The organism is Populibacterium corticicola, from assembly GCF_042683685.1.
Classification (GTDB): Bacteria; Actinomycetota; Actinomycetes; order Actinomycetales; family Cellulomonadaceae; genus Timonella; species Timonella corticicola.
In genome coordinates, this window is sequence record NZ_JBHUOP010000007.1 from 57,672 (window position 1) to 109,296 (window position 51,625).

General features: G+C 60.1%; 48 protein-coding genes (1 of these 48 running past the window's edge). 24 read left to right on the forward strand and 24 right to left on the reverse strand.

All coding sequences use genetic code 11. The annotated features are described in order from the left end of the window. On the reverse strand, window positions 1-672 hold the 5' portion of the coding sequence (locus ACFSYH_RS13710) for a LacI family DNA-binding transcriptional regulator (RefSeq protein WP_377467780.1). The gene continues 354 nt to the left of window position 1, outside the view; 672 of the gene's 1,026 nt are visible here — the first part of the coding sequence; it begins with the start codon at window positions 670-672; its stop codon lies beyond the left edge, outside the window. Between the two features lie 164 nt (window positions 673-836). Between ACFSYH_RS13710 and ACFSYH_RS13715 the strand changes: the two genes are divergently transcribed. From ACFSYH_RS13715 to ACFSYH_RS13775, 13 genes are all read left to right on the forward strand, one after another. Beyond that, window positions 837-2,495, forward strand: coding sequence for a glycoside hydrolase family 13 protein (locus tag ACFSYH_RS13715; protein WP_377467783.1), 1,659 nt, complete (start codon window positions 837-839; stop codon window positions 2,493-2,495). 174 nt (window positions 2,496-2,669) lie between these two features. Continuing rightward, window positions 2,670-3,953 carry an extracellular solute-binding protein gene (locus ACFSYH_RS13720; RefSeq protein ID WP_377467786.1) on the forward strand — a complete coding sequence of 428 codons (1,284 nt, stop codon included), beginning with the start codon at window positions 2,670-2,672 and terminating at the stop codon, window positions 3,951-3,953. An 80-nt stretch (window positions 3,954-4,033) separates the two neighbouring features. Further along, a complete protein-coding gene (locus tag ACFSYH_RS13725) occupies window positions 4,034-4,999 on the forward strand; it encodes a carbohydrate ABC transporter permease (protein WP_377467788.1) in 966 nt (321 codons plus the stop codon). A gap of 2 nt (window positions 5,000-5,001) precedes the next feature. Next, window positions 5,002-5,913: a carbohydrate ABC transporter permease gene (locus tag ACFSYH_RS13730; protein WP_377467790.1), complete on the forward strand. Its 912-nt coding sequence runs from the start codon at window positions 5,002-5,004 to the stop codon at window positions 5,911-5,913. Between the two features lie 129 nt (window positions 5,914-6,042). Continuing rightward, a complete protein-coding gene (locus ACFSYH_RS13735; RefSeq protein ID WP_377467792.1) occupies window positions 6,043-6,246 on the forward strand; it encodes a hypothetical protein in 204 nt (67 codons plus the stop codon). Beyond that, window positions 6,243-6,509, forward strand: a complete 267-nt coding sequence (locus ACFSYH_RS13740) for a DUF4190 domain-containing protein (RefSeq protein ID WP_377467794.1) — start codon at window positions 6,243-6,245, stop codon at window positions 6,507-6,509. Before ACFSYH_RS13735 ends, ACFSYH_RS13740 begins: the two co-directional genes overlap by 4 nt. A gap of 60 nt (window positions 6,510-6,569) precedes the next feature. Next, window positions 6,570-6,725: a hypothetical protein gene (locus ACFSYH_RS13745; protein ID WP_377467796.1), complete on the forward strand. Its 156-nt coding sequence runs from the start codon at window positions 6,570-6,572 to the stop codon at window positions 6,723-6,725. 364 nt (window positions 6,726-7,089) lie between these two features. Then, window positions 7,090-9,414, forward strand: coding sequence for a phosphoribosylformylglycinamidine synthase subunit PurL (gene purL / locus ACFSYH_RS13750; protein WP_377467798.1), 2,325 nt, complete (start codon window positions 7,090-7,092; stop codon window positions 9,412-9,414). A gap of 300 nt (window positions 9,415-9,714) precedes the next feature. Continuing rightward, a complete protein-coding gene (locus tag ACFSYH_RS13755; protein WP_377467800.1) occupies window positions 9,715-11,091 on the forward strand; it encodes an MFS transporter in 1,377 nt (458 codons plus the stop codon). Further along, complete coding sequence (locus ACFSYH_RS13760; protein ID WP_377467802.1) at window positions 11,091-13,265, forward strand: molybdopterin oxidoreductase family protein; 2,175 nt, start codon at window positions 11,091-11,093, stop codon at window positions 13,263-13,265. Before ACFSYH_RS13755 ends, ACFSYH_RS13760 begins: the two co-directional genes overlap by 1 nt. A 46-nt stretch (window positions 13,266-13,311) precedes the next feature. After that, window positions 13,312-14,940, forward strand: a complete 1,629-nt coding sequence (locus ACFSYH_RS13765) for an FAD-dependent oxidoreductase (protein ID WP_377467805.1) — start codon at window positions 13,312-13,314, stop codon at window positions 14,938-14,940. Between the two features lie 66 nt (window positions 14,941-15,006). Next, window positions 15,007-16,173, forward strand: coding sequence for an FAD-dependent oxidoreductase (locus tag ACFSYH_RS13770; RefSeq protein WP_377467807.1), 1,167 nt, complete (start codon window positions 15,007-15,009; stop codon window positions 16,171-16,173). A gap of 42 nt (window positions 16,174-16,215) precedes the next feature. Beyond that, complete coding sequence (locus tag ACFSYH_RS13775) at window positions 16,216-16,947, forward strand: copper homeostasis protein CutC (RefSeq protein WP_377467809.1); 732 nt, start codon at window positions 16,216-16,218, stop codon at window positions 16,945-16,947. 144 nt (window positions 16,948-17,091) lie between these two features. Here the strand turns inward: ACFSYH_RS13775 and ACFSYH_RS13780 are convergent, their stop codons facing one another. From ACFSYH_RS13780 to ACFSYH_RS13795, 4 genes are all read right to left on the reverse strand, one after another. After that, window positions 17,092-17,988, reverse strand: a complete 897-nt coding sequence (locus ACFSYH_RS13780) for an ABC transporter permease (RefSeq protein WP_377467811.1) — start codon at window positions 17,986-17,988, stop codon at window positions 17,092-17,094. After that, the gene (locus ACFSYH_RS13785) at window positions 17,981-18,865 is read right to left on the reverse strand and encodes an ABC transporter ATP-binding protein (protein ID WP_377467813.1); all 885 of its coding nucleotides are present in this window, start codon (window positions 18,863-18,865) and stop codon (window positions 17,981-17,983) included. The genes ACFSYH_RS13780 and ACFSYH_RS13785 overlap by 8 nt, the downstream gene beginning before the upstream one ends. A 74-nt stretch (window positions 18,866-18,939) precedes the next feature. Further along, entirely contained in the window at window positions 18,940-20,295 is a 1,356-nt protein-coding gene (locus ACFSYH_RS13790; RefSeq protein WP_377467816.1) for an LLM class flavin-dependent oxidoreductase, read from the reverse strand. A gap of 40 nt (window positions 20,296-20,335) precedes the next feature. Next, window positions 20,336-21,415: an ABC transporter substrate-binding protein gene (locus ACFSYH_RS13795; protein ID WP_377467818.1), complete on the reverse strand. Its 1,080-nt coding sequence runs from the start codon at window positions 21,413-21,415 to the stop codon at window positions 20,336-20,338. 849 nt (window positions 21,416-22,264) lie between these two features. Here ACFSYH_RS13795 and gdhA point away from each other — a divergent pair. The 3 genes from gdhA to ACFSYH_RS13810 all read left to right on the forward strand — a co-directional run bounded on the left by gdhA (window position 22,265) and on the right by ACFSYH_RS13810 (window position 25,926). Further along, window positions 22,265-23,602, forward strand: a complete 1,338-nt coding sequence (gene gdhA / locus ACFSYH_RS13800) for an NADP-specific glutamate dehydrogenase (RefSeq protein WP_377467820.1) — start codon at window positions 22,265-22,267, stop codon at window positions 23,600-23,602. 203 nt (window positions 23,603-23,805) lie between these two features. Continuing rightward, complete coding sequence (locus ACFSYH_RS13805) at window positions 23,806-25,434, forward strand: RNB domain-containing ribonuclease (protein ID WP_377467822.1); 1,629 nt, start codon at window positions 23,806-23,808, stop codon at window positions 25,432-25,434. A 120-nt stretch (window positions 25,435-25,554) separates the two neighbouring features. Further along, window positions 25,555-25,926 (forward strand): sterol carrier family protein, encoded by a 372-nt coding sequence (locus ACFSYH_RS13810; protein WP_377467824.1) that lies wholly within the window; start codon window positions 25,555-25,557, stop codon window positions 25,924-25,926. Between the two features lie 192 nt (window positions 25,927-26,118). On the opposite strand, the gene ACFSYH_RS13815 is transcribed toward ACFSYH_RS13810, so the two are convergent. Genes ACFSYH_RS13815 through ACFSYH_RS13830 form a run of 4 tightly spaced genes read right to left on the reverse strand, consistent with a single transcriptional unit; the run spans window position 26,119 to window position 29,945 of the window. After that, on the reverse strand, window positions 26,119-27,141 hold the full coding sequence (locus tag ACFSYH_RS13815; protein ID WP_377467827.1) for a sulfate/molybdate ABC transporter ATP-binding protein: 1,023 nt from the start codon (window positions 27,139-27,141) through the stop codon (window positions 26,119-26,121). Continuing rightward, a complete protein-coding gene (locus ACFSYH_RS13820) occupies window positions 27,138-27,965 on the reverse strand; it encodes a sulfate ABC transporter permease (protein ID WP_377467829.1) in 828 nt (275 codons plus the stop codon). Before ACFSYH_RS13820 ends, ACFSYH_RS13815 begins: the two co-directional genes overlap by 4 nt. After that, on the reverse strand, window positions 27,958-28,914 hold the full coding sequence (cysT, locus tag ACFSYH_RS13825) for a sulfate ABC transporter permease subunit CysT (protein ID WP_377467831.1): 957 nt from the start codon (window positions 28,912-28,914) through the stop codon (window positions 27,958-27,960). Before cysT ends, ACFSYH_RS13820 begins: the two co-directional genes overlap by 8 nt. After that, window positions 28,911-29,945, reverse strand: coding sequence for a sulfate ABC transporter substrate-binding protein (locus tag ACFSYH_RS13830; protein ID WP_377467834.1), 1,035 nt, complete (start codon window positions 29,943-29,945; stop codon window positions 28,911-28,913). Before ACFSYH_RS13830 ends, cysT begins: the two co-directional genes overlap by 4 nt. Window positions 29,946-30,092: 147 nt before the next feature. Between ACFSYH_RS13830 and ACFSYH_RS13835 the strand changes: the two genes are divergently transcribed. The 3 genes from ACFSYH_RS13835 to purM all read left to right on the forward strand — a co-directional run bounded on the left by ACFSYH_RS13835 (window position 30,093) and on the right by purM (window position 33,352). Then, window positions 30,093-30,482: a hypothetical protein gene (locus ACFSYH_RS13835; RefSeq protein ID WP_377467836.1), complete on the forward strand. Its 390-nt coding sequence runs from the start codon at window positions 30,093-30,095 to the stop codon at window positions 30,480-30,482. A 192-nt stretch (window positions 30,483-30,674) separates the two neighbouring features. Beyond that, on the forward strand, window positions 30,675-32,219 hold the full coding sequence (gene purF, locus ACFSYH_RS13840) for an amidophosphoribosyltransferase (RefSeq protein WP_377467838.1): 1,545 nt from the start codon (window positions 30,675-30,677) through the stop codon (window positions 32,217-32,219). Window positions 32,220-32,248: 29 nt separating this feature from the next. Then, window positions 32,249-33,352 (forward strand): phosphoribosylformylglycinamidine cyclo-ligase, encoded by a 1,104-nt coding sequence (gene purM / locus ACFSYH_RS13845; protein WP_377467840.1) that lies wholly within the window; start codon window positions 32,249-32,251, stop codon window positions 33,350-33,352. Window positions 33,353-33,582: 230 nt separating this feature from the next. Here the strand turns inward: purM and ACFSYH_RS13850 are convergent, their stop codons facing one another. Beyond that, window positions 33,583-33,777: a DUF3073 domain-containing protein gene (locus tag ACFSYH_RS13850; RefSeq protein WP_377467842.1), complete on the reverse strand. Its 195-nt coding sequence runs from the start codon at window positions 33,775-33,777 to the stop codon at window positions 33,583-33,585. A 308-nt stretch (window positions 33,778-34,085) separates the two neighbouring features. Here ACFSYH_RS13850 and ACFSYH_RS13855 point away from each other — a divergent pair, with 308 nt between their 5' ends. The 3 genes from ACFSYH_RS13855 (at window position 34,086) to ACFSYH_RS13865 (ending at window position 36,485) form a co-directional block, all read left to right on the forward strand. Further along, on the forward strand, window positions 34,086-34,313 hold the full coding sequence (locus tag ACFSYH_RS13855; RefSeq protein WP_377467845.1) for a BldC family transcriptional regulator: 228 nt from the start codon (window positions 34,086-34,088) through the stop codon (window positions 34,311-34,313). Window positions 34,314-34,534: 221 nt separating this feature from the next. Continuing rightward, a complete protein-coding gene (locus ACFSYH_RS13860) occupies window positions 34,535-35,764 on the forward strand; it encodes a phosphotransferase (RefSeq protein WP_377467847.1) in 1,230 nt (409 codons plus the stop codon). Window positions 35,765-35,957: 193 nt separating this feature from the next. Next, window positions 35,958-36,485: a hypothetical protein gene (locus ACFSYH_RS13865; RefSeq protein WP_377467849.1), complete on the forward strand. Its 528-nt coding sequence runs from the start codon at window positions 35,958-35,960 to the stop codon at window positions 36,483-36,485. 203 nt (window positions 36,486-36,688) lie between these two features. Here the strand turns inward: ACFSYH_RS13865 and ACFSYH_RS13870 are convergent, their stop codons facing one another. The 5 genes from ACFSYH_RS13870 to ACFSYH_RS13890 form a co-directional block, all read right to left on the reverse strand. Further along, window positions 36,689-37,360: a response regulator transcription factor gene (locus ACFSYH_RS13870; protein WP_377467851.1), complete on the reverse strand. Its 672-nt coding sequence runs from the start codon at window positions 37,358-37,360 to the stop codon at window positions 36,689-36,691. Continuing rightward, window positions 37,357-38,910, reverse strand: a complete 1,554-nt coding sequence (locus ACFSYH_RS13875) for a sensor histidine kinase (RefSeq protein WP_377467854.1) — start codon at window positions 38,908-38,910, stop codon at window positions 37,357-37,359. Before ACFSYH_RS13875 ends, ACFSYH_RS13870 begins: the two co-directional genes overlap by 4 nt. A gap of 35 nt (window positions 38,911-38,945) precedes the next feature. Beyond that, complete coding sequence (locus tag ACFSYH_RS13880; protein WP_377467856.1) at window positions 38,946-39,233, reverse strand: DUF3618 domain-containing protein; 288 nt, start codon at window positions 39,231-39,233, stop codon at window positions 38,946-38,948. Continuing rightward, on the reverse strand, window positions 39,230-39,670 hold the full coding sequence (locus ACFSYH_RS13885) for a phage holin family protein (RefSeq protein WP_377467858.1): 441 nt from the start codon (window positions 39,668-39,670) through the stop codon (window positions 39,230-39,232). The genes ACFSYH_RS13880 and ACFSYH_RS13885 overlap by 4 nt, the downstream gene beginning before the upstream one ends. Window positions 39,671-39,936: 266 nt before the next feature. After that, complete coding sequence (locus ACFSYH_RS13890) at window positions 39,937-42,609, reverse strand: phosphoenolpyruvate carboxylase (protein ID WP_377467859.1); 2,673 nt, start codon at window positions 42,607-42,609, stop codon at window positions 39,937-39,939. A gap of 154 nt (window positions 42,610-42,763) precedes the next feature. On the opposite strand from ACFSYH_RS13890, the gene ACFSYH_RS13895 reads away from it, so the two are divergent. Further along, on the forward strand, window positions 42,764-43,321 hold the full coding sequence (locus tag ACFSYH_RS13895) for a phosphorylase family protein (protein ID WP_377467861.1): 558 nt from the start codon (window positions 42,764-42,766) through the stop codon (window positions 43,319-43,321). A 97-nt stretch (window positions 43,322-43,418) separates the two neighbouring features. Here ACFSYH_RS13895 and ACFSYH_RS13900 read toward each other — a convergent pair whose 3' ends face one another. The 7 genes from ACFSYH_RS13900 to ACFSYH_RS13930 all read right to left on the reverse strand — a co-directional run bounded on the left by ACFSYH_RS13900 (window position 43,419) and on the right by ACFSYH_RS13930 (window position 49,614). Beyond that, a complete protein-coding gene (locus tag ACFSYH_RS13900; RefSeq protein WP_377467864.1) occupies window positions 43,419-44,102 on the reverse strand; it encodes a DUF5701 family protein in 684 nt (227 codons plus the stop codon). Window positions 44,103-44,162: 60 nt separating this feature from the next. Beyond that, window positions 44,163-44,894, reverse strand: coding sequence for an ABC transporter permease (locus ACFSYH_RS13905; RefSeq protein WP_377467866.1), 732 nt, complete (start codon window positions 44,892-44,894; stop codon window positions 44,163-44,165). Next, window positions 44,891-45,631 carry an ABC transporter ATP-binding protein gene (locus ACFSYH_RS13910; protein WP_377467868.1) on the reverse strand — a complete coding sequence of 247 codons (741 nt, stop codon included), beginning with the start codon at window positions 45,629-45,631 and terminating at the stop codon, window positions 44,891-44,893. The genes ACFSYH_RS13905 and ACFSYH_RS13910 overlap by 4 nt, the downstream gene beginning before the upstream one ends. A 106-nt stretch (window positions 45,632-45,737) precedes the next feature. After that, complete coding sequence (locus ACFSYH_RS13915) at window positions 45,738-46,349, reverse strand: TetR/AcrR family transcriptional regulator (protein WP_377467870.1); 612 nt, start codon at window positions 46,347-46,349, stop codon at window positions 45,738-45,740. Window positions 46,350-46,678: 329 nt separating this feature from the next. After that, complete coding sequence (locus ACFSYH_RS13920) at window positions 46,679-47,725, reverse strand: 1-acyl-sn-glycerol-3-phosphate acyltransferase (RefSeq protein WP_377467872.1); 1,047 nt, start codon at window positions 47,723-47,725, stop codon at window positions 46,679-46,681. Next, window positions 47,722-48,672, reverse strand: a complete 951-nt coding sequence (locus ACFSYH_RS13925; protein ID WP_377467874.1) for a patatin-like phospholipase family protein — start codon at window positions 48,670-48,672, stop codon at window positions 47,722-47,724. The genes ACFSYH_RS13920 and ACFSYH_RS13925 overlap by 4 nt, the downstream gene beginning before the upstream one ends. A gap of 165 nt (window positions 48,673-48,837) precedes the next feature. Continuing rightward, window positions 48,838-49,614 carry an SDR family oxidoreductase gene (locus ACFSYH_RS13930; RefSeq protein ID WP_377467875.1) on the reverse strand — a complete coding sequence of 259 codons (777 nt, stop codon included), beginning with the start codon at window positions 49,612-49,614 and terminating at the stop codon, window positions 48,838-48,840. A 265-nt stretch (window positions 49,615-49,879) separates the two neighbouring features. On the opposite strand from ACFSYH_RS13930, the gene ACFSYH_RS13935 reads away from it, so the two are divergent. Then, entirely contained in the window at window positions 49,880-50,260 is a 381-nt protein-coding gene (locus tag ACFSYH_RS13935; RefSeq protein ID WP_377467877.1) for a DUF7716 domain-containing protein, read from the forward strand. 81 nt (window positions 50,261-50,341) lie between these two features. Here ACFSYH_RS13935 and ACFSYH_RS13940 read toward each other — a convergent pair whose 3' ends face one another. Both ACFSYH_RS13940 and ACFSYH_RS13945 read right to left on the reverse strand, forming a co-directional pair. Then, a complete protein-coding gene (locus ACFSYH_RS13940; RefSeq protein WP_377467879.1) occupies window positions 50,342-50,788 on the reverse strand; it encodes a DUF6389 family protein in 447 nt (148 codons plus the stop codon). An 11-nt stretch (window positions 50,789-50,799) separates the two neighbouring features. Continuing rightward, window positions 50,800-51,351, reverse strand: a complete 552-nt coding sequence (locus ACFSYH_RS13945) for an AAA family ATPase (RefSeq protein ID WP_377467881.1) — start codon at window positions 51,349-51,351, stop codon at window positions 50,800-50,802. Between the last annotated feature and the right edge of the window lie 274 nt (window positions 51,352-51,625).

Here is a 51,625-nt window from a genome sequence, read left to right on the forward strand (position 1 = left end):
ATAGGAGATGAGAGTCTCCACAACTGCGATCTGACTCGGGTCAATGCCTGATGCAATGCAGGCCGATAGAAACCCCTCCCAACGTTGGCCCATCACGCCCATGCCTTCAAAGGGAGGCCCAGCGAACAGAAGTTGACTGTGCCCAGCCTCGGTGAGGCATGTTCCCGCAAGCCACCCGCCCCGCCTGTCATCGGTCCGAACCGAGATCGTGCGGGGATTCTCCGAATAGCTGTCTATCGCCACGAGGGGAACTCCGCTTACCTGAATGCGGTCGATCTGTGAATCGGCAAACTCAAGAAGGATCGCGCCGTCGAGAGCCCAACCCTTGATCGCACCGGTGATGTCAGCTTCCTTCTCGATCCCCCGGAGCAGCACGTGATAACCCTCGTGGCGTAGATGCTTCTCCAAGCCGCCGATGACCTCCACCGTATGTGGGCTCATGAGGAGGCTGTGGTCTTCTCCCACGGGCGTCAGTGCCGCGATTATGTGGGATTTTGAGGCAGCCAGACTGCGGGCAGGGAGATTGGGCACGTAGCCGAGACGATCGGCGATCTCAAGCACGCGGTGTGCCGTTGCCTCTGAGACACGTGAACGTTTCCCGTTCATGACGTTGGAGACGGTCATCAGGCTGACGCCGGCCTCACTGGCGATGTCACTCAACCGAACTGGCACGTGGGCTCCTCTTCCTAGGGTCTCGCATCTAGTGTAGCCGCTACCAGCAGCAATGATATAGCGCTAAATCTTATTTACCTGGATCTGTTGACACAGGTTTGCATGTGAGCCTAATATCGCAAGTGATATAGCGCTAAACCTATTTCATTCAAGGACGAACAACGATGTCTCGTAACGCTGAATCATCCACCGAATGCACCGAACCCCTGAACGATGACTGGTGGCGCAATGCCGTCATCTATCAGGTGTACCCACGCAGCTATGCAGACGCTGATGGGGATGGGACCGGAGACCTCAATGGGGTGCGTTCACGGTTGCCTTATCTGCAAGAACTTGGAGTCGATGCAATCTGGCTGACACCCTGGTACCAATCTCCACTCGCAGATGGTGGCTACGATGTCGCTGACTATCGGGTAATCGATCCGACCTTCGGGACGCTTGAAGACGCTGAACACCTCATTTCAGAGGCTGCGGAAATAGGTATCCGCACAATCATCGATGTGGTGCCGAACCACATTTCAGATCAGCATCGCTGGTTCCAAGAGGCACTTGACTCCCCGCCGGGTTCTCCCGAACGCTCACGGTTCTGGTTCCATCCAGGAAAGGGCCCGGGAGGGGATGAACTGCCAAATGACTGGCAGTCGAGCTTCGGGGGAGACACCTGGACTCGCACGACGAACCCTGACGGCTCACCAGGCGAGTGGTATCTGCACCTGTTCAGCGCACACCAGCCCGACCTCAACTGGAACAATCCCGACGTGTGGGAGGAACACGAGGCGGTTCTCAGGTTCTGGTTTGACCGAGGTGTCGCGGGCATTCGCATTGACTCGGCGGCAATGCCGATCAAACACCCCGACCTGCCACCGATCCCAGAGTCCCCAGCCCCAGGCGAGCATCCTCACCTCGACCGCGACGAGATTCACGACATCTATCGGGCGTGGCGCAAGGTCGCGGACTCCTACCCAGACACACGGGTGCTCGTTGGCGAGGTATGGCTGGACAACGCCGAGCGATTCGCCGCCTATCTGCGACCTGACGAGATGCACTCCGCCTTCAACTTCGACTTCATGGCGCGGCCATGGGACGCGGCGGAACTGCGCACATCGATCACGAACACCCTGCGAGACCATGCACTTGTCGATGCTCCGCCAACGTGGGTTCTCTCCAACCACGATGTGACCAGGCCTGTGACCCGCTACGGTCGAGAAGACTCGGGCTTCGCCTTCGAGGCCAAACGTTTCGGAGTGCCCACAGACCGTAAACTCGGGGAACAAAGGGCCCGAGCAGCCGCGCTGCTGACGGCAGCACTCCCCGGGACCCTGTACATCTACCAGGGCGATGAACTGGGGCTACCCGAGGTCGATGTTCCGGTAGAAGCGATTCAAGACCCCATGTACCTTCGGTCCGGGAAAGTGAATCCCGGTCGCGACGGGTGCCGGGTGCCCATCCCTTGGAGCGGTACAGCACCGCCATATGGGTTCAGCGAGGGTCGCGCCGCAGACATCTGGCTTCCGCAACCACGAGACTGGGCTGGGCTGACCGTTGAGGCCCAGAGCGAGAACCCATCCTCGATGCTCTCGCTCTATAGGCAGGCAATATCGCTCCGCAGGTCCATCCCGGAACTGCGTGGTGACGACTTTGCGTGGCTAGACACCCACACGGAGGTGATTGGATTTGTTCGCGGGAGGAGGTTCGCATCAATCACGAACTTTGGCCGCCCCATACCCCTCCCTCCTCACGAGCGAGTCCTTCTCGCCAGCACCCCGCTCACCGACGCCGGTGAGATCCCCCAGGATTCCACTGTCTGGCTGCTGATCCAGTAGCACACAGTGGTCGCGCAGCAGTCTACGTGCGCACAATTTACCAACGTTCACGGAAAGGAACGGACAATGAAGTCAATTGCACAGCGCACATCAATCGCTATGTGTGCCGCAGTTTCAGTTTCTCTTGCGCTAGTCGGGTGTTCATCGGATTCCGAGACACCCGAGACATCACCGGTGACAGAAACCGCAGACGAGGCGGTCACCATCAAGGTCTCGATCGATGCGGGGCTGGAACCTGAAGCGCGTGAGAACTTCGACGCGCGGGTCAAGGCCTTTCAGACTGCACATGAGAACATCACGGTCGAGGCGCAGGAATACACATGGACGGCAACGACGTTCACAGCGGATCTAGCAGGCGGCACTCTGCCACACGTGTTCACCATCCCGTTCACCGACGGACGTGGACTCATCGCCGCGAAGCAAATCGCCGATATCAGTGATCTTGTGGCGGAGCTTCCCTATGCGGACCAGTTCAACCCGAACGTTGCGCAGGCAGGACAGGCGGAAGACGGCGGACAGTGGGCGATTCCAATCGCCGCCTATGGACAGGCGCTGCACTACAACCGGACCCTCTTCACCGAGGCCGGCCTTGATCCAGACTCGCCTCCCGAAACCTGGGACGAGGTCCGCGAAGCAGCACGGAAGATCAGCGAAGCCACCGGCGAGACCGGTTATGCGACGATGACCTCGAGCAATACCGGTGGCTGGATTTTGACCACGCTGGTGAACGCTTTCGGGGGACACACCGAGAATGCCGACGCCACGGCACCCACGATCGCATCTGACCCAGCGGTGAAGGAGGCCCTCGAGTACTTGCGAGCGCTTCGTTGGGAGGACAACTCCATGGGCGCTAACTTCCTCTACGACTGGGGCTCGATCAACCAGGACTTTGCCTCGGGCCGAATCGGAATGTATGTGTCAGGCGGCGGAAACTACGGAAACCTGGTCACCCAGAATGCACTCAATCCAGATGACTATGGCGTGACGGTCCTACCCCTTCAGGGGGCACAGCCTGGAACCCTTGGCGGTGGCACCCTTGCGGCTGTCAGCCCGAAGGGCACACCCGCTGAACAGGCGGCAGCGGTCAAGTGGATTGACTTCTACTATCTCGGTAGGTTCACCGATGAACAGACAGCCACCGATGCCGCGAAGGTGGCGGCAGATCTTGACCAGCCTGTCGGAGCTCCCGAACTACCGCTGTTTGACCAGGAGCAATTCGACGCCTATCAGGTGTGGATTGAACCGTACGTGAATGTTCCATTGCAGCAGATGGCGCCATACACGACCAAGAGCGGGGAACAAGAGCTAATCCCCGAACCACGCGTTGCCACGCAAGACGTTTACGCGTTGCTCGATGCCGTTGTCCAGGCGGTCCTCACCAACGAGAACGCAGACATTGACGCCCTGCTCGCTCAGGTCCAGGGGCAGGCCGAATCCCTGTACTCCCAGGCCGACTAGTCGGAACCGTTGGGAACGTGCCGGGCGCTTGCGTTAAGTGCTCGGCACGTCTGCCCACATGACAAATTTCAAGGAACCTCATGAGCACGCAAGACACTGTCTCCGCAGTAAAAGGTGGCTCCAACAACCCTTTGACCGAGCTGCCACGTAGACGAAACCCCGTTAAGGTCTGGCTTCAAGGTGACAGGCCGCACGCGCTGATACTACTGCTTCCGCTTCTGTTCAGCTTTGTGTTCTTCAGTTGGAAACCCATCGTGGAGGCCGCGATCATGGCTTTCCAGTACACGAATCTGGTGGAACCGGCCTCGTGGGTAGGTATGAAGAACTTTCAGAAGGTTCTCTCGGATCCGCTGCTGGTGACAGCCATCAAGAACACGTTCTATTTTGCGTTGTTGGCCCTGATCCTTGGGTACCCGATCCCTTTGCTTTTATCTGTCCTGATGAGCGAGGCCAAAAGATTCAAGGGCCTATACAGCGCGTTGGCCTACCTGCCGGTCATTGTTCCACCGGTCGTGGGAGCGCTGCTCTGGAAATTCTTCTATGACGGTTCGCCGACCGGCGTCTTCAACACGATCCTCGGTTGGATTGGCCTCGGTCCGTACCAGTGGCTATCCAACGCGGACATGGCAATGCCCTCCATCGTGTTGTTCGCGACCTGGGCAGCGGCTGGCGGAACGGTGATCATCTATCTGGCGGGCATTCTCGGTGTCTCCCCGGAACTCTACGATGCGGCTGAAGTGGACGGCGCGGGGATCTGGCGAAAGGTGTGGCATGTGACGATGCCGCAGTTGCGCGGTGTGCTGCTCACGACCTTCATCCTGCAAATCATTGGCACCACCCAGGTATTCCTAGAGCCATTCCTCCTAACCGGCGGAGGCCCGGCAAACTCAACCATGACGCTCCTGATGTTGATCTACAAGTATGCGTTCCAGAGCAGTCTTGGAGGGGACTACGGAGCCGCAACGGCTCTGAGCGTTCTCCTGGCTCTGTTCTTGGCGTTGTTCTCGGCGATCTACTTCCGCGTAACCAGGGGATGGAGTTCTTGACGATGCGAAACATCCGGAAAACGGCTCAAAAAGAGGCGAGCGGTCGCGGTATCCTATCCGAGTCTGATTGGAAGAATCCGCTGGTCAACGTTTCCATGAAGGCTGCACAGTTTGCCGTGCTGATCGGCTTGGTCGTTGCTGGTCTTGGTCCTATCCTATGGCTCGCGAAGTCTGCGGTAACGCCGACGCAGGACACTCTGCGCGAACCGTTGAAGTTGTGGCCAAACGGCATGGACTGGGCGAATCTCCATGAGGCGTGGAGCCGAGTGCAGATCGACCAGTACTTCACGAACACGGTTATCGTTGTCGCGGGAGTCTGGCTCATCCAGGTGGTCGTGGCAACCACCGGGGGCTACGTCCTGTCGATCATGCGCCCCAAGTACGCGAAAGCGCTTGTCGCCATGATTCTGGCGACCATGTTCGTCCCAGGTATCGTGCTGTTGGTGCCGCTCTACCTCACCGTCATTCAGCCACCTTTCTTGAACAGCTCGCTGATCAACACCTACTGGGCGATATGGCTGCCTGCCGGTGCCAATGCGTTCAACATCCTGCTCGCAATGCGTTTCTTCGCGTCATTGCCCCAAGAGATATTTGAGGCTGCCAAGGTGGACGGAGCGGGTCCGTACAAGGTGTTCTTCAGAATCCTGCTGCCCATGTCAAAACCGATCATCGGCGTAATCTCGGTCTTTGCCATCATGGGAGCGTGGAAAGACTACCTGTGGCCGATGCTCGTGCTCAAGGACCCTGCCGTGCAGACCCTGTCGGTTCGACTTCCTCAACTGCAGCAGTTCATTGAATTGGATGTCTTCTTGGCGGCGTTGGCAATCTCCACGGTCATCCCGGTTGTACTCTTCATCGTCTTTCAACGGCTGTTCTTGAGCGGGGTTGGCATGGGAGGAGCCGTGAAGGGATAGCCACTAGGTTTAGTCTGGTTCGGTATCCATAGCGTGAAGGCTGACACTGGAAGTGGTGTCGCTGATCTGATACAACTCTGCGACGACCTGCACACCACAGCGGCTATGCGCGTTCCTAGAATGAATGACATGAGCACACATCGACTTCCGCTACACCGCAGCATCCCAGTAATCGCAACCCGCGCAGTCATCCTGACCGGCTGCTCCATGGGGGTCTCCTCGGAACCAACCGAGAACGCAGACATCAACGAGGTGGTCTGGGAAGAAGGAAACCCGGACATCGAGGATTCATCTGGGGGATCCACCCTCCTACCAGCAGGATTCGCGCAATGAGCTACCCAACCGTCACACAGAACACGCCCGCGTACCGGAAGACCAACGGGCTCGCGATCGCCTCGTTCGTCCTCGCGCTCCTCGGGTTTGCGATCATCCCGGTGATCTTCGGGCACATCGCTCTCAAGCAGATCCGCCGCGACAACGACAGCGGTACCGGCTTCGCCATCGTGGGTCTGGTCCTCGGCTACCTTGAGATCATCGCCTACACGATCCTGCTGTTCATCCTCGTTGGTTCCGTGATCTGGGCCGTGAACGCATGACCGATGCGCACAACCCGAGGTTCATCGAGACGGTGCAACAGTCCGGGTACCGATTCATAGGTGAGGCGCCTTGACCACGAGGTGAAGAACCCGGTCACCGTAATCCGCGCGGCGCTCGCTGTCGCTCGAACACAGACAGGACTTTGGCTCTCCATCGTGCGGGTCATTGCGGAACGTCACAACGCCGCGGTATCCCTCAACTCTGTGCCGGGATAAGGCACGCGAGTGCCCCCAAATTCCCTGCGCTATCCCGCGAGGGCCACGGATAGGTCGACGCAGGTGTCAGAAATAGATTGCCGACGATCTGGTTCGTTTCCTGCGTACCGCACGCTGTGAAGTGGCTTGGCAGGTAGAACTGCCGACTCGTCGGCAATGCGCGGCATCAAAAGATGCCGACTCCCGCACGAACACAGAACATCAAACGCATAACCTCGAAATGGTGCTGACAAGCCGTCTCACAAGCGCACGCAACGGACAAACACAAGCCAACAACCGGATAGAATCAAGGCGTCTGTCCTAGGCGCTCCGAGCCACCCGCGCTCGCAACCCCGCGCCGAGACCACCACTCATGAGGGAACGAATGACTGCCTCCAGCAAGCCCACCCTGGACACCGTCGAACACGCAGCGAGCACTCCTGACGAGGAACAGCCCTATGCGTCGCTAGGCCTCAAGCCTGAGGAATACCAGCAGATCCGCGACATCCTGGGACGCCGCCCAACCGCGGCAGAACTCGCAATGTACTCCGTCATGTGGTCGGAGCACTGCTCATACAAGTCCTCCAAAGTGCACCTGCGCAAATTCGGGGACAAGGTAACCGACGAGATGAAGGAACACCTCCTCGTCGGAATCGGCGAAAACGCCGGTGTCGTGGACATCGGCGAAGGCTGGGCCGTCACCTTCAAGGTCGAGTCCCACAACCACCCATCGTTCGTTGAGCCCTACCAGGGCGCGGCAACCGGTGTCGGCGGAATCGTCCGCGACATCATCTCCATGGGCGCGCGCCCCGTCGCCGTCATGGACCAGCTCCGCTTCGGAGACGTCAACCACCCGGACACCGCACGCGTCGTACACGGCGTGGTCTCCGGTGTCGGCGGTTACGGAAACTCCCTCGGTCTGCCCAACATCGGTGGCGAACTCGTCTTCGATTCCTCATACCAGGGCAACCCGCTGGTCAACGCGCTCGCGGTTGGCGTTCTGCGTCACGAGGACATCCACCTCGCAAACGCATCCGGCGTTGGCAACAAGGTCATCCTGTTCGGTGCCCGCACCGGTGGCGACGGAATCGGTGGCGCATCGATCCTCGCATCAGAGACCTTCGAGGACGGCGTGCCAGCAAAGCGCCCATCCGTTCAGGTCGGGGACCCATTCATGGAGAAGGTGCTCATCGAGTGCTGTCTCGAACTCTTCCACGCCGGTGTCGTCGAAGGCATTCAGGACCTCGGTGCCGCTGGTATTTCGTGTGCCACCTCGGAACTCGCCTCCAACGGTGACGGCGGCATGCACGTATGGCTCGACGATGTTCTCCTGCGCGACCCAACCCTGAACGCGGGCGAAATCCTCATGTCCGAGTCGCAGGAACGCATGATGGCGGTTGTACGCCCAGAGAAACTCGACGAGTTCATGGCGATCACCGGCAAGTGGGACGTCGAATCCTCCGTGGTCGGCGAGGTCAACGACTCTGGCCGACTCACCATCGACCACCACGGACAGCGCATCGTTGACGTTGACCCACGCACGGTCGCGCACGAGGGCCCAACCTACAACCGTCCATACGCCCGCCCAGCATGGCAGGACGGACTGAACGCAGACACCAACGTTGCCGCGGGTCTGGCCCGTCCGGTATCGGGTGAGGACTTGAAGGCCGCCGCTCTGGCAACCCTCGGCGCGCCCAACTATGCATCGAAGGAATGGGTCACCAACCAGTACGACCGATTCGTGCAGGGCAACACCGCGCTCGCTCAGCCAGACGACGCCGGTGTGATCCGCGTGGACGAAACCTCGAACCTCGGTATCGCAATCGCGACTGACGCCAACGGACGTTTCGCAAAGCTCGACCCGCGCACCGGTGCGGCCCTCGCGCTCGCTGAGGCGTACCGTAACGTCGCAGCCGCCGGTGCCCGCCCCATGGCCGTCACCGACTGCCTCAACTTCGGCTCCCCGGAAGACCCAGACTCGATGTGGCAGCTCGTTGAGGCAATCGAAGGTCTCGCGGACGCCTGCATGGAACTCGGTGTTCCCGTGACCGGTGGTAACGTCTCGCTCTACAACGGAACCGGCGAACCGGGTCAGATCGATTCCTCCATCCACCCGACCCCGGTTGTCGGCGTGCTCGGTGTCCTCGATGACGTGACTCGTTCCGTCACCACCGGATTCCGTGGCGAGGGCGACGCAATCTACCTGCTCGGAACCACCCGCGATGAACTCGACGGTTCCGCCTGGGCCGAGGTCGCCCACCAGCACCTTGGCGGCGTGCCGCCACTAGTTGACCTAGCAGCTGAGAAGGTACTCGGGGCAGTGCTCGTGAACGCTGCACGCGATTCCCTCGTGACCGCATCCCACGACCTATCCGATGGTGGTCTGATTCAGGCCGTGCTCGAATCCGCTATCCGTTACGGAACCGGTGCACGCATCTCCGTGGCTGACCTGGCGGCACGTGACGGCATCTCCGAGTTCGCCGCCCTGTTCTCCGAGTCCACGGCACGCGCCATCGTCGCAGTGCCGCGTGGCGAGGAAGCTCGCTTCCAAGACGCATGCGTGGGCCGCGGCGTGCCATTCCTCAAGATCGGTGAAACCGGGCATGAGGCAGATGGCAAGCAGGTTGTCGAGATTGAGGGACTGTTCACCGTTCCGGTTGCGCAGGCCGCAGAGGTGTTCAGCAAGACGCTGCCGGAGATTTTCGGCTGACCACTCACCGTATAAGAATCACGAAGGCCAGCGGGTGTTCCCGCTGGCCTTCGCTGTATGTCTTGCCGCTTGTGGTTAGGTGTATAGGTTTTGTCTGGTTTGTGAGTGGTGGGAACACTCACAAACCAGACAAAACCTATACACCTAATGGTGGCGAGGAGGAGCAAGTTTCACAGGTCTAACAGCCAGATGTTACCTCTGTGAGGCGAGATTAACTGAAGTGTTACTGCACGTGGAACGAGGCGAAACAGGAACTCGATAGTTTCGATCACACACGAAACGATTCCGAGGGAGCACTTCATGACCACGTACGACAACAGTGCACCGACAGCTACGGCTGTACGCGAAGAGACCACAACGGCGGCCACGCAAACACTGACGCGGCATCCGGGTCGCTGGCTTGAGGGTTGGAACCCCGAAGACCCTGCCCAGTGGGAGGGTGGCGGGCGTCGGATTGCCCGTCGAAACCTGGTGGTGTCCATCTACGCGGAATTCCTGGGGTTTTGCGTGTGGGCGATGTGGAGCGTGGTTGTACCGTTCCTTCCCGAAGCCGGATTCACGCTAACCGTTGATCAGCAGTTCTGGTTGATCGCGCTGCCAAGCCTGGTCGGTGCGGTGATGCGGATTCCGTACACGTTCATGGTTCCTATTTTTGGAGGCCGGAACTGGACGATCATCTCGGCGGCTCTGCTCATCCTTCCGGCAGGGGCGTTGGCGTGGGTGGTTGGCAGGCCAGAGACCTCGTTCGGGGTGCTTTTGATGATTGCCGCGCTTGCTGGCTTCGGCGGCGGAAACTTCGCATCCTCAATGACCAACATCTCGTTCTTCTTCCCCGAGAAGGAAAAGGGCAGTGCGCTTGGCTTGAATGCGGCGGGCGGCAATCTGGGTACGGGGCTGGTTCAGCTTGTGGTTCCGGTGATCATTGTGCTTGGTGCGGGCCTGCACCTAGAGCGGGCGGGGTTGATTTTCATACCGTTGGCGCTGCTGGGAGTGGTTGCGGCTGCCCTGTGGATGGATAATCTGCGTGGTGTCGCCTCCGATGTCAAGGCGTTCGCGGCTGCGGGGGCGCATCCGCACACGTGGCTGATCTCGTTCCTGTACCTGGGAACGTTTGGGTCTTTCATCGGGTTCTCGGGTGTTTTCCCAACGCTTTTGAAGACACAGTTCCCTGAGGTTGGGCTGTCGATAGCTTTCCTCGGTGCCTTGGTTGGTGCGTTGTCTCGCCCGTTCGGTGGCTGGCTCGCTGATCGCGTGGGTGGTGCGCGGCTGACGGTGCTGTGTTTCTTCGCCTTGATGGTTGGTACGGTCGGCGCGATGTATGGGCTCAGTACCCGCAGTTTCTCCTGGTTCTTCGCTTCGTTCTTGGCGTTGTTCGTCGCGGCAGGTGTGGGCAATGGTTCGACGTATCGAATGATTCCGGCGGTGTTCCGCACTGGCCGTTTGGAGGGTGACCTGATGGTGGCCCGCCAGACCGCCGCCGGTTGTATCGGCATTGCTGGCGCTGTGGGCGCGATTGGTGGGTTCTTGATTCCACGCGGGTTTGCCCTGTCCACGAGTTTGAGTGGTTCCCTGGTTCCGGCGTTGTGGGCCTTCCTCTGCGCTTATGCGCTGATGGCGGCGGTGACCTACACGATCTACCTGCGGCGCGGGTCCATCTTTGCCAAGGCAAATGTCTGATGGTCCCTGCAACTATTTCTGGGGAAACTGCAGCGCCCATCCAGTCCACGGACACGCACTGTCCCTATTGCGCATTGCAATGCGCAATGACCATCACGAGTGGTGTGGGTACGCCGAGAATCGCCCCACGTGAATTCCCTACAAACCGTGGCGGCCTGTGTCGAAAGGGATGGACCGCAGCCGAGTTGCTGTCCACTCCAGACCGGGTGAGTAGCCCTTTGATTCGCGACGAGTCGGGTACTTTGGTCCCCACGTCCTGGCAGGTGGCACTCGACTTTGTGGCCGAGCGCATCCGAACCATTCAGGGAAAGCACGGTAAGGATTCGGTTGCCGTGTTTGGCGGTGGTGGGCTGACCAATGAGAAGGCCTACCAGTTGGGGAAGTTTGCGCGCATTGCGCTTGGCACTGCAAACATCGACTACAACGGGCGTTTCTGTATGTCCAGCGCTGCCGCCGCGGCGAATAGATCGCTTGGCCTAGATCGCGGTCTGCCGTTCCCCGTTACAGACTTCGATGAAGCCGATGTCATCATGTTGATCGGGTCCAACCCGGCTGAGACGATGCCGCCCTTGGTCGGACACTTCGCACATGCAAAGAACACTGGTGGATTGATCGTCCTGGACCCCCGAGTCACCGCTACGGCTGCGCTGGTGGGTGAGTTTGGGGAGCATATTCAACCTGTCCCCGGCACAGATCTGGCCGTGCTCCTGGGAATCTCGCACGTCATCGCCTTCGAGGGGTTACTGGACCGGGACTATATCGCGGAACGCACGCAGGGGTTTGACCACTACCTTTCAGCGTTGTCTGCATGGTGGCCGGAACGCACGGAGGCTGTGACCGGTGTGCCCGCTGAACAGATCAGATCCGTTGCCCGCACACTGGCCGCGAACAGCCCGAAGCAGGGAGGGCGAACCTTCATCATCACCGGACGTGGAATAGAACAGTCACGTCAGGGAACCGATGGGGTGACCGCAGCCATCAACCTGGCCTTGATGCTGGGGCTCGTGGGCGCTGCGGGCAGCGGCTATGGCACGTTGACTGGTCAAGGCAACGGACAGGGTGGGCGGGAACACGGCCAGAAGGCAGATCAACTACCGGGCTACCGGATGATCACTGACCCAGATGCGCGCGAGCACGTGGCCAAGGTGTGGGGCGTTGAACTGCAGGACCTACCCGATAAAGGGAAACCGGCCGTTGAGCTCCTCAAGGGACTGGGGCAACCCGATGGCCCGCAAGCTCTGCTCGTACATGGCTCAAACATTGTTGTCTCCGCCCCGCGTTCCATCGACATCGCCGAGAGGCTGCGCAGCCTCAAGTTGCTCGTGATCTGCGACTTCATTCTCAACGAAACCTCCCAGTATGCAGATGTGGTCCTGCCCGTATTGCAGTGGGCCGAGGAGGACGGCACGATGACGAACCTCGAGGGCCGCGTCATTCGTCGAAAAGCAGCAACACAACCACCCGAACACGCACGCAGCGAACTGTGGGTGATGCGCGAACTCGCACAAAGACTGGGCGCACCCGGCGTGTGGTCAACCGACCCCGCCGAAGTGTTCGATGAACTCGCAGCCGCGAGTCGTGGTGGAAAAGCCGACTACTCGGGGCTGACCCACCAGACCCTCGACTGCCACGAAGCACACACAGGTGGACAACCCGGATCAGGACTGTACTGGCCGATCCCTGCAACCAGCCAAGCAGGCACACCGCGCGTATTCACGCACACGTTCCCCACCCCAAGTGGCCGAGCCACCTTCCATCCCGTTCAACACCGCGGCAACGCAGACCCCATCACCCGAGACCACAGCATCTACCTCGTCACCGGACGAGTTCTCGAACAATACCAATCGGGCGCACAAACCCGACGGGTCAAAGCGCTCACTGACGCGGTCCCCGAAGCCTACGTGGAGATGCATCCGCTGCTCGCGCAACGATACGACCTCCAAGAAGGCCAGAACATCACCCTCAAGAACGACAGGGGAACGGTAGCCGCCGCCGTCCGCATTACGAGGAATATCCGCCCAGACACCGTGTTCATGCCGTTCCACTGGGGCCACGAAAACAGCGTGAACCGGGTCATCAACTGGGTCACCGACCCCATCTCAGGGATGCCCGAGTTCAAAACCGCAACAGTCCTCATCGAAACGTCCCGCACCACTGCCGTCAGCGCGCCATAAAACACCCACCTGACGCCACACAGCCTTAACCACCAGGAGGAATCGCATGCGAATCGTCGTCATTGGAAACGGAATGGTTGGCTCCCGATTCGTCGAAGACCTCTGCCAACGCACAGAACCCCACTGTGCCGCACTAAACATCACCGTGCTTGGGCAAGAACCCTGCAACTCCTACAACCGGGTCCTGCTCACCGAGGTACTCGCCGGAGCATACGAACTGTCCATGATTGGTTCGCCACCACCCACGGATTCCAGGGTCCACCTCCTTCGAGGAATTTCAGCCCGCTCAATCAACACCACCGAATACACCGTCCTCGACAGCGACGGCAACCTACACCACTACGACGCACTCGTACTCGCCACGGGAGCAGACGCCAGACTCCCCGAACTACCCTCACTCATCGCGCACCTTCACCAAGAACAAGACCAACCAGAATACGCCTACGCGTTAACCAGCAAGACCGCCACCCACACCGAGCATGCACCAACAGGACACGAGCCACGCGAGGCAACCAACTCGTCGGCAATAGATACCAGCCATGCACACGACAATCTCACCGGAGCATCACGCCTACCCGTGGGAACACACGTCCTACGCACCATCGATGACGTGCGCGAACTGCGCGCGGCAACTGCCAACACGCGCCGCGCCATCGTGCTGGGAGCTGGAGTGCTGGGTATCGAGACAGCGGTGGCGCTCGCAGGACGAGGGGTGCCGGAGGTGACCCTCGTGCACCCGCGAGGGCTGATGAACGCGCAACTGGGTTCTGCTGCCGGGCACGTGGCAGCGCACCGGCTTGAGGAACTAGGTGTCCGGGTACGCACCCACCTGAAAGTCACTGACCTGCTGATCCGCGATGGACGCACGGCGGGCCTCGCCGTGGGCAACGGAGAGGAACTCCCCGCTGAACTCGTGGTCATCACAACCGGAATCGCACCACGCGTGGAACTGGGCGCGGCGGTGGGCCTCGCGGCGGATAGAGGGCTGCTCACGGATGCAGACTCTCGCTGCCTTGACACACGAGACGTCTACGCAATCGGTGACTGTGCGCAGCCACCCCAGGGCGCAACCGGACTCGTAGCGCAAGGGTGGGACCAGGCGCGACAACTGGCACGATTCCTCGCCACAGGTGAGAGCCTGACAGGCGCCATCCCAACAAACCAGGGCAGTGACGTGGTGAAGGTGAAAGGACAGGGCGTGGATATCGTCGCGATGGGCGGCAAGGATGCGGGAGAAGGCGCTGGCGTGCGGGTCGTGCAAGTCAGCGACCCGGTAGCAGGGCGACACATCGAAGTTGTGGTGCGCGATGAGCGGGTCATCGCAGCCACCTGCATCGGTGCCGGAAGTATCGCCAGTGACCTGACTGCCGCCTACACGCGCGGAACGCCAACACCACAGGACCCACTGAGCATGCTCATCAAGCAGGTAGGGCCAGTCGCCGCAAGTGGACAAGCAGACTCACCCGTGCGTATTCCAGACCGGGCCACGATCTGTCGTTGCAACGGCGTGACCAAAGGCGCGATTGTGGCAGCCTGGCGCGGTGGGGACAGAACCGTCGAGGAGGTTGCCGGTTCCACGCGGGCAACAACCGGGTGCGGTGGCTGCACCGATGCTGTGTGCGGCATCGTGGACTGGCTTAACTCGTCAAGCCAGAGAGAAGAAACCACCGTATGAACGCGTGCTTCACGTGTGAAACACCCGCGTTAGTCTGGCAGTAGTCAGCGATGTGGGGAGTGGGATATGAGCGAAAAGCTAGACGTCATTGTTGTTGGAGCGGGTGCGACTGGTCTTGCGACGGCCTGGAAACTCGCGCAAGCGGGCCGTAGCGTGACGGTTCTCGAGCAGTTCGGCCGAGCGCACAAGAAGGGGTCGAGCCACGGCGGTTCACGCATCTACCGGGCCACCTATGTGCAGCGCGAATATCTCGACCTCATGCACCACGCCCTGGATATGTGGCGTGAACTTGAATCGGACTCTGGACTGAGGTTGTTGTCGGAGGTCGGATTGGTCTCGCACGGGTTCCCACCCCACGACTTTGAACAGCCCATGCGTGCGGCGGGTATCCCACTTGAGGTGTTGACCCCGGAGGAAGCCCAGGAACGCTGGCCGGGAATGCGGTTCGAAGGCAAGGTGCTCCACGAACACAAGACCGCCGGGCGTGTGAACGCCGATCTCACCCTTGTCGCGTTGGAGCAGGAGTTGGTCCGCCACGGTGGTTCGGTCGTATACGGGGCGCAGGTCACGGACGTGCAGGCTGAGGTTTATGGGGTCATCGTGGAGTCGAGCGCCGGAACCTACCGGGCTGACAAGATCGTGCTCGCGGCCGGTGGTTGGACCAACAAACTCGCACCCCAGTTGCTCGGCCTAGACCAGCCGCTGGATATGAAGGTCGTAGAGGTCGCGCCCGCGCACTTCGACATCGTGTCGGAACGCGCTGGCTCACTGACCGAGTCGACTTGGCCGTCGTTCACACACGATCACGCGTCGGTTGACCCCACGACAGGAGAGTCGAGCCGCTGGCCCGGCATTGTGTACGGACTCGCAACAGATGGCGAGGGCATTAAGGTCGGTTTCAACGCGTACGGTGTCACACTCGACCCAGATCAGCGTACGTTTACCCCGCGCGACGGTGACGTTCAACTGCACGCCGACTACGTCCGTGAATGGCTGCCTGGCCTCGACGCCGAGACAGCGGCACCGTTGAGTTGCACCTACACCCGCACACCCCATGACGATTTTTTGATCGATCGCTCTGGCCGCGTTGTGGTGGCATCGCCCTGCTCGGGCCACGGGTTTAAGTTCATGCCCGCGCTTGGGGAGATGATCGCGAATGTGACGCTTGGCGACGAGTCGGAAATTTCCAGCCTCCGTCCTGATCTGTTCAGCCTGGCCCGGGTTCTCGCGTGAGATTCCCAGATCTTGCGGAGGTACTACCGGTAGGGTGAGGACATGACACCAGCATTGGAAATCGCAGTTCAAGACATTGCAGGCGCTCTCATCGCACGCAACGAGGGCGCAGACCGCGTGGAGTTGTGCGCCGCCCTTGGCGTGACCGGAGGTTTGACACCGACTGCGGGCATGATCGATCTCGCCGCGCAGACCGGTATCGACGTGCACGTGCTGATCCGGCATCGTCCCGGTGGATTCGTGTACTCCGTTGAAGAAGTGGCCGTTCTTGAAAACGACATCATGTTTGCGGTGTCTGCAGGTGCAGCCGGTGTCGTGATCGGTGCACTGACGAAGGATCGCACGATCGATGTGAGCGCAACCAAACGCATGATTACCGCAGCGCGTTTGGCGGCTGGCCCACGCGAGATCGAGGTGACATTCCACCGGGCGTTCGACGTGCTCGACAACCGGGTTGAGGCTTTGAGGCAACTGCGAGATCTGGGTGTGGATCGTGTTCTGACCTCTGGTGGCGCAGCAACGGTTCCCGGTGGTCTCGCAGTTTTGGAGGATCTGGTGAACGCGCAGTCCGGTGTTCAGATCATGGCCGGTGGGGGAGTGACCCTCGATGTCATCGACGCACTTGTTGGGATCGGCGTGGACGCAGTGCACCTGTCTGCCAAGACCGGCGTGCCCGACCCGGGCGTTGCCGGTCCCGGTAGTGGGGCACAGGCACCGCTTGAACGCACTGATGTTGAGGTTGTGCGCGCGGCGGTTGCCGCGCTGCGGAAATGACCTCAACTGGAGTCCGTCCATAGACGGTGGGCGACTCTGCGGGTGATGTCATCTGCCACGCGCATCGAGGTACAGACCAGAGCGCGCCCCAACATTATGAGGCGCGCCCGAACTGGTACCGCAACGTCAGTAATTGCCGCGTGATTACTGTGCCTGCCACCGCGAGAATCGACGTTGCAATGCCAACAACCCTGCATTGATCGCCAGGCCAAGCAGCGAGATGACAATGATTCCGGCGTACATTTTTGCGGTCTGGAAGTTGTACTGCGTATAGGTGATCAAATACCCGAGACCGGATTTGGCCCCCATCATCTCCGCTGCGATGAGAATCAAGATGGATGCAGAACCAGCCATGCGCACACCCGTGAAGATCGTGGGCACAGCGGCGGGCAGAACCACCTTGCGGAAGATCGCGAGTTGCCGCAGGCCAAGTGATCGTGCGGCCTTGATGAGCAGGGGGTCCACCTGCTGCACTGCGGAAATCGTGGTGAGTAGGACTGGGAAGGAGCAACCGAACGTGATGAGTGCGATCTTGGAGGTCTCGCCGATGCCGAGCAGCAGGATGAACACGGGGAGTAGCGCGAGTGCCGCGGTGTTTCGGAAAATCTCCAGGATTGGATTCAGGAACTGCGAGACCTTACGACTCCAACCGATTGCCAACCCCAACGGAATGGCGATCGCTATGGCGAGTGCGAAGCCAGCCCCAGCACGGATGAGGCTCGCCTGCAGGTGAGTGAAGATCTCGCCGCTCGCGATCAACTCGACGAGTGCACCGAGGACTTCCGAGAACGGCGGCAAGAACACCGGGTCGGCTAGTCCTGTGCGGGGTGCGATCTCCCAGATCGCGAGCAGCAGGAGGATGGCGAGGCTGGCACGTCCAAGGCCGACGGCAGTGATCGTGAACTTCTTGGCCCACGATTCGGTGTAGGTTTCCTCTTTGAGCACTTGCAGTCGTCCGAGGGTGGGCGGGTCAGCAAAGGCTGGAGCCGGTTCGTTTGAGGTGGCTGGCGGCTTTGCGATGGTCTGGGTTGCGCTAGACAAGGGATGCCTCTCTTTCCGACGATTCGGCTGGGTCCAGTTCAGCGTCTGGCCCCGCGTGGGGTGCGTCGATCACCGCTTCTGTATCGGTCGGGTGCAAGGCCTTCCAGACGCGGTGGCGTAGTTCGCCGAATTTTGCGGAGGATCGCAGGTCGTTGCCTGTCGTGCGTTCCTCGTCGGTGAATGGAACGTCGATGACCTCTTGAAGCTGGCCGGGGCGCGGCGTCATGATCGCAACGCGCTGGCCGAGGTAGATCGCCTCTTCGATGCCGTGCGTGATGAACACGATTGTTTTGCCGGTGGCCCGCCAGATGCGCAGTAGTTCGTCCTGCAGAGATTCTCGGGTTTGTGCGTCGAGCGCTGCGAAGGGCTCGTCAAGCAGGAGAATCTCTGGGTCGAACGCGAGCGAACGCGCAATTGCCACGCGCTGGCGCATACCGCCCGACAACTCATGCGGGTAGCGGTGACCGAAGCCGTCCAGACCGACCAGTTCCAGGTATTCCTGGGCGATCTTGTGACGCTGTGCTTTGGGAACCCTCTTGGACTCGAGGCCAAACTCGATGTTGCGCAGTGCTGTGCGCCATGGCAGCAGGGAGTATTGCTGGAACACGACGCCACGGTCAGGGCCAGGACCGGTGATGGCGTGACCGTCTATCTCGATACTGCCATCCGTGATGGACGTCAGCCCAGCCAACAGGTCGAGGAGCGTGGACTTACCGCAACCAGATGGGCCTACAACGGTCAGGAACTCGCCCTCCTGGACGTCTAGGGTGAAGTCGGCGAGCGCGGTGAAGGTTTTGCGGGCGCTTCTTCCCGCGGTGGTGTCTCGAACGATGAATTGCTTGCGTACGTGCTTGAACGCGAGCTTTGGAATGCTCATCGCTGTGCCTTTCTAGTGAGGGAGGCGGGTGGCGTGCAGTAGAGAGCCACCCGCCTCCAAAGCGGGAAGTGCGATCAGACGAGTGCGCTGTTACGCGTGTGCACGTTTTCTGGGCGTTTGAGGCCAAAGTGGTCGCGCAGCGTGCTGCCCGAGTACTCGGTGCGGAACAGGCCACGCTGCTGCAGGATGGGAACGACGTGGTCGAGGAAGTCATCCAGTCCGGCAGGGTAGAGCGGAGGCATCACGTTGAATCCGTCCGCCGCGCGGTTCTCAGCCCAGACCTGGATGCGGTCTGCGATCTGCTCCGGAGTTCCCGCAACCACCTGATGTCCGCGTCCACCGGCAAGCTTGTGCAGCAGCTCGCGCAGTGTAGGTTGCTCGCGTTCCACGATTCCGGCGATGACCTGTAACCGGGAACGGTTGTTGTTGGTGACATCGCCTGCATCCGCGAAGAGTTCGAGGGGGACCCGCTCTTCAAGGTTGTCTACGGTGAACCAGGAATCGTCCTGGCCTGCGAGGTTAGAGCGGATGAGCCCAAGACCGTACTCGGGAATTGTGAGTTCGTTGAGTTCCCTTGCCTTGGCCTGTGCCTCCGCTTCCGTGGCGGCAACGAAAGGACTTAACCCTGGGAGGATCTTGACGTCGTCTTCGGAACGACCCAGGGCAACAGCCTGGGCCTTGATGTCGTTATAGAACGCCTGCGCATCTTCTATGCGCTGGTGCGCGGTGAAGATTGCCTCCGCATACTTGGCTGCGAATGCACGCCCGTCGTTGGAGGCTCCCGCCTGGATCAGTACGGGGTGACCCTGAGGTGGGCGAGGAGTGGTGAGCAAACCGTCCACGTTGATGTATTTGCCGTGGAAGTTCGGCTCATGGAGTTTCGACGCGTCTGCGTAGCGGCCGTTCTCCTTGTCAAAGACGATCGCGTCGTCCTCCCAGCTATCCCACAGCAGTTTTGTCGTGTCCACAAACTCGCTGGCTCGGGCATAGCGTTCGGAAACCTCGGGGAATACCTCAAACCCAAAGTTTCGCCCCACGAGTTCGTGACCGGTTGTGACGATATTCCACCCTGCACGCCCACCTGAGAGATGATCCAGTGTTGAGAACAGGCGAGCCAGGTTGTATGGCTCGTAGAACGTTGTCGATGCGGTTGCGATGAGCCCGATCTTCTCGGTCACAGCGGCAATGGACGCGAGAGTCGTGATCGGTTCGAGTTGCCCACCCGCAGAGTACTCAGCGACACCGGCAGCAGGAACATCCGCGAAGAACACGGCGTCGATCTTGCTGGCCTCTGCCTTCTGAGCGATGCCCTGGTAGTGACGGGCCGAATAGTTCGCTCCTGGTTGCGATGAGGGGTGGCGCCATGAGGCTTCATGATGTCCGAAACTGTAGAGGAAGATGTTGAGTGAGATCTGACGAGGGTTGCTCATTGCGTGGGTCCTTACCTGTCAAGTGGTGTGCGAGTGAGGGTCAGTCGATGGGTTTGCCGTCAGCGTCCGCATCGGATTCGTACGTACCGTTTGCGTAGGGGTTGAACTCGTTGGTGTAGACGTCCTGCGCCTTCAGATCGGTGTTCTTGAGTCCGTTGCCTCGCTTGAGTTGCTCAATCCACGTGGAATACTCGGACTCGGTGATGACTCCACCGGGCGTGGAGATGCCGAGTGATCGGTAGTACTGCACTAGGTTGGTGTCCTCGCCGCGATCACGGGTGGACAGGATCTCGGTGTAGGCCTTCTTGACCTCTTCTGGGTCTTCGAGTTGCGTCCAGCGGATTGCGCGCGCAACTCCGGTCACGAATTCCTCCACGACCTCAGGGTTTTCCTTGATGTAATCGTCGCGGAACACGAGAGAGCCGTTGGAGGCTGGGCCGAATACGTCGAGGTCGTTGAAGAGCTCGCGGATTCCGCCGCGTTCTCTGGCGACTTCGAGGGCGATCGTGCTGAGGATGACGCCATCTACTTGACCTTGACGTAGAACCTGCTCCGAATTCGCGGGAGGGATTACCTTGAGCTCAACCTGTGCGATCTCTTCCTCGGTGAGACCTTCCTGCGCGAGCCATTCCGTGATCTGGAACTCGTACTGCGCCCCCAGGGTGTTGACCCCGATGGACCGCCCGATGAAGTCCTTGGCTGTCTTCACCAGGGAGTCCTCGAGCACATACACGCCGACGTTCGTGAGCTCGTCGGAACCATAGTAGGAGATCACGGAGGTGACCTTGGAACCGGAGTCCCGAAGCTTCACGATCGCCCCATTGAAGGCGCTACCGAAGTCGGTTTCGCCAATTGCGGTGGCTTGAATGGATTCCGGCCCGCCGTTGACGTTCCCCAGCCATTCCAACTCAATGTTGGGCAGATATCCCAGGTGCGCGGCGAGTTCAGGAGGCGTGACGGAACCAGAGCTGCCCTGATACTTGATGACTGCGTTGCCGTCGGCGTTTTTCTCGGCTGCGGCAGAGGATCCTGCGCAGGCGGAAACCGAAAACGCGAGGATCGCTGCCGTGGCGGCTGCAAAGAGTTGAGTGACTGGCTTTTGGGTGCGGAAGAGGGGCACGAGTACTCCTAAGTTGGGTTCCAGCGTCAGGCGTGCGGGTATACAGGGGCCTAGACACTGAAAAGTTGAATCGCTCATGAAAAAGGCGCACACTCGCCACGATGACCGGCAAGTGCGGGACCTTGCTGGGGACTCGTCGTAAAGGAAAGCGGTGCAGAGAGTGCAAACGCTAGGTACAGCGCGCAGGGCATTGCTGACTCAGCAGCAGGAGAAGGTGTTGCGTCTTAGCTACACGGACAGCACGAACAGGAGGGGTGGGTTGCCCATGTGCCTGCTACGTCCTGTGTTGTCATGACCACTATCTTTAGTGGCTCGTGGAACGAACGCAATGCACATCCATTCGCTGACACTGTTTGAACTCAGGTGTCTGGCCGTAACGCATCTTGAAACTCTGGTTACGGTGGATAACCGAGCGCATCCGGCAAGCGCGCAGCGGAGACGGCGACCGCTCATCGTTTGGCGTGGTGAATCGTTCATAGGGCAGGCAGGAAGAGTGGGAAAGACGGATCCACGGCTACAGATGAGATCCATTATTTGAGATAGAGGTGGCTGGGGTAAAGCACGTAAACGTTGTGAACTTGCGGGAAATCCACTCGCAATTGCCTCAGAGCCAGGGTTACCAATGGTCACTTATTGGGACAAAATGTTTCGAGCATGTAAATTGGCATGTTACGCACATGTTAAAACCGCAGGAATTCGCAGTTCGTGTTCAGATACGTGACGTAATGCCGCTAGGACAGCGGGGACGCGAGTTGTAGGCTCGACACGGATTTACAGCAGTAGACGTGCTAGGCAGGCAACGGCCTGCGGAAGAGAGCACGCACGAGAGACATGAAGGAGACCGCCGCGATGGAAGGTCAGCTCGCTCCAATCTTTGAACAAGTGTTGCGCCGCAACCCGGGTGAAGCAGAATTCCACCAGGCGGTGCGCGAGGTCTTCGACTCGCTCGCTCCGGTCCTCGCCAAGAAGCCTGAGTACACCGACGCCGCTGTCCTTGAGCGTATCTGCGAACCAGAACGCCAGATCATCTTCCGTGTGCCCTGGGTCGATGACCAGGGACACGTCCAGGTAAACCGTGGTTTCCGCGTTGAGTTCAACTCCGCGCTCGGCCCATACAAGGGCGGCCTGCGTTTCCACCCATCCGTCTACCTCGGAATCATCAAGTTCCTCGGATTCGAGCAGATCTTCAAGAACTCCCTGACCGGCATGCCAATCGGTGGCGGTAAGGGTGGCTCCGACTTCGACCCACGCGGCAAGTCAGACGCCGAGGTCATGCGGTTCTGCCAGTCGTTCATGACCGAGCTATACCGCCACATCGGCGAATACACCGACGTTCCAGCCGGTGACATCGGTGTTGGTGGCCGCGAGATCGGTTACCTGTTCGGCCAGTACAAGCGCATTACCAACCGCTACGAGTCCGGCGTCCTCACCGGCAAGGGCCTCACCTGGGGCGGCTCGCTCGTGCGCACGGAGGCAACGGGTTACGGGTCGGTGTTCTTCGCCGAGGAGATGCTGCGCACCCAGAACGACTCCTTCGACGGCAAGCGCGTGGTGGTCTCCGGTTCCGGAAACGTTGCAATCTATGCGGCGCAGAAGGCCCAGCAGCTCGGTGCAACCGTTGTGGCTCTGTCCGACTCCTCCGGTTACGTGCTCGACGAAAAGGGCATTGACGTCTCGCTGATCCGCGAGATCAAGGAAGTTGAACGCGGACGGGTCTCCGACTACGCCGACCGTCGCGGTGGCGCCAAGTTTTTCGCCAAGGGCAACATCTGGGAGACCCAGGCAGACATCGCACTGCCATGTGCGACCCAGAACGAGCTCGATCTCGACTCTGCGAAGCTTCTCATCGCAAACGGCGTCAAGGCCGTCGCAGAGGGCGCGAACATGCCAACCACCCCTGACGCCGTCACCGCGTTCCAGGACGCCGGAGTGCTCTTCGCGCCGGGTAAGGCAGCAAATGCCGGTGGTGTGGCCACCTCGGCTCTCGAAATGCAGCAGAACGCTTCGCGTGACTCGTGGACCTTCGACTACACCGAGCAGCGCCTGCAGTCGATCATGAAGAACATCCACAACAACTGCGCCTCGACCGCAGACGAGTACGGCCAGCCAGGCAACTACGTTGCGGGCGCAAACATCGCCGGATTCATCAAGGTTGCCGACGCCACCCTGGCAATGGGTGTCATCTGATCCTTTGAATCCTTCTTCACGCGCGGACTCGGCTTCCAGGCCGGGTCCGCGCGTTTTGTCTGTTTACGCGGTGGTTCTTTGACGCAACCTGAACGGCGCACTTTTTGCTGCCCACCCAAAAACCGACGAAACTGCATGAGAACTTCTGTGGTTCCGTCAGTTTTTGGGTGGGTAACGTGGCGAGAAGGGGGTAGCGTCGAGGTATGCCGCTAAGAGTCATCACCGTAGGGCTCCCGCAGCCCACAGTCGCTGAAATCATCCGGGACGCGTTCGAGAGTCTGCGCGGTGAGATGGACATCCCCGCCGCCTTCCCAGCGGAGGTCGAACGCGAGGCCGAGGGAATCGTCGCCAATCTGGAGGGACGGGACCCAGCACAGGCATTTCCCGACCATGCGACCGACACCCTCGACATCGACTTCATCACGATCGACCCGCCAACCTCGATGGACCTCGACCAAGCCGTGCACATCTCCCGCAGCGACGCGGGGTTCGTGGTGCACTATGCGATTGCCGATGTTGCAACGTTCGTCCGTTCGGGCGGTGCGATTGATGCCGAAGCCCGTGTCCGTGGTACCACCCTCTATGCGCCTGACGGGCGCACCCCGCTGCATCCACCGATACTGAGCGAAGGCGCTGCATCACTCCTACCGGACGAGGTGCGACCAGCCGCCGTATGGCGGATAGAACTCTCTGCGGACGGCAGGATAGCGGACATCGGGGTGCGCCGCGGACTCGTGCGCTCGCGTGCTCGGTTCAGCTATGAGCGGGCGCAGCAGATTCTCGACGAGTTGGATGCGCTGAGGCAGGACAGCACGGCGGTGGCGAATGGTTCCGATGCACTGGCAAACGTGATGGAGACAGAACGGGTGGGAGTCCCAACCATTCGACTGCTTGGAGTGGTGGGGCCGCTGCGTCTTGCGGTCGAACGTGCCCGCGGCGGAGTTTCCCTGAACGTACCCGAGCAGGTCGTGCGCATGACCGAGGATGACACCTTCGAACTTGAGTTCCGGACCGTGTTGCCGGTTGAGGACTACAATGCGCAAATCTCGCTACTCGCCGGCATCAGCGCTGCGCAACTCATGTTGCGCGGTGGAGTCGGCGTGTTGCGCACTCTTCCAACCGCAGATCCCCGGGACCTGACCAGATTGCACCGTACCGCTCAAGCGCTTGGCCTGGACTGGCCTCGTGACCTGACCTACGGTGATTTTCTGGCCACCCTCGACTCCTCGAATCCACGACACGCGGCGTTTGAGCATGAGGCGACCACACTGTTCCGAGGCGCAAACTACCTTTCCTTCTCAGCCGACCCGCGCCAACCACAGCCCACCAACCAGCAGGGAGAGCCGCTGCTCGGCGATGTTGAGGTAGCACGCTCTGAGGTTGGAGAGCACAACGCCATCGGAGCGCACTACGCACACGTGACTGCGCCTCTGAGACGACTTGGAGATCGGTTCACGACGGAGATCTGCCTTGCTGTTGCCGGACAGTACCCTGTACCGCAGTGGGTTCTTGAGGCTTTGCCCTATCTGCCGGAATGGCTCAACGCCGCGAACCGTCGAGCTGGATCGTACTCCCGTGAGACCACCGGAATCGTTGAGGCCGCCCTCTTGGCGGAGCACATCGGCGCCCAGTTCACAGGGGTCGTTGTCGAGGCCGACGACAAGAACGGGCACCGTGGCGAGATAATGATCCCCGATCCCGCCGTGCATGCGCGGGTCACTGCCGATGAGCCGCTGCCGCTCGGTGAGGAGATAACAGTCACCCTGACCGATGCGGACGTGCCGCGGCGCAAGATCGCGTTTCGTTACGATGACGTAGGCAGTGCAGGATAATTCTTTTCCTGCCGCTATGGTGATTTTCCGGTGAGAATGCGATTTTTCATGGTGGGTGATTCCGGAAAACCACCATGTCGCCGTATACGAGGCGACCACGACCATACACAAAGGATAAAGATGCCACCGCGCAGAAGAACAGACCCGGCAATTGGTCGCGCTGCCATCTCCGCCTGGAAACGGGGAGAGGTCGACCGGAGACAGATGCTCGCCGCCGTACGCTTCACGCTCGAAGAACTCGCGGAGGTCACCCCAGGTCATGCGGTTGAGGTGCGAGTACCACCTGCAGGAGCGGTGCAGTGCGTTGAGGGTCCACAACATACCCGTGGCACCCCACCCAATGTCGTGGAAACCGACATGGACACGTGGCTGGAACTCGCAACAGGAATACTGAGTTGGGAGGACGGCGTGGCGTCGGGCAAGGTCAGCGCGTCAGGCGAACGCGCACACCTGGCACAATGGCTTCCGCTTCAGGCGACCCGGCACGGTTGACCGGTTCTCTGGCTCCATGCTCTGACTGACACCTGTTAGTGACGAACTTACCTCCGTTACGCTCCGGCAGGGACGTGCTCCGCGAAACCCCCCACACTCCGCTGCACTACTTTGTCCGGAACAAGCGGGTATACATGAAAAATCCCCTTGGACACCCACCGGCGCCCAAGGGGATATCTCTTGTATTGCGGATCAAATCGCGTAGTTCGCGAACGGCGTCGCAACCGCATCAATCGGTGCGGTGCTTGAGATCGATGCCGCGCCCGGAGCCTTACGGAGCCAGACCTGTGAACCGGAATCCAATTTCAAAGTGCTGGCCTCGGCGCGAGACACCATGAACTGCACCTGACCGGTGAATTCTGGCGTCTGCACCAGGACATCCGTACGGACCTCGAATCCAATCCTGACGGTGCGGGTCACAACACCCGGAAGGAAACCAGCTTCGCCGCTGTCCGAGGAGATCACCTGAATGTCGTGTGGACGCACGAGTTGGTTGACTAGCCGAGTGACAGGGCCAAGGAAACCCATGACGAACTCGTTTGCTGGCTCATCGTAGAGGGAATCGGGCGAACCGATCTGTTCCACGCGACCCTCGTTGATCACCACGATCTCATCGGCCACCTCGAGAGCTTCCTCTTGATCGTGCGTCACAAACACCGTGGTCACAGGAATCTCATCGTGTAGTCGGCGCAGCCAGTCACGCAGTTCCTTGCGAACCTTGGCGTCCAGCGCACCGAACGGCTCATCGAGCAGGAGCACGGAAGGCTGAACCGCAAGAGCGCGAGCCAGAGCCATCCGCTGACGTTGACCACCCGACAACTGCGACGGCAACCGGTGCGCGAACTGTTGGAGGTGCACCAGACTCAGCAACTCGTCGACAGTCCTCTTCACCTCGGCCTTGGGCGTCTTGCGGATCTCCAGGCCGAAGGCGACATTGCGCTCCACCGTCATGTGCTTGAACGCGGCATAGTGCTGGAACACGAATCCGACATTGCGCTTGCGCGCGGGAATGTCAGTCGAATCGACGCCTGCGATCTCGATGGAACCGGAGTCCAACTGCTCAAGGCCCGCGATAATACGCAGCAGCGTCGACTTACCGCCACCGGATGGCCCGAGCAAGGCCGTGAGCTGGCCGGTTGGAATGGAGACAGAAACGTCGTCGAGTGCGACAAAGTCACCGAAACGCTTGGATACATTGCGAACATTGATGCTCATGGGGTGCCCTTCTTGTGCTCCGTGGCGTGGTCCTTACGCAGGAACGTCACCACCACGATGCAGGAGACTGCGACGGCCGCCAGCAAGAATGCCGTTGCGTAAGCCGTGGACGTTTCAAAATCTTGATACCGCTCTTCAACGAGCAGGGTTGCGGTCTGGGTCTTGCCAGCAAAGTTTCCGGACACCACCTTGACCGCGCCAAACTCACCCATCGCACGAGCGAAGGTGAGGACTACGCCATACACGAGCGCCCATTTGATGGCGGGCAGAGTGATGCGAAAGAAAGTTTGGATAGGGGTCGCACCGAGGCTCGACGCAGCCTGTTCCTCCTCAATTCCACGCTCTTGCAGAACCGGAACGAGTTCGCGGATCACAAGCGGCAGGGAGATAAAGGAGGTCGCCATGACGATTGCCGGGGTTGAGAAGATGATCGACACTCCGTGCGAGGTCAGCCACTCGCCAAACCAGCCACCGCGAGACCCATACACGAGGATGAGCGCCAGGCCCACAACGATCGGGGACACCGAAAGCGGTAGATCAATGAGTGCGGAGAGAGCGCGTTTGCCTGGGAACTCGTAGCGGGCCAGGAGAATCGAGACCGCGAGACCGAACACGGTGTTGATGAGCACGGCTTGGACAGCAACCGCTAGGGTCAACTGGAGCGAGAACACGACGAAACTGTCCGAGAGCGCATGCTGTAGCGCAGTGAATCCGTCCGCGAAGGTGTGCTTCACAATGAGCGAGACTGGCCAGCCAACCAAGAAGAACAGGTAGGCGATGACGAAGACCCGGAGTAGATACTTGGTGGGTTTGTGCTCAACCACGGCGGGCCACCCTTCGTTGCAGAACATCGAGAAGCACGATCACCAGGAGCGAGGTCACGAGCAGAATAGCCGCCACGGCTGCCGCTGAGGCGTTGTCGCCGTTCTCGATGTAGGACAGGATGCGGACGGACCCGACCTCTGTGCGCATCGGCAGATTTCCCGAGAGGATCACGAGAGCGCCGTATTCGCTCATACCCCGTGCGAACGAGAGCGCAGCACCTGCGGTGATCGCGGGCAGGAGCGCTGGTAACACAATCTTTCGCAGTGTTGTGAACCGGGAGGCACCGAGCGAGGCGGCGGCCTCCTCGACGTCCCGATCCAACTCCGCCAGAACCGGCTGAACAGTTCGAACCACGAACGGCAGCGTGACAAACAGAAACGCAAGGAACACTGCGGCCTGGGTGTTTGCAACGTTGATCCCGATGGGGCTGTTGATGCCATACAGCGAGAACAGCACGAGGCCCGCCACGATGGTGGGCAGCGCAAACGGGATGTCAATCACGATTTCAAGAAGTCGCTTGCCCCAAAAGCGATCGCGGACGAGCACCCAGGCGATTGCGGTGCCAGCCACAACATTGACGACCGTTACGAGGAGCGCAGTACCCACCGTGAGCGTCAGCGCCGCGGCGGTCTGCCGATTGGTGATCGCGTTGAAGAAGGCCGTCCACCCGTTGCCTGTGGTCTCCACGAGAATGGCGATGAGGGGGATAAGCACGAGGAACGAGAACCAGATCATTGCGATGCCGAGTGTGATCGCAGCAGGACGGGTCAAAGGCTGGGTTCCAGACGCAGATGTCGAGGACACCGCAGTCGAGAAGAACTTGCGTTTGCGAGGGCCACGCGGGTTACGCGCCTTCGGCGCTGCAGGGGCATCCTGCAGCGCCGAAGTGGTGCCCGTTTGGTCCGCCGTGGACTCCGAGGAGCCCGGACCGTGAGCGAGGGTTGTCATTGCTTCCCAATCTCGGTTTGGATCTGGGTCACGAGACCATCATCGCCAAAGAACTTCTTGTTCACGGCATCCCAACCACCGAAGGTCTCATCGATGGTTTGCAGCACTCGCGGTGTGGGGAACGGGTTGGCCGGGTCGTTTGCACCTTCAACGTTGTCCACCGTGATCGACGGATCGATCGGGCGGAACCCCTTGGAGGCAAAGATCTGCTGTCCATCTGGGCTGAACAGGAAGTCAAGGTAAGCCTTCGCCTCCGGCTTGGCATCCACGGTGACTGCTGCTGGGTTCTCGATCAGCAGGGTGACCTCGGGGACGATGTAGTCGAAGTCCTCACCGTTCTGGCGGGCCAGGATGGCTTCGTTCTCGTATGAGATAAGGACGTCACCGGTTCCCGAGGTGAACGCGGTGGTTGCGTCGCGGCCTGAACCGGGAAGCGCCGCGATGTTGGTGAAGAAAACTCGGAGGTATTCCTCGCCTGCGGCTTCATCCCCACCGGCAGCCAGGACGGAGCCATAGGCACCGAGGATGTTCCATCGTGCGCTTCCCGAGGAGCCTGGGTTTGGGGTGACGATTTGAATGTCGTCGCGGACGAGGTCTTCCCAACCGGTGACGTTCTTGGGATTTCCCTTGCGGACCACGAGAACGGCGACCGAGTCCGATACGATTCCGGCGTGCTCGCCGGAGTTCCAGTCCTCGGCGACGAGGCCCTCATCCACGAGCCGCGTGACATCGCCTTCCAGTGAGAAGTGCACGAGGTCCGCGCCCAGTCCATTGGCCACCGCTCGGCTCTGATCGCCGGAGGCGCCGTACGAACTGCTCCAGGTGGTTCCGGAGCCTGCGTCGGTCTGCGCGAAGGCCCGCTGCGCCTCATCGTGGGCACCCTTGGGAACCGCGAAACCGACGAGCGATAGTTCCGTGGCCGACTCGCTGGTGGCTGTCGTGCCACCTCCTCCCACAGCGTTTGGTGCACAAGCGGAGATCACCACTGCGGTGAGCGCCGCCAAGGTGATCGAGAGCTTGTACTTACGCATGGGTGTTCCTGTTCTGTATGGGCGAGTCCGCCACGGATAACGTCTGGCAAGCGTATGGCGTGTCTGGTTCTAGAAGAAGGGTCACATTGTTATGCGAGACAAGGTAAACCCCACTGTTAACAGTCCTGCTGTGGGTAGACTGAAATGGTGAGCAATGAACCCGCACAGCCCGTAGAAGAACCCACCCAAGAGCCACTTGAGGAGGCCGTGGCCGAGCCCGGTTTCCGGGTGCGTGACGCGAGTGAATTGACTCCGGAGCAATTGGCGGACATTGAGGCTCACGCAATCCCGGCGGTTAAGCGACGTGCTCCAAAACTGAGTGCGTTCTTCTTTGTCGGTGCCGTGGTCGGCATTGTCGTGGGATTGATCCTTGGGTTGAACACATCCGCGCCTGGTGTCATCAACCGGGGTGTCTATCTGACCGTGTGTGTGGCGTTCACCACCTTGATCACGTCACTGATCGCCGGATTCATCGCGATCCAACTCGACAACCGGAGCATCCGCCAAGCAGAGGCTCGCAAAAAGGCAATCGGTTAACGGCGCTTTCCACGCGCCCTTCGACGGCTTTTGATTGGCGACGATCAGTCGGGTTGGGCGCACTGCCCTGGGTCTCAGCGGAGATGGCCGGGGCCGTTTGTGCGTCCGTCGAAGGGCTTGGAGCGGGCGGACGGGAGTCCGGTGAGTGAGGCTGGCTGTTTTCAGAACTTAAACCTATGGAACAATGAAGCAGTGGCCCCCCGTGGAGATGGACTTCTGAATCATGACCTTTTGCCCGGCGAAAAAGGACCGCAAGACGCATGTGGCGTCTTCGGTGTGTGGGCGCCCGGCGAAGAGGTAGCAAAACTCGCATACTTCGGGCTGTACGCGCTACAGCACCGAGGTCAGGAATCGGCAGGTATCGCCACCAGCAATGGTGAGCAGATCCTCATTTACAAGGATTTGGGACTCGTGTCCCAGGTCTTCGACGAAATCAAACTCAACGCCCTTAGCGGACACATGGCAGTTGGACACTGTCGTTACTCCACTACCGGCGGTGTGACATTCGAGAACGCTCAGCCAACGCTCGGTGACACCGAGAGTGGAACAGTGGCGCTCGCCCACAACGGAAACCTGGTGAACTCCGCGGAACTCGTGGAGATGGTTCGTGCGCGTTATGGAGAGCAGACCCGCGGCGAACTCGCCCGAGGAAACACAACCGACACCGCTCTCGTCACCGCACTCTTGAAGGGTAAAAAGGGTCACTCCCTTGAGGAGACGGCTCTTGAGGTACTGCCTCATCTACGCGGTGCGTTCTCCTTCGTGTTCATGGACGAGAACACGCTGTATGCGGCGCGCGACCCGCAGGGTGTGCGCCCGCTCGTGCTTGGTCGGCTACAACGCGGCTGGGTGGTGGCATCAGAGACTCCGGCCCTTGACATTGTGGGCGCCTCGTTTGTTCGCGAGATCGAACCTGGCGAGATGGTCATGATCGACGCCGATGGTCTGCGTAGCACCCGCTTTGCCGAGGTGGAGCGTGCTGGGTGTGTCTTCGAGTACGTGTATCTGGCCCGCCCGGACACCACGATCTCGGGCCGGTCGGTGCATGCTGCGCGAGTCGAGATGGGTCGCAAACTTGCCCAGGAGCACCCAATCGATGCGGATCTGGTCATCCCGGTCCCGGAATCGGGAACGCCAGCCGCTGTTGGGTACGCTCAGCAGTCCGGGATTCCATTCGGCCAGGGTCTCACCAAGAATGCCTACGTCGGGCGTACGTTCATTCAACCCTCGGACACCCTGCGTAACCTCGGTATCCGGCTGAAGCTGAATCCTCTACGTGAGGTCATTCGTGGAAAGCGTCTCGTTGTCGTCGATGACTCGATTGTGCGGGGAAACACCCAGCGTGCGCTCATTCGTATGCTGCGCGAGGCCGGAGCCGCCGAGGTGCATGTGCGGATCTCGGCACCGCCGGTCAAATGGCCGTGCTTCTACGGCATCGACTTCGCCTCCCGCGCCGAACTCATCGCAAATGGACTCGACACCTCTGCGATCGCTTCCTCTCTTGGCGCGGACTCACTCGGGTACATCACCCTTGAGGCGATGATTGAGGCCACCGAGCAGACCAGGGAAAACCTGTGTACCGCGTGCTTCGACGGTAGTTACCCGATCCCGTTGCCCGATGAGGATTCCCTGGGCAAGCATCTACTGGAACCGTCCAGGTCGCTTGGCGCCCCAGAAGACGGCCTCAACTCGATTTCCGTATCTCAGGGCGGCGAGACCGCGCTTGAGCACCCGTGACCAGACCCTCGCACACCTTGGGAGTAGCAGTGACTGACGGCATTACGTACGCAGCAGCGGGAGTGGACACCGCTGCGGGAGATCGTGCGGTAGAGCTTATGAAAGCGGCCGTTGCAGGCACGCATGGCCCGCAGGTGGTCGGAGGGGTCGGTGGGTTCGCTGGCCTGTTCGATGCCTCCGAACTGAAGAACTACAACCGACCGCTGCTCGCCTCCTCGACCGATGGCGTGGGGACGAAGGTCGCGATCGCGCAAGCGCTCGACAAGCACGACACGATTGGCTTTGACCTCGTGGGAATGGTCGTCGATGACATCGTGGTCTGCGGTGCTAAGCCACTTGTCATGACCGACTACATTGCAACGGGCAAGGTCGTGCCTGAGCGTGTCGCTGACATTGTGCGCGGAATCGCCGAGGCATGCACCGTGGCCGGCACAGCGCTCGTTGGCGGTGAGACTGCCGAGCACCCTGGGCTCCTTGCACCAGATGAGTACGACGTGGCTGGTGCCGCTGTTGGTGTGGTTGAGGCCGACGAGCTGCTTGGGCCTGAGCGCGTACAAGACGGTGACGTGGTGATTGCCATGGCATCGTCTGGCATCCACTCCAACGGATACTCGCTCGTGCGAGCCGTGGTCAAGCACGCTGGTTGGGGGCTCGACCGGAACGTTGAGGAGTTTGGCCGCACGCTTGGCGAGGAACTGCTCGAGCCCACCCGCGTCTACTCTTCTGACTGCCTGGCGCTTGCTGGCGATCCTAAAGCTCAAGTGCATGCTTTCTCTCACGTTACCGGCGGTGGTACCGCACAAAACCTTGCCCGGGTTATCCCTGCGGGATTGTCAGCGACCATTGACCGTGCAGCCTGGGAAGTGCCTGCGGTGTTCAAGGTCATGCGGGAACTGGGTAACGTGCCGTGGAACGATATTGAGCACACTCTGAACCTCGGTATCGGAATGATCGCCATCGTTGGCAAAGACGGTGCGGATGCGGCCCTTGAGCGCCTCGCCGCGTTGGGAGTGGACTCCTGGGTTCTCGGTACGATTGCGGCCGATTCTGACGAGGCGGCAAACGCGAACCTGATTCGCGGTGCGAAGGGCGTGGAGGGCGGTTCAGTCCGGCTCTTGGGCGAATATCGCTAAACAGGAAGATTCTCTCGAAATAGTGGTGGGCCCCGTTCGATGAACGGGGCCCACCAGTATATTCACGTGTCTATAAGGACAAAGCATCATACGACGAAGTACCTTATTGGGCATAACAAGAGATCTCGCGGCGAAGGTGTGACACAACAACGCCGGAGATGACGCAGCGCGCACGTTGGAACGAACTAAACGTTAAGAAGAGAACACACCAACGCGATAGGAGGCAGCGATTACCGCTCGTCTGACCAATCCGAGTACGGGTCTTTGTCGTACTCGTCATCGCTGTCGTAGCGAGAGGTGGTGGCAACGTCTGATCGACGTCCGCTCAGTTCCCGCTCAAGCGCTTCGTAGTTTGGCTCAAAGCTTGCGTACTTGAGTTCGCGCGCAACCTTTGTTTGCTTTGCCTTCTGACGGCCGCGGCCCATGGCTCCGACCCCCTCAACGTAGTGCGGGGCGGGCCCTATATGCGGGCGGCCCCGTGTTCAAATAAATCTGTTCGTGGAACAACCGTACCTTGAAACTGGATGAGATTACTACTTGAGACACGGGTTTTTCTGGGGGCGAAACGGCTTGTACGCGCATTGAGCAATTTCTGCGATATGTTGTGACATATGTCACGGTTAGTGACTCGGTGGGAAACAGTGTGCTTGGAATAATGGAGGAATCGAAGCGATCTGAACACGCACCCCCATTTACATCCGTAAGCCAGATCGCTACGTGGGAAGGTACAACAATGTCTGAGCACGGTGAAGGACCCGAGGTTTTACTCACTCCGGGTGAAGTAGCGGCGCTGTTTCGAGTCGACCCAAAAACTGTGACGCGTTGGTCTAACGCGGGGAAGCTTCCGTCGATACGAACCCTTGGTGGGCACCGTCGGTATCGCCAAGCGGAGGTGCTGGCCCTTCTTGACCAGCGTGGAACTGTGCCCACGGATTCAGGCGCGCTCAGGGAACACCTGTAGTTTCTCTCCACCATTTGTAGGCGTGGACACCATCGGATAGAGGAAGTTCTCGTGCTCTATCCGCTCTTTGGCGAGCCTTAAATGGAGCGGAGAGAGCGCTTTCAGGCCATTTTTCGTTGCGTAATTCACCTCTTAGTCCTCAAAACGGACGCGCTAGAAGCGCAAAGAAATGGTTCAATGGCTTTGAACGGCCGAGAGGCGACCCACGGAATTAGGTGGCTATGCGAGATTCTCAATGGAGCGAAGCTGAGCAGGTAGAGCTCTTCTCCAATGGAGAGGTGCTGGAGATGATCTCCGGCATGTACGCATCGGCGGGTGTGCACAAGAACGCTCATCTTGTTGAACTGCATCACCGTCCAGGTGCCGGAGTGTCTGGGTTGTTTGAGGTGGTTGACGCCGGTGAGGTGGAGGAGCCAAACGCTCCGATTTATCTGGTGGGAACAACAGAAAAGATTGACCCTGAGATAAAGAACGTCGTGCGCATGTCAAGTGAGCGCGGTGAAGTGGTTTTCTGGGAGCATCCCAATGACCCCGGCCTTCCTGGACTCGCGACCGCGAGCATTCCTGAGCGTGTACAGGCCGTATGGGGTTCCGGCTCTGAACTGGTCGATTTGAACACGGTGTCTTACCGCCCACTGCGTCGTGCCGTGCTCAAGGCCAAATTTGCGGGGCAGAGCGACTGGTTGTTCCTGAAGGTCCTGCGTAAGGACGCGCAGTTGCTCTGGCGTAAACACGTGCTGTTGTATCAAGCAGGGGTACCGGTTCCCGAAGTGGTGGGCACTCCCGTGGACGAGGTGGTTGCGCTCAAGACCGTTCCTGGCGTTCCGATGGCACGTGCGATCATGGAAGCGCGCACACCGCCGATTTCAGGTGGACAGATTGTTGCGCTGTTGACGACCTTTCCCGAGGCCCTGTCCACAGTCGAAGCCCGTCCTGCATGGACTGACCGGCTCAGTTGGTACGCGCATGCGGCACGCACTGCGGTCCCTGCGCAGAGCGCGCGCATTGACAGCCTCAATAAACGTATCGATGACGTTCTGCACACCGCTGAACGTGGTCCGCGTGTGACCAACCACGGCGATTTCTACGAGGCGAACATCTTTGTTGAGGACGGTCGTATCTGCGGTCTCATTGACGTTGACTCCGCGGGGCCGGGATACCTTATCGACGATCTGGCTTGTTTTGTCGGGCACCTCGCGGTTCTGCCAACCCTGGATGCGCGCTACAGTCACGTGCCGGAGTTTGTGGACTATTACCTGGACGAGTTCGCGCGCTATCTGGAACTTCAGGGGATATCGGTGGCCGGACTCTATGCACGGTCGGCTGCGGTGGTGCTGACCCTTATCGCGGGAGCCCGCGATGAGGAGGACCCCCAGTGGGAAACCTCCGCGATCGCACGTCTCAAGGTCGCTGAAGAGCTTTTCTCGCGGGTCTCTGCACCTGTTGCATAGGTCTCTTTGCTGATCAGAGTGCTTTTCTCGAACTGTTCGAGGAAAGATGAGAGGATTCTCATCTCCTTCTCCTCGTTGGCTAATCTGCGCCAGTCATAGTGAGGAATGTAAGAGCAACGGGTTGCCCCCGGTCCCTATGGTCCCCGATCGGACAAGGATCGCTGAAGCAGCCCACTGACGTAAGGAGAATGCCGTGAAGGTCCCTACCATTTGGGTGATGACGGGTGCTTTGGGTCTGGTATCTGTGACCGGATCGGTTGCAGCCGCAAGCCTCATCTCGAACCCAGGCGATGCAAAGGTCGACAATGTCTCGATCACGCCACAACAGAACGGTGAGGCCGCTGTAGCCCCCACCGAGACCGCAACCCCGCAGCCGACTGACACGCAGGGCCAGACAATGGTCACGGCGGCGTCTCCGGTGAGTGCCAACACGCCTATCACGCCGGTCAGCGCGGTGTCCGCGAAAACTCCAGTGACTCCGGTCAGCGCACAGACGCCGATCTCACCAAAGAGCCCAGTGTCCCCGAAGACACCAGTATCGGCGAAGTCCCCGGTCTCCCCGAAGAGTCCGGTGTCGGCCAAGTCCCCGGTCTCTCCCAAGACCCCGAAGTCCCCAGTCTCACCGAAGTCTCCAAAGTCGCCGGTATCGGCGAAGTCTCCGGTATCGCCTAAGAGCCCTGTCTCCCCGAAGTCTGCACGCTCCGCAAAGTCTGCTGACTAGTTCGCTCATCCGGGGAACAGTCAAGGGGCCGCACGTTGTTCGTGTGGCCCCTTTATCGTGCCTTGAACCCCAATTCGGGATTGCTGATGCTCTGCTGATATCGCTTTTCAAATCGATGGGGTGTTTTTCGCCCGAAGGCCCATATTAATTATGAGGATTCGGACGAAAAACACCCCATCGGTGGGGAAACGGGCTGTGAGTGGCTAGGCGCGGGGCATGCGATAGCCGACCCCGCGTACGGTCAGGAACCATTGCGCCCCGACCTTGGCGCGAAGATAGCGCACGTACACGTCCACGACGTTCGATGAGGGGTCAAAGTCATAACCCCAGACGCGTGAAAGCAACTGTTCTCGGGTGAGTACGATGTCCACGTTGCGCATGAAGGTCTCGGCGAGTTCGAACTCACGGGCCGACAGTTCAATCGACTTGTCGCCAATGAAGAACCGTCGGGTGAGCAGTTCTATGCGCAGTGGACCGTTGGTGAACTGACTGTCGGAATCCACGGTCTGATCGTTCGAGTCGCGTACGCGCAACTTGATTCGCGCAAGCAACTCCTCAACGCGGAAGGGCTTGGCCATATAGTCGTCCGCGCCGCCTTCAAGGGAGGCAACCGTGTCATCAATGCTGGTGCGGGCGGTCAGGACGATAACGGGCAGCGTCACGCCCTCGGAACGCAACTGCTTGAGCAGGGTGAGTCCGTCTCGATCAGGCAGCCCGATATCGAGCAAGACGAGATCGAAACTCCCGGCGCCAAGCGCGATCTGGGCCTCCCGTGCGCTACCCACGACGAATGGTTCGTACTTGGCTGCGCGCAATCCCTTCGAGATGAAGGAAGCGATCCGCTCCTCGTCCTCGATGATCAAGATCCGTGTCATAGGTCCTCCGCAGACTCGTCCCGGTTGGTTGTCTCCACGTTGAGTGCAATGGAGAAGGTCGATCCCTCGCCCGGCGTCGATATCGCCCTAAGCTCACCTCCGTGGGCCAAGACGATTGCCTGGCAGATAGACAGACCAAGCCCTGAACCCTGGACGCGCTTGGTATCGGACCCGCGGGTGAATCGCTCAAACACCAACTCCAACTCATCGGCAGGAATGCCAACGCCGTGGTCTGCAACGCTCAGCACAACCCGTGCGGGCTCGTCCAACTCCGGCGAGACGACCTGTGCACGCAGGGCCACCGCGGAGCCCTCGTCAGAGTACTTCACCGCGTTTTCACACAGTTGCAGGAGCGCCTGTGTGAGCCGTTGCTCATCCGCCAGTACCCATGCGCCGGTGTTGGCGTCGAAAGACCAATCCCGTTCACCTAGGGCTTGGGCTTTTACGAACACTCGAGAAAGCACATCGTCTACATCAACAGGTGCGAGCTTCACGAAGGAAGCCTTCTCGGCCTTCGCAAGCAGTAGCAGATCGTCAATGAGCGCTGCCATGCGATCAAGCTCTTCGAGCGAGATGTCTCGTGTCTCGGTGACCTCATCCGGGTCTGAGGGATCGAGCAACTCAAGGTGACCGCGCACGATCGTGACGGGGGTGCGCAGTTCGTGGCCCACATCGTCGAGAAGCTGGCGGTTCGCGGTGACCGCGTTTTCAACCCGGTCCAGCATGGAGTTGAATGTGGCGGTCAGCTCAGCCAGATCGCCCTTCGTACGCACGTCGATGCGCTGGGACAGATCGCGTTCGGAAACCTGCTTCGCGGTTTCACCAAGTGCACGTAGCGGATATAGCATGCGTCCGGTCACGAACCAGGAGACCAGCGTTGCCAAGCCGAGTGCGCCGATGGATACCCAGATGTATGGGATGAAGACTGCATTGAGGTCGGAGACCTCGGCATCGGTGTCGAACGCTACGATGTAACGGCCATCGCTTGTGTCCCCGGAGACACTCGCGGGTAGGATGACGGCGCGGTAACTAGAGATGTCGGTTGTGACGGAGCGTAGGAACACCTCATCTGTTAGCGGAACAGAGGCCGCCCAAGACAGAAACTGAGGGTCGTCTTCAAGGCGCAGGTTCACATTCGGTGGGGCAGTCCAGCGTAGGGTGTTGCCGACCGTCGCGGCGAAACCCTCGTGCGGGGCAGCCACCGTGTTCTGCATGACCTCGTACAACAGTGCCGACGCATCGGGGTAGGGTTCACGAGTCCGCGGTGACACGGGGTTTTCGAGAATGTGCTCGAATTCGTAGGTGGTCCGTTTCAGGGATTCGTCTACTCGGGTCAACATGTCACGGTGCAACAGGTAGTACAGCATCACGCCGGTGGCTGACACCGTCACGATCATCATCGCGAGAATCCCCGCAAGCACGCGCGAACGCACTGAGGCACCCGAACGTATGTCATCGGACAACCCGGCAGAGCCGTCGGCCGTGGAACTACCAGAACGGCGCCAAGCAGGGATCGCAGGCTTGAATCTGCGTGACAGCCTGCCGCTCACGCGCGGCTACGTCCTCGAACAGGTGACACTCGTGATTACTTCTTCCGCTTGGTCAACACTGAAAGGATCAAGAGCGCAGCTCCGCCGACCGCTACGCCCAAAGCGGCTTTGGCGTTTCGGGCGCGGGAGGCATCCTCATCGCCGTGGGGTAGACCGCCGCCGGTCACGAAACTGGCGGCATCGGTGGCTGCCTGCTTTGTCGCGGAGGTGAACTCGTGGGCAACGGTGCGTGGGTGTACGCGGTCGAGGAGTTCGTCCAGCGATGCGGCAAGTTCATCACGAGCGGCCTGAACCTCTGGGTCGATTTCACGCGGGGTGCTCACTTGATGTCCTCCTTGATGGACGAGAGATCTTCCTTGATCCGGTTGACGGCCTCGTTGGGCATGGGCGGCACGTTGTTCTTGAGTGCCTTCACACCAACCAGTGCGAGGCCAGCGATGATCAGAAGCAGGATACCGCTTACGGTCAGCGCGGCGGCCCACACCGGCATCAGATTGGCGAAACCGGCCACTGCGGCAGCCAGCAGAACCCCCAGTAGGTACAGCGCAAGAACGCCCGCAGCCGCCAAGAGCCCAATGCCAAGGGCCGACTTGGTGGCCTTGGCCTTCAACTCGTTTGTGTACGACGTAACCTCTGCGCGCAGCAATCGAGCAAACTGTTCGGACACCTGCCCCACGAGTTCACCGATGCTCGGGCGCCGGGAACTCTTGGGCTGCGGGTCCTCCGCTGCATCGGATACGTGTGGGTCCTGTTCGGTCATGGGTTGCTCCAAAGGTGCGTGAAACTCTACTTCCCTAACTCAATCCTGCTCAGAGCCGTTTCGCAACTGAACGCGCTAAGAATCGTCCGCAAATGAGAGGACGTGCACAACTGACAAAGTCCCGTGGGCATCTGCTTATCGACGAGTCCCAACCCACCCGCGCAACCCTGCGCTGAGAGGCGGGGACTCGTCGCCAATCAAAAAACGCACGTGGCCGGGGCACCCAGGAGAACCTGGGTGCCCCGGCCACGTGCGATGTCCAAGGGTCAGCCGGTGTTCTGCAGGCCAGCCGCAACACCCGACACGGATTGGAGCAGCAGGCGCTGTACCTCAGGATCGGTCTCGGCCGACTCGTCGGCGTTACGCAGCGCGTGCAGAGCCCGCAACTGGATGAGCGACAGTGCGTCCACGTACGGGCTGCGCAGCTTGACCGCCCGATTCAGAACCGGCTTGTTGGACAGCAACTCCTCGCCGCCGACGATCTTGGTGACCCACTCGGAGGTGCGGGCCATCTCGTCGAGAACCAACTGAGCCAGATCGTCGCGGTCGCCAAGGGACAGGTAACCCTGAGCGATGCGGAAGTCGGTCTTGGCCAACGACATGCCGACGTTGTCGATCATGGTGCGGAACAGCGGCCACTCCGTGTACGCCTCCTGAAGCACGTCAAGGTCGCCAACTGCCTCGAGAGCCGCACCCAGGCCAAACCAGCCGGCCAGGTTGATGCGGGCCTGAGTCCACGCGAACACCCAAGGGATGGCACGCAGATCCTCAAGCGACTCAACCGACAGACCGCGGCGAGCCGGACGCGAACCAAGCGGCAGTAGACCGACCTCCTCCATCGGGGTGACGGTTGCAAACCACGGTGCGAAGCCATCGGCCTTGACCAACTTGAAGAAGTGATCGCGCGAGGCGTTCTCCATGGTCTTGGCCACGTGCGCGTACTTGTGCGCTGCGTCAGCGGTGCGCTTCTCGTTCGATGGGGCGAGGGCCTCAAGGATCGCACCGGCAACCTGATCCACGTGACGGATCGCGATCTCCGAGTTGCCGTAGCGCGCGAAGATGACCTCACCCTGCTCGGTCAACTTGAAGCGGCCATCCACCGAGTGTGGTGGCTGCGCCAGGATAGCCGAGTGAGCTGGACCGCCACCGCGGCCGAGAGCGCCACCGCGGCCGTGGAACAGGGTCAACTCGATGTCGTTTTCCTGCGCCCACTTGGCGAGCAGTTCCTGAGCCTCGTACAGGGCGAGGGTCGCGGCCACCGGTCCGACATCCTTGGACGAGTCCGAGTACCCCAGCATGATCTCGACCCTGTTGCCCGTCTGCGCCAGACGCTCAGCGTACTCAGGAGCAGACGCGACCTCGTTCATGATGCCCGGGGCAGCCTGCAGGTCGTCGAAAGTCTCAAAGAGGGGCACAACGTCCAAGACCGGCATCTTGCCGTGCGAGCCCACCGCGGCCCGTGCCAGCTTGTACACGTTGGTCAGATCCTCGGCCGAGGTCGTGAACGACACGATGTAACGGCCAGCCGCACGCGGACCGTAACGATCCTGGATATAGGAGATCGCACGGAACACCTCAAGGACCTCTTCAGCGGTCTCGCTCAGCGGTTCGCCGGACTCAAGTTCCGCGAGCACCCGACGGTGCACCTCGGAGTGTTGACGGCACTCAAGCTCAGCCAGGTGGAAGCCATACGTCTCCACCTGCCAGATCAGGTGCTGCAGGTTACCGTAGGCCTGACGCTTGGCGCCGCCCGCGACGAGTGAGTCCTGGACCGTGCGCAACTCCTCAAGGAGTTGGTCCGGGGTCGCATACGCGAGGTCTGCGTTGCGTGCGCGAGTCGCGTGGATCTTACGTGCAATCAGCAGAACCGCGTGACGGTGTGGCTCGTTGGGGGAACGCTTCGCGATGTCCGCGGCGCGCTCCTCATCGGCATTGCGCAGTCGGGCAAGGAGCGCCTTGAGCTCCTCGCTTGGAGGAGTGGTCTCTGCATCAAGGGTCAGGCCACGGCCAACGCGGACAGCCACGTTTTCCAACCCCATCAGCACGTGTTCAGAGGCGATGGCGGCGGCAGAGCGCGTGACCTTGGCAGTCACAAACGGGTTGCCATCACGGTCACCGCCAACCCAGGTGCCGACCCGCAGGAATGGCGGAACAACCGGAGCCGTCGCACCGGAGACATCCCCATTGATCGCACCATCCATGCGCGAATACATGTGCGGAACCGCAGTGAACAGGGTGTCATCGAAGACGGCCATGATCGCGCGAACCTCAGCCTCGGGCGTCGGCTTCTGCGAACGCAACTGCGCGGTCCGCCACAGGGTGTCGATCTCCTCAATCAACTTGTGACGGATACGAGTCGACTCGGTGCCGCCCTCCGACACCGACTCGAGCTCCGTCAAGAATCCGGAGATGCGGCGGATCGACGTGGACACGGCACGACGGCGGGCCTCAGTCGGGTGCGCAGTGAAGACCGGATGGAAACGAATTGACTGCAGACGCTTGAGTGCCTCTTCCTCGCCGATCTCCTCGGACAACTGCGCGTAGGCCTCGGCCACAGCACCGTGCTTCTTGGGGAAATTGAAATCGTTGTCGCGGAAACGCAACGAACGGATACGGAAGTGCTCCTCCGCCAGGTTAACCAGGTGGAAGTAGCAGGTGAAGGCGCGGGCAACCTCGTTTGCTCGGTCCAGCGAGAATGATTTAACGATGTCAACGGCTCGGTCATATGCGCTTGGGCTCGGGTCCGTGTAGGCCTCGATCGTTGCAGTACGCAGACGTTCGACATCCTCGAAGAGTCCCTCAGAGCCGCTTTCACGCAGGACCTGTCCGAGCAGTGTGGCAAGGAGGTTGACGTCAGCGCGCATCGAGGCTGGCATTTCCTGCTCAGCTTCTTGGCGCCGCGCAACGTCCGTTGCTTGTGCATTCTTTGGTGTGGACATGACTCAATGCTAACCGTCCTGTTGTATTCAAAGATTTCGGTGTTCAAACTTTGGCGTAAAAATCGGGGAAATAGTGTGTGGTATGCGCCACTCTGGGTAAAGCTCCTGCTGGTTGGGGTGGGCGGGACCCGGTGCTCGATGCGATGATCGAGGCGTGAAACTTCTTGTCGCCGCCCTTGCCATCGAACTTGACGCCTTCCCCGAATCGATCGAGGAGTTTGACCGGCTAGTCACCGGAGCCGGCAAGCTACGCGCCGGTCTGGAGCTGACTCGCGCCCTGGAACGCGGGACGTACGACGAGGTGGTCGTGCTCGGTACCGCCGGTTCCGTTGGCGGGCGGGTTCCGTTGGGGATCTACGACATCTCTGAGGCCATCCAGCATGACGTGGCCGATCTTGAGGGAGTGCGCGGCAAGTCCATGGTTGTGCCCGAGCGAGTATCGACCGGGCGTGAGGGATTGGTCATCGCCACCGGAGACGTGTTCGTGCAGTCGCAGGAGCAGGTCGACCTCATCGTTTCGCTCGGCGGTTCGCTCGTGGACATGGAAACCTACGTGTACATCTGGGTGGCCCAGCAGTATGGGGTTCCGATCCGCGTGGTGAAGTCCGTCTCCGATTCCGCCGAGGACGGCGCGATCCACGACTGGCGCTCGCGGGTTGTGCAGTGCTCCGGCGAACTGTGGGAGTGGTTCCAGGCCGAATACGCCGTCTGACTGACCTGGCGTCCGTAAACGTGTAGGGAATTACGTGTGCATGCGCGCACAAGTAAAACCTGCACGTTCATTTTGGTTGGGAGAGGCGGAGCCTGGACTAGGCGGAACGGTGCGAGGCGGACGCGAAGCCGAGCCACGTGTGGCGGTTGTTCCACCAGCACCAGCCAACCTTCGGTGCGTTGCGGCGTTCGGTTCCGTCCCGCCCGGTGCCGTTGCTGATCCAGATCGCTGGGGTGCGCGAGTCGAACCTTCCGTTTGATTTCCGGAGCCGCGAGCCAACGGTCATGAAGCACAGATTGCGTTCCAGCGCCTGCGGGTTCTGCAGGACCCAGAAGATGCCTTCATGCAGTAACAGGGGCGACCGGTTGCGCCCCGCGATTTCCGGTATCGCTTCGGCGGGGCTCCAGTTGGCGAGGTGATCGCCTCGGTCCAGATCGTGCACAAGGTAGATCGCTGCATTGGGCGCTTCAACCTCAGTTGGCGTGAAGTCATCGACATCGGTCATGTCCGTCACCACGAACCCTGGCTTTCCGGCGCGATTCAGCAGCGGTGCGAGCCCAGAAGGCTGAGCCTGTTCCCGGTTGATGACGAGTAGCGCGTCGGTACGGTCGGCACCGTGCGCCTCCGCGAAGTTCCGCAGCGTCTCGGCTGACACGTCAGTTAGTTTTGGGATTCCATTGGCGACGAGCCGGTCCACCTGCTCTGCCAGGCTCGGAAGAGCAGTCGGTTGCGTGCGGTGTTGTGCGTCCTGATCGTGGGGTGATCCGGGAGATGCAGTCACTAAGGCTCCTGAAGGGTGAGGCGTTATCGTTCGCTCATGGGAATTCGTTTGAGAGTGCCACTACGGCGTGCGGCGGCGCAGTGTTAGGGAAGCAAGCAGGATGCAGCCGACCACGAATGCGAACGTGATGAGAAGTGGCCCGTAAATGTCCCTGGCAGCGCCGCCACCCGCAACCGCGTCCACGGCATCGATCGCATGGCTGAGCGGAAGCCAATCGGACGCAGCGTGGAGGACAGCCGGCATCTGATCGCGGGGCATGAAGATGCCACCCAGAATGACCTGTGGAATCACCAGAACGGGCATGAACTGAACCGCCTGGAACTCAGTTCGCGCAAAGGCGCTTGCGAGCAGGCCGAGCGCGGTTCCAAGTAACGCGTTCAGGATCGCAACGATACCCAACTGCCAGAGCGACCCATCGATGGATAGGTTGCACACGTACACGGCAAACAGCACGGTGATCACTGCCTGCGCTATTGCGGCGAGCCCAAAGGCTAAGGCGTATCCCAGGATGAAGTCGAACTTGCCGATTGGGGTGGTCAGCAGCCGTTCGAGGGTTCCCGAACGGCGTTCCCGCAGGGTTGTGACGCTCGTGATCAGGAACATGACCACGAAGGGAAACAGGGCAAGGATTGCCGGACCAACGGAATCGAACATTGGTGTATCGGTGAAGAGCCAGGCAAAGAGGCCAACGAGAAGGCTCGGAGCGACGAGGAGAAGCGCAAGCGATCTGCGGTCGTGGCTCAGTTGACGCAGTACGCGACTGGCCGTGGCGAAAGTTCGGTTGAGACTCATGCGTGGTCCCTCTCGATCAGGGCGAGGAATGCCCGGTCAGGGTCCGAAGCGCCAGTTTCCGTGAGTAGTCCCTGTGGTGTGGTGTCTGAGATGATTCGTCCATCCCGCATCAGCAGTAGGCGGTCGCAGCGCAGTGCCTCATCCATGACGTGGCTCGACACGATGAGGGTTGCGCCGTCATCCGCTAGGGATCGGAACACGCCCCACAACTCTTCGCGCAGTACGGGGTCGAGGCCAACGGTTGGTTCATCGAGTACCAAGAGTTCGGGCTGGCCGAGAATCGCTACGGCTAGCGAGACGCGGTTCTCCTGTCCGCCGCTGAGCGATCCCACGGTCTGCTTGGCCTGCGCCTGGAGGTTGACCTGCGCGATTGCCCGGTCCACATCGCTCACCGGGGCGCCGCTGAGTCGGGCGAAGTAGCGGAGATTCTGTTCGACTGTCAGGTCGGAGTACACCGACGCGGACTGGGTGTTGTACGCGACTCGATTGCGTAGTTCCGTGCTGCCTGCGGGAACGCCAAACACCTTGACTGAACCGTCCTGAATCTTCTGTACGCCAACGATTGCGCGCATGAGCGTGGTCTTGCCGCAGCCTGACGGCCCCAGGAGACCGGTGATACTTCCGCGGGGAACCTCTAGTTCAAGGCCGTCGAATACCTGGGTTGCCCCACGACGCACTCCGAGCCCGCGGACGGTGACCGCCGAGTTCCATGGCTCGCGAGGTGAATAATTCATCATATGATGAATTATTTCGGGCAGAACTTTCCGCTGTCAAGGGTGCGAGAGATCTGACCTGTATCCGTGACGCCCGCGCTGCACCGCTGGGAAGGCCGCGGTGCCGAGGTCAGTTGACGAGGTAGCGCTGCAGTGTGGGGCCTACGAGATCAACGAGTTCGTCGATTCCCGCATCGGCCACACCCGGGAGCTTCAGAATGTAACGGGCCACAATCAGTCCCGCGATCTGGCTACCCATGAGCGAAGCACGCAGCTCCGCATCCGGCACGTCCAGCGCATCCACGACTTTGCGCAGCACCTCGTGCTGGAGAAACCCCGACATGAGGGGAGTGGTTGTCTTGTTTCCCACCGCAGACCGAATGATGAGCACCGTCCGTTTCTGGACCACAGGGTCGTCCAATGCGGTCAAGAGAAAGCGAACGATGCTCGCCCCGATTTCCTCACGTGGACCTGCCAAGATCTTCGGCAGCTCTAAGTCTGGCCTGATGGGGGCACGCACAGTGGCTCCGAAAAGATCGGACTTCGTGCCGAAATAGTGATGGAGCAGAGCGGGGTCAACGCCCGCGCGGCTTGCGATGCCGCGCATCGTCGCGCCGTCATATCCCCGCTCCGCAAACTCATCGGCCGCAGCGGCAACGATCTGCTCGCGCCGGTTCGCCGACTCACTCGCACGAGGACGGCCTCGACGACGTTTCGGAGCAGCTTCGGGGCGGTTTGGCATGAGCCTCATCCTATCGTCGGCGCTGGCATGCAGGTAAATCACTCGCATGCTCCCGTCATGCGATTGAGAAGCGGCGTGAAGGACGCTACAGCACCCGCTTGACGACGAGCCCTCACCTTCCCAGCAGCGTTCAGGCTTTTCTGTGCCTGTATTTGAGAGTGCGCAAATCTGCACTCTCACCGAATGCGAGTACTGGTTTGCGCACTCTCAAATGGATGGGGCGGTGCGAGTGCACTCTGGTTGCTCTGTCCCACACGAGAGTGCAGAATCATTCAGTCGGCGCCGGGCGGTTTCAGTCGGAACACTGTGCTTTCTTCTGTGATGGCGGGCTAGTTGTTGGTGGGGTTGGCGTTGATGTCCGTGGCTTCGATCCAGGCATCGATTCTCTCCCACCAGTCAAAGAGCCACTCGACCCGTTCGGCTTTACCTGCCGGAATGTCCTGCGGTGCAACGTACCAGGAGTTCATGACCAGGGTCTTGTTCATGGGGAGGGCCTGCCACAGTTGTTTCAGCGAGTCGAACTGCTCCAGTCCCGTATGCCCCACAAACACCAGACCTGCATCTGGTTTGGCATCGACCGCAGCGAACAATCCGCCAGGGCGGGGCGCCAGAAGGTTGCGCATGCTTGCAGCGCGATCGGCCAGATCAGCGTAGCCACCATCCTTGAGCTGGCGAATACGTGAGTCACGACGGTTTGGCGAGAAATTACCGCCCTCGGGGAACACCACGAGGGCGTCGTCTTTGTCCATATCCATCGCCATATGCGCGATGCGCTTGGTGGGCTCTGATCCGTGAACGCGGGTGTCACGGTCACTGAACGGTGTGGGGGTAAGAAACACCATCGGTAGACGGTTCATCAACACGTCAATGGTCGGATCCCACTGCAGGGTGTCCTTCAACACGATCCGTGGCTCGCGGCGCACCCCATTGATCAGCGTATTCACCAGAATGAAGGAATCGCCCGGACCCGCGTGACGGGAAGCGATGATGAGCGGCGCTCCGGGTGCGACGCGATCGATATCGGCACCCGTGTGGTGAATCGTGAGGCGTAGACTCCACCGTGCAAAACGGAACAGTTCGCCCAGAATCCACCCCACTAACCGATAGTGCGCCCTCTGGAAGAACGGTCGTTGCAGTGCGTATCCGAAACCAGAGGCAACCCATAAACCAAAGAGGATCACCAGCGCGAGTCCCTCAAGCACAAGGTAATACGAGAGCAGCGCCACGATGCGGGTGATCCTGCCGAACCTCGGAATCAACGCGAGCAGCATGACCACCAGCAGTTGGATCGGGATCGTGGTCACGAGGATCAAGGCAAGAAGAACGACGGCGGGAGCCAACACGATCCGACGGACGAACTGCGGTGGGATTCTCACGGCTGTTCCTGCTCTCGAGTCTTGCCGCGTACGGTCATCCCGAAATACGACTCAATGGACAGGTTTCCATTCGGATTCAGATCCTCGATGGCGCTGCTCGGTTGCCGCAGAAACTCGGTAGAGAATCGGTAGGCCTGACGCATCCGTCCATCAGAACCCTTAAGGGTCGGAATCGTGGCGTTCCGTTTCCCACCAGGCGGCACCCCACCAGAGGGCATGACATGGACTGTCACACCCTCGGGAATCCGGGCCAGTTCCTCAGCGAACCGATGTCTACGAGCAATCTCAAACGACACCCACATCGACCCGATGATGTTCGTAGGACGAGAAAGTGGTTCCTCAATCCGACCGACCTGCATCACGTAGATGGTTTCAGCCCCAAGTTCAACGGCTTTACCCAGCGGAATGGACGCAACGAGCCCGCCATCGTACAGATGCTCCCCATCGATCACTGCGGGTGGAAGAATCCCCGGAACCGATGCCGAGGCCACAACCGCAGGGATGAGAGGTCCTGAGGAGAACCAGCGCTCGCGGGCCTCCTCAACGCTGGCGGCAACCGTGTAGAACGGAACCTGCAACTCCTCGAAAGATGCCCCACGACCAAGTGTTTCCTCAAGGAGGCGGAGCAGAGGCGCTGCTGACAACGTGTGGTTACGATGCCGTGCCAGCGTCGCAGCCTGCCGAAACACCGACTGGCCATACACCTGCCTTGCCAACTCAGAGGCCCACGCCCGCGTCAGCGGTTCAATCGCCTCCGTGCTGGGAGTTTGCGCGATCAATGCTCCGTTGATTGCGCCAATCGAGGTTCCAACCACCAGATCAGGGGTGATGCCGGACTCAAGGAGTGCGCGCACCTGGCCAACCTCAACAGCCCCGCGTACACCACCGCCGCCAAACACGAACGCGACAGGGCCACGCGGATGAGCAGCGGTCTCAGTGGAAGTCACCCTTCAATCCTATCGAGGGTGCCCCGCCCCTGCCGGGTACGGCTGGGGTGGTGAGTGGTGTAGAGAGGGAGGGACTCGTCGTGAAGCAGAAGGACTGCCATGGTGTGCCAACAGGGCGCACAGCACAAGGGAGGGCTGATGCCGTCCCTTGTGCCCGAGCACGGATCACCAGGTGGAATCCCCGCGAATCACCGCATCGGAACCACCGTCAACGAAGATGACCTGACCACACAGATGAGTGTTCTTCCGCGAGATCAGGAAATCCAGAACATCCGCGACAACCTGGGCTTCCATAAAGCCATTGAGCGGCATCGGAACCATCTCAAGTAGACCCTCGCGCGCCTCCTGCGTCGCAGTGAGGTCAGCGGTCATCGGCGTGAACACCACACCCGGCCCGACACCGTTCAGCGGAATGTTCCCGCCAGCCCACTCCGCCGTGGGTGCCACCCGGCGTATCCACCGAGCGATCGCAGCCTTCGACGAGCCATAGATCAGACCACCCGTCTGTGGATCGGCTGCCAGTTCCTCGGCGCGAGCCAGCGCACCCTCCTCATCGCCCGCAAGGCACAGGTCAACGAGTTTCTCATCGTTCGGGTGCAGCGACGCCATCGACGTGGTGAGTGCCGCACGCGGTGCATCCGAGTCAGCGAGCAGGGGCCGCAACCCCTCAAGCGTCGCAATAGCACCGAAATAGTTCACACCAATCGTCGCGGCGACAGGCGCCGCCAAACCAGCGTTCGCTACGATTCCATCAATCTTTCCACCAGACAGTTCCCGCACCTGCTCCACGAGTGCTTCGCGTCCCTCAGCCGTGGTGAGGTCAACGTTCACGTCAGCGTCCTTGAGGTCAACGGTGATGACCTTATCGCCAGCCACGCGGATCGTATCCGCCAGAGCCTTACCGATACCGGAGATTCCACCGGTAATCACGATAGTACGCATGGGGTCCTCCAATCCCTGCGGACAGCGCCGTTGCTGCCCGTGGTCCCATGCTAGGTCTGAGAATCGGCTAGAAACTGGGACCTTGACTAGGACTCATGGCCTCTACCTGCTGATTTGGTGGAGCGTAATCCGCCTTGACCCGGTACGCGCGTGTGGCTGTGCCAACGCTGAGGTAGTCATAGACTGGACGAGACCAGGCTGGCGCTTTGGCAAAGAACTCATTCAGGCTGATCGGAACGGTACCTCGTGCACCAGAAGTGGCCGCATGACCTGCCCGCTCACGAGCGGGAACAAGAACAACACGACGAGGACGGACATGGCGGAAGAAAACACCGCGCTACGGCCCCTTGACGAGCTTATTGCGTTGGCGCGCTCCGGCGAGTTGGACGCATACTGCGTATACGGACCCGACGGGGATATCGAGACCGACGGTAGATATCTAGTGGCTGCATATCCCGAAGTCCATGACGATCAAGAGGTCTATCCTCGCGAAGCGACAGAGCGGGGGTTCTGGCTGCTCTATGCCGGAGACCAATTCACCGATGTCGTGAACGTCGCCTACGATCAGGCTTCACGCCCGTCCCGAGAGCAGATCAGTGAGGCGCTCCGCTACTACAGCGAGCACGATACGTTCCTCGAACTCTGATTTCCCCTAGGCGCGAGATTGGCGTCGTGGAACTGGTTCGAGAGTTAGGGTTAGGGCGCTAGACAGATGCTGGGTTTCGCGTCACGGGAGAGACTCACGGCCCATGCCGAGTGGGCGCGTGTCCAGCACGCCCTCAACGGATGACAGCTCCCAATTGTGCGTGTCGTTCGGAATGAGTGGGTCAAGCCACTCGTGCACAACATCAAAGACGGCTTCTTCAAGTTCGTCCCGCGTCCAACCATCAGGGCGAGCGGGCACCGGCGGTGTCCAGCCATTCTCGCCCCACACCACTCCGAAGAGTTGTCGCTCGTCATCGAAGTGCCTATCAAGGGTGAAGGCACCTGGACCGTCAAACCTGGCCCAGATATTGAACGGACCGTCTCCGTCCTGATCGAGGAAAATATCAACGACTAGGCTGTTGGATACCGCAGTCGCTGCTTCGTGGAACCTGATAAATTTCGCTGTGACCTCGTCAGAGACAGTATCGAGGATTCTCCTCAACTGTGCCCTGTACTCCGCTTGGATCATGCTTACCCTTCCTATCCTCGAGTTCCGGCAACGCTGCTGTCGGTGTGTGAAGCAACCATACTCGAGAACCGCTCGTATACATCGTCCACATCACCAGCGGTATTGATCAGCGCTGCTTCACAGGACACGGTCTGCTTTATGGTCTTGGCCCAGTGACCCACTGTCGTGGACAGGTTGAGGTTTGGATCAACAAACTGGGTCGTATTTTCTCTTCCGGCGCACCTCTGCACGCAGACCTCGACTGGTGCAGTAAGTACAACATGTAGGAAAGAGGAACCCCGTGAACTCGCTATCTCAGCGAGCGAGTCGATGAATTCAGGGTTGGCAACCAACTGCGGAACGAGTACGTCGTGCCCCTCGCTGAGCGCAGTGCGAATCATGGAACGTGAAAGGTTGCGGGCCAGTTTCCCGGCGTTGGACTCATCGTCACGCCACCCACCGACCATGCCGCGTATGGTGTCTATATCCAAGGCGACACTCAACGGGTGATCGGCTACCCACCTTTGGGCAAGAGTCGTCTTGCCCGTTCCAGGACTTCCGTTGAGGAGGACAAGTATGGGCATGCACTTAAGGCTAGTCGGTGTTGCGGTTGTGTCGCCGATGTTGCGGGATTTTTTGGTGACAGTGGCGATAGGAGGGAAACATCGGTTTCTGCGGGTACAGCCGGATGAACGGTAGTGAAGCTAGAGCGCCTTAAACGCGACATGGTGGCTTTCCGGAGTCACCAACCATAAGAAATCGCACTCTGTGAGAGTTGTTCTTGGCTGATCTGGGATTGGCTGGCAGGGTTGGTATTGGCTGTTCCTTGATGATCGTGGCTCATTGCACTCTTGACCC

Coding starts and splice junctions, on each gene's coding strand:
- ACFSYH_RS13715 (WP_377467783.1), top strand. CDS start 837: ATGTCTCGTAACGCTGAATCATCCACCGAATGCACCGAACCCCTGAAC.
- ACFSYH_RS13725 (WP_377467788.1), top strand. CDS start 4,034: ATGAGCACGCAAGACACTGTCTCCGCAGTAAAAGGTGGCTCCAACAAC.
- ACFSYH_RS13730 (WP_377467790.1), top strand. CDS start 5,002: ATGCGAAACATCCGGAAAACGGCTCAAAAAGAGGCGAGCGGTCGCGGT.
- ACFSYH_RS13735 (WP_377467792.1), top strand. CDS start 6,043: ATGAGCACACATCGACTTCCGCTACACCGCAGCATCCCAGTAATCGCA.
- ACFSYH_RS13740 (WP_377467794.1), top strand. CDS start 6,243: ATGAGCTACCCAACCGTCACACAGAACACGCCCGCGTACCGGAAGACC.
- purL (WP_377467798.1), top strand. CDS start 7,090: ATGACTGCCTCCAGCAAGCCCACCCTGGACACCGTCGAACACGCAGCG.
- ACFSYH_RS13755 (WP_377467800.1), top strand. CDS start 9,715: ATGACCACGTACGACAACAGTGCACCGACAGCTACGGCTGTACGCGAA.
- ACFSYH_RS13760 (WP_377467802.1), top strand. CDS start 11,091: ATGGTCCCTGCAACTATTTCTGGGGAAACTGCAGCGCCCATCCAGTCC.
- ACFSYH_RS13765 (WP_377467805.1), top strand. CDS start 13,312: ATGCGAATCGTCGTCATTGGAAACGGAATGGTTGGCTCCCGATTCGTC.
- ACFSYH_RS13770 (WP_377467807.1), top strand. CDS start 15,007: ATGAGCGAAAAGCTAGACGTCATTGTTGTTGGAGCGGGTGCGACTGGT.
- ACFSYH_RS13775 (WP_377467809.1), top strand. CDS start 16,216: ATGACACCAGCATTGGAAATCGCAGTTCAAGACATTGCAGGCGCTCTC.
- ACFSYH_RS13785 (WP_377467813.1), bottom strand. CDS start 18,865: ATGAGCATTCCAAAGCTCGCGTTCAAGCACGTACGCAAGCAATTCATC.
- ACFSYH_RS13790 (WP_377467816.1), bottom strand. CDS start 20,295: ATGAGCAACCCTCGTCAGATCTCACTCAACATCTTCCTCTACAGTTTC.
- gdhA (WP_377467820.1), top strand. CDS start 22,265: ATGGAAGGTCAGCTCGCTCCAATCTTTGAACAAGTGTTGCGCCGCAAC.
- ACFSYH_RS13805 (WP_377467822.1), top strand. CDS start 23,806: ATGCCGCTAAGAGTCATCACCGTAGGGCTCCCGCAGCCCACAGTCGCT.
- ACFSYH_RS13810 (WP_377467824.1), top strand. CDS start 25,555: ATGCCACCGCGCAGAAGAACAGACCCGGCAATTGGTCGCGCTGCCATC.
- ACFSYH_RS13815 (WP_377467827.1), bottom strand. CDS start 27,141: ATGAGCATCAATGTTCGCAATGTATCCAAGCGTTTCGGTGACTTTGTC.
- cysT (WP_377467831.1), bottom strand. CDS start 28,914: ATGACAACCCTCGCTCACGGTCCGGGCTCCTCGGAGTCCACGGCGGAC.
- ACFSYH_RS13830 (WP_377467834.1), bottom strand. CDS start 29,945: ATGCGTAAGTACAAGCTCTCGATCACCTTGGCGGCGCTCACCGCAGTG.
- ACFSYH_RS13850 (WP_377467842.1), bottom strand. CDS start 33,777: ATGGGCCGCGGCCGTCAGAAGGCAAAGCAAACAAAGGTTGCGCGCGAA.
- ACFSYH_RS13855 (WP_377467845.1), top strand. CDS start 34,086: ATGTCTGAGCACGGTGAAGGACCCGAGGTTTTACTCACTCCGGGTGAA.
- ACFSYH_RS13860 (WP_377467847.1), top strand. CDS start 34,535: ATGCGAGATTCTCAATGGAGCGAAGCTGAGCAGGTAGAGCTCTTCTCC.
- ACFSYH_RS13870 (WP_377467851.1), bottom strand. CDS start 37,360: ATGACACGGATCTTGATCATCGAGGACGAGGAGCGGATCGCTTCCTTC.
- ACFSYH_RS13885 (WP_377467858.1), bottom strand. CDS start 39,670: ATGACCGAACAGGACCCACACGTATCCGATGCAGCGGAGGACCCGCAG.
- ACFSYH_RS13890 (WP_377467859.1), bottom strand. CDS start 42,609: ATGTCCACACCAAAGAATGCACAAGCAACGGACGTTGCGCGGCGCCAA.
- ACFSYH_RS13905 (WP_377467866.1), bottom strand. CDS start 44,894: ATGAGTCTCAACCGAACTTTCGCCACGGCCAGTCGCGTACTGCGTCAA.
- ACFSYH_RS13910 (WP_377467868.1), bottom strand. CDS start 45,631: ATGATGAATTATTCACCTCGCGAGCCATGGAACTCGGCGGTCACCGTC.
- ACFSYH_RS13915 (WP_377467870.1), bottom strand. CDS start 46,349: ATGCCAAACCGCCCCGAAGCTGCTCCGAAACGTCGTCGAGGCCGTCCT.
- ACFSYH_RS13930 (WP_377467875.1), bottom strand. CDS start 49,614: ATGCGTACTATCGTGATTACCGGTGGAATCTCCGGTATCGGTAAGGCT.
- ACFSYH_RS13935 (WP_377467877.1), top strand. CDS start 49,880: ATGACCTGCCCGCTCACGAGCGGGAACAAGAACAACACGACGAGGACG.
- ACFSYH_RS13940 (WP_377467879.1), bottom strand. CDS start 50,788: ATGATCCAAGCGGAGTACAGGGCACAGTTGAGGAGAATCCTCGATACT.
- ACFSYH_RS13945 (WP_377467881.1), bottom strand. CDS start 51,351: ATGCCCATACTTGTCCTCCTCAACGGAAGTCCTGGAACGGGCAAGACG.